Source organism: Pseudoalteromonas thalassia, from assembly GCF_049257215.1.
In the GTDB taxonomy this organism is placed as follows: Bacteria; Pseudomonadota; Gammaproteobacteria; order Enterobacterales; family Alteromonadaceae; genus Pseudoalteromonas; species Pseudoalteromonas lipolytica_C.
Map to the genome: position 1 here is coordinate 1 of NZ_JBMMUE010000002.1, position 57,671 is coordinate 57,671.

The 57,671-nt window shown below is 40.3% G+C and carries 52 protein-coding genes (1 of these 52 running past the window's edge); 26 read left to right on the plus strand and 26 right to left on the minus strand.

Annotated elements, in window-relative coordinates:
* Positions 1 to 180: hypothetical protein (locus tag AAEU31_RS02435; protein WP_421966312.1), on the plus strand; the 180-nt coding region annotated here is incomplete at its 5' end.
* A 14-nt stretch (positions 181 to 194) separates the two neighbouring features.
* On the plus strand, positions 195 to 575 hold the full coding sequence (locus tag AAEU31_RS02440; RefSeq protein ID WP_135926783.1) for a VOC family protein: 381 nt from the start codon (positions 195 to 197) through the stop codon (positions 573 to 575).
* Here AAEU31_RS02440 and AAEU31_RS02445 read toward each other — a convergent pair.
* Complete coding sequence (locus AAEU31_RS02445; protein WP_421966313.1) at positions 572 to 997, minus strand: MarR family winged helix-turn-helix transcriptional regulator; 426 nt, start codon at positions 995 to 997, stop codon at positions 572 to 574. The genes AAEU31_RS02440 and AAEU31_RS02445 overlap by 4 nt on opposite strands.
* Positions 998 to 1,190: 193 nt before the next feature.
* On the opposite strand from AAEU31_RS02445, the gene AAEU31_RS02450 reads away from it, so the two are divergent.
* The gene (locus AAEU31_RS02450; protein ID WP_421966314.1) at positions 1,191 to 2,189 is read left to right on the plus strand and encodes an NADP-dependent oxidoreductase; all 999 of its coding nucleotides are present in this window, start codon (positions 1,191 to 1,193) and stop codon (positions 2,187 to 2,189) included.
* Between the two features lie 47 nt (positions 2,190 to 2,236).
* On the opposite strand, the gene AAEU31_RS02455 is transcribed toward AAEU31_RS02450, so the two are convergent.
* The 5 genes from AAEU31_RS02455 to AAEU31_RS02475 all read right to left on the minus strand — a co-directional run bounded on the left by AAEU31_RS02455 (position 2,237) and on the right by AAEU31_RS02475 (position 4,683).
* Positions 2,237 to 2,500 carry a hypothetical protein gene (locus AAEU31_RS02455; RefSeq protein WP_421966315.1) on the minus strand — a complete coding sequence of 88 codons (264 nt, stop codon included), beginning with the start codon at positions 2,498 to 2,500 and terminating at the stop codon, positions 2,237 to 2,239.
* A 117-nt stretch (positions 2,501 to 2,617) separates the two neighbouring features.
* A complete protein-coding gene (locus AAEU31_RS02460; RefSeq protein ID WP_138558262.1) occupies positions 2,618 to 3,013 on the minus strand; it encodes a DUF805 domain-containing protein in 396 nt (131 codons plus the stop codon).
* Positions 3,006 to 3,521, minus strand: a complete 516-nt coding sequence (locus AAEU31_RS02465; protein ID WP_253039806.1) for a TFIIB-type zinc ribbon-containing protein — start codon at positions 3,519 to 3,521, stop codon at positions 3,006 to 3,008. The genes AAEU31_RS02460 and AAEU31_RS02465 overlap by 8 nt, the downstream gene beginning before the upstream one ends.
* 21 nt (positions 3,522 to 3,542) lie before the next feature.
* Positions 3,543 to 4,130, minus strand: a complete 588-nt coding sequence (locus AAEU31_RS02470; protein ID WP_135926959.1) for a DUF4202 domain-containing protein — start codon at positions 4,128 to 4,130, stop codon at positions 3,543 to 3,545.
* 97 nt (positions 4,131 to 4,227) lie between these two features.
* Positions 4,228 to 4,683, minus strand: coding sequence for a thioredoxin domain-containing protein (locus tag AAEU31_RS02475; protein WP_253039808.1), 456 nt, complete (start codon positions 4,681 to 4,683; stop codon positions 4,228 to 4,230).
* Positions 4,684 to 4,835: 152 nt separating this feature from the next.
* Between AAEU31_RS02475 and AAEU31_RS02480 the strand changes: the two genes are divergently transcribed.
* The gene (locus AAEU31_RS02480) at positions 4,836 to 5,402 is read left to right on the plus strand and encodes a Tll0287-like domain-containing protein (protein ID WP_421966316.1); all 567 of its coding nucleotides are present in this window, start codon (positions 4,836 to 4,838) and stop codon (positions 5,400 to 5,402) included.
* Positions 5,403 to 5,476: 74 nt separating this feature from the next.
* On the plus strand, positions 5,477 to 5,812 hold the full coding sequence (locus AAEU31_RS02485) for a zinc ribbon domain-containing protein YjdM (protein ID WP_421966317.1): 336 nt from the start codon (positions 5,477 to 5,479) through the stop codon (positions 5,810 to 5,812).
* 63 nt (positions 5,813 to 5,875) lie between these two features.
* Here AAEU31_RS02485 and AAEU31_RS02490 read toward each other — a convergent pair whose 3' ends face one another.
* The 8 genes from AAEU31_RS02490 to AAEU31_RS02525 form a co-directional block, all read right to left on the minus strand.
* Complete coding sequence (locus tag AAEU31_RS02490) at positions 5,876 to 6,154, minus strand: hypothetical protein (RefSeq protein WP_421966318.1); 279 nt, start codon at positions 6,152 to 6,154, stop codon at positions 5,876 to 5,878.
* A 126-nt stretch (positions 6,155 to 6,280) separates the two neighbouring features.
* Entirely contained in the window at positions 6,281 to 7,489 is a 1,209-nt protein-coding gene (arsJ, locus tag AAEU31_RS02495; RefSeq protein WP_421966319.1) for an organoarsenical effux MFS transporter ArsJ, read from the minus strand.
* Positions 7,490 to 7,494: 5 nt separating this feature from the next.
* Positions 7,495 to 8,505 carry an ArsJ-associated glyceraldehyde-3-phosphate dehydrogenase gene (locus AAEU31_RS02500; RefSeq protein WP_421966320.1) on the minus strand — a complete coding sequence of 337 codons (1,011 nt, stop codon included), beginning with the start codon at positions 8,503 to 8,505 and terminating at the stop codon, positions 7,495 to 7,497.
* 2 nt (positions 8,506 to 8,507) lie between these two features.
* Positions 8,508 to 9,008, minus strand: a complete 501-nt coding sequence (locus AAEU31_RS02505) for a phosphatase domain-containing putative toxin (protein WP_421966321.1) — start codon at positions 9,006 to 9,008, stop codon at positions 8,508 to 8,510.
* Positions 9,009 to 9,021: 13 nt separating this feature from the next.
* The gene (gene arsB, locus AAEU31_RS02510; protein WP_421966322.1) at positions 9,022 to 10,044 is read right to left on the minus strand and encodes an ACR3 family arsenite efflux transporter; all 1,023 of its coding nucleotides are present in this window, start codon (positions 10,042 to 10,044) and stop codon (positions 9,022 to 9,024) included.
* A 9-nt stretch (positions 10,045 to 10,053) separates the two neighbouring features.
* Positions 10,054 to 10,818 (minus strand): metalloregulator ArsR/SmtB family transcription factor, encoded by a 765-nt coding sequence (locus AAEU31_RS02515; protein WP_421966323.1) that lies wholly within the window; start codon positions 10,816 to 10,818, stop codon positions 10,054 to 10,056.
* A gap of 146 nt (positions 10,819 to 10,964) precedes the next feature.
* Positions 10,965 to 12,101: a serine hydrolase domain-containing protein gene (locus AAEU31_RS02520; protein ID WP_421966324.1), complete on the minus strand. Its 1,137-nt coding sequence runs from the start codon at positions 12,099 to 12,101 to the stop codon at positions 10,965 to 10,967.
* Between the two features lie 128 nt (positions 12,102 to 12,229).
* A complete protein-coding gene (locus tag AAEU31_RS02525) occupies positions 12,230 to 13,039 on the minus strand; it encodes a sulfite exporter TauE/SafE family protein (protein ID WP_421966325.1) in 810 nt (269 codons plus the stop codon).
* Positions 13,040 to 13,414: 375 nt separating this feature from the next.
* Here AAEU31_RS02525 and AAEU31_RS02530 point away from each other — a divergent pair, with 375 nt between their 5' ends.
* The gene (locus tag AAEU31_RS02530; protein ID WP_199527481.1) at positions 13,415 to 14,392 is read left to right on the plus strand and encodes a DUF1852 domain-containing protein; all 978 of its coding nucleotides are present in this window, start codon (positions 13,415 to 13,417) and stop codon (positions 14,390 to 14,392) included.
* Positions 14,393 to 14,403: 11 nt separating this feature from the next.
* Complete coding sequence (locus AAEU31_RS02535; RefSeq protein WP_421966326.1) at positions 14,404 to 15,441, plus strand: methionine synthase; 1,038 nt, start codon at positions 14,404 to 14,406, stop codon at positions 15,439 to 15,441.
* Positions 15,442 to 15,655: 214 nt separating this feature from the next.
* On the opposite strand, the gene AAEU31_RS02540 is transcribed toward AAEU31_RS02535, so the two are convergent.
* The gene (locus AAEU31_RS02540) at positions 15,656 to 16,069 is read right to left on the minus strand and encodes a VOC family protein (RefSeq protein WP_199527479.1); all 414 of its coding nucleotides are present in this window, start codon (positions 16,067 to 16,069) and stop codon (positions 15,656 to 15,658) included.
* A gap of 495 nt (positions 16,070 to 16,564) precedes the next feature.
* Here AAEU31_RS02540 and AAEU31_RS02545 point away from each other — a divergent pair, with 495 nt between their 5' ends.
* Together AAEU31_RS02545 and AAEU31_RS02550 are read left to right on the plus strand one after the other, a co-directional pair.
* Positions 16,565 to 20,323 (plus strand): TonB-dependent receptor, encoded by a 3,759-nt coding sequence (locus tag AAEU31_RS02545; protein ID WP_421966327.1) that lies wholly within the window; start codon positions 16,565 to 16,567, stop codon positions 20,321 to 20,323.
* A gap of 345 nt (positions 20,324 to 20,668) precedes the next feature.
* Complete coding sequence (locus AAEU31_RS02550; RefSeq protein ID WP_138558180.1) at positions 20,669 to 21,004, plus strand: hypothetical protein; 336 nt, start codon at positions 20,669 to 20,671, stop codon at positions 21,002 to 21,004.
* 419 nt (positions 21,005 to 21,423) lie between these two features.
* On the opposite strand, the gene AAEU31_RS02555 is transcribed toward AAEU31_RS02550, so the two are convergent.
* Positions 21,424 to 22,287 (minus strand): hypothetical protein, encoded by an 864-nt coding sequence (locus tag AAEU31_RS02555; protein ID WP_240704566.1) that lies wholly within the window; start codon positions 22,285 to 22,287, stop codon positions 21,424 to 21,426.
* A 224-nt stretch (positions 22,288 to 22,511) separates the two neighbouring features.
* Here AAEU31_RS02555 and AAEU31_RS02560 point away from each other — a divergent pair, with 224 nt between their 5' ends.
* Together AAEU31_RS02560 and AAEU31_RS02565 are read left to right on the plus strand one after the other, a co-directional pair.
* Complete coding sequence (locus tag AAEU31_RS02560; protein WP_421966328.1) at positions 22,512 to 24,323, plus strand: GGDEF domain-containing protein; 1,812 nt, start codon at positions 22,512 to 22,514, stop codon at positions 24,321 to 24,323.
* A gap of 180 nt (positions 24,324 to 24,503) precedes the next feature.
* Complete coding sequence (locus tag AAEU31_RS02565; RefSeq protein ID WP_135926760.1) at positions 24,504 to 24,980, plus strand: hypothetical protein; 477 nt, start codon at positions 24,504 to 24,506, stop codon at positions 24,978 to 24,980.
* A 3-nt stretch (positions 24,981 to 24,983) separates the two neighbouring features.
* On the opposite strand, the gene AAEU31_RS02570 is transcribed toward AAEU31_RS02565, so the two are convergent.
* Positions 24,984 to 26,189 carry an anhydro-N-acetylmuramic acid kinase gene (locus AAEU31_RS02570; RefSeq protein ID WP_421966329.1) on the minus strand — a complete coding sequence of 402 codons (1,206 nt, stop codon included), beginning with the start codon at positions 26,187 to 26,189 and terminating at the stop codon, positions 24,984 to 24,986.
* 258 nt (positions 26,190 to 26,447) lie between these two features.
* On the opposite strand from AAEU31_RS02570, the gene AAEU31_RS02575 reads away from it, so the two are divergent.
* The 3 genes from AAEU31_RS02575 (at position 26,448) to AAEU31_RS02585 (ending at position 30,566) form a co-directional block, all read left to right on the plus strand.
* On the plus strand, positions 26,448 to 29,183 hold the full coding sequence (locus tag AAEU31_RS02575) for a TonB-dependent receptor domain-containing protein (protein ID WP_295508577.1): 2,736 nt from the start codon (positions 26,448 to 26,450) through the stop codon (positions 29,181 to 29,183).
* A 164-nt stretch (positions 29,184 to 29,347) separates the two neighbouring features.
* Positions 29,348 to 30,343 (plus strand): hypothetical protein, encoded by a 996-nt coding sequence (locus AAEU31_RS02580; protein WP_421966330.1) that lies wholly within the window; start codon positions 29,348 to 29,350, stop codon positions 30,341 to 30,343.
* Complete coding sequence (locus AAEU31_RS02585) at positions 30,333 to 30,566, plus strand: helix-hairpin-helix domain-containing protein (RefSeq protein WP_235382952.1); 234 nt, start codon at positions 30,333 to 30,335, stop codon at positions 30,564 to 30,566. The genes AAEU31_RS02580 and AAEU31_RS02585 overlap by 11 nt, the downstream gene beginning before the upstream one ends.
* Here AAEU31_RS02585 and AAEU31_RS02590 read toward each other — a convergent pair.
* A complete protein-coding gene (locus AAEU31_RS02590; protein WP_421966331.1) occupies positions 30,563 to 31,408 on the minus strand; it encodes an SMP-30/gluconolactonase/LRE family protein in 846 nt (281 codons plus the stop codon). The genes AAEU31_RS02585 and AAEU31_RS02590 overlap by 4 nt on opposite strands.
* 10 nt (positions 31,409 to 31,418) lie before the next feature.
* Positions 31,419 to 31,820, minus strand: a complete 402-nt coding sequence (locus AAEU31_RS02595; protein WP_138558187.1) for a hypothetical protein — start codon at positions 31,818 to 31,820, stop codon at positions 31,419 to 31,421.
* 185 nt (positions 31,821 to 32,005) lie between these two features.
* Here AAEU31_RS02595 and curA point away from each other — a divergent pair, with 185 nt between their 5' ends.
* Positions 32,006 to 33,037: an NADPH-dependent curcumin/dihydrocurcumin reductase gene (curA, locus tag AAEU31_RS02600; protein ID WP_135926754.1), complete on the plus strand. Its 1,032-nt coding sequence runs from the start codon at positions 32,006 to 32,008 to the stop codon at positions 33,035 to 33,037.
* 47 nt (positions 33,038 to 33,084) lie between these two features.
* Positions 33,085 to 33,702, plus strand: a complete 618-nt coding sequence (locus AAEU31_RS02605) for a glutathione S-transferase family protein (protein ID WP_421966332.1) — start codon at positions 33,085 to 33,087, stop codon at positions 33,700 to 33,702.
* 74 nt (positions 33,703 to 33,776) lie between these two features.
* Here AAEU31_RS02605 and AAEU31_RS02610 read toward each other — a convergent pair whose 3' ends face one another.
* The 3 genes from AAEU31_RS02610 to AAEU31_RS02620 form a co-directional block, all read right to left on the minus strand.
* Positions 33,777 to 34,685 (minus strand): diguanylate cyclase, encoded by a 909-nt coding sequence (locus AAEU31_RS02610; RefSeq protein WP_421966333.1) that lies wholly within the window; start codon positions 34,683 to 34,685, stop codon positions 33,777 to 33,779.
* A 99-nt stretch (positions 34,686 to 34,784) separates the two neighbouring features.
* The gene (locus AAEU31_RS02615) at positions 34,785 to 35,453 is read right to left on the minus strand and encodes a response regulator (protein ID WP_062564727.1); all 669 of its coding nucleotides are present in this window, start codon (positions 35,451 to 35,453) and stop codon (positions 34,785 to 34,787) included.
* Positions 35,446 to 36,750 carry a DUF4118 domain-containing protein gene (locus tag AAEU31_RS02620; RefSeq protein ID WP_421966334.1) on the minus strand — a complete coding sequence of 435 codons (1,305 nt, stop codon included), beginning with the start codon at positions 36,748 to 36,750 and terminating at the stop codon, positions 35,446 to 35,448. The genes AAEU31_RS02615 and AAEU31_RS02620 overlap by 8 nt, the downstream gene beginning before the upstream one ends.
* 177 nt (positions 36,751 to 36,927) lie before the next feature.
* Between AAEU31_RS02620 and AAEU31_RS02625 the strand changes: the two genes are divergently transcribed.
* The 4 genes from AAEU31_RS02625 (at position 36,928) to AAEU31_RS02640 (ending at position 40,509) form a co-directional block, all read left to right on the plus strand.
* The gene (locus tag AAEU31_RS02625) at positions 36,928 to 37,587 is read left to right on the plus strand and encodes a potassium channel family protein (protein WP_054553462.1); all 660 of its coding nucleotides are present in this window, start codon (positions 36,928 to 36,930) and stop codon (positions 37,585 to 37,587) included.
* Entirely contained in the window at positions 37,584 to 38,951 is a 1,368-nt protein-coding gene (locus tag AAEU31_RS02630; RefSeq protein WP_421966335.1) for a TrkH family potassium uptake protein, read from the plus strand. The genes AAEU31_RS02625 and AAEU31_RS02630 overlap by 4 nt, the downstream gene beginning before the upstream one ends.
* Positions 38,952 to 39,062: 111 nt before the next feature.
* A complete protein-coding gene (gene abiEi / locus AAEU31_RS02635; protein ID WP_332393590.1) occupies positions 39,063 to 39,587 on the plus strand; it encodes a type IV toxin-antitoxin system AbiEi family antitoxin in 525 nt (174 codons plus the stop codon).
* Position 39,588: 1 nt separating this feature from the next.
* A complete protein-coding gene (locus tag AAEU31_RS02640) occupies positions 39,589 to 40,509 on the plus strand; it encodes a nucleotidyl transferase AbiEii/AbiGii toxin family protein (protein WP_421966336.1) in 921 nt (306 codons plus the stop codon).
* A 7-nt stretch (positions 40,510 to 40,516) separates the two neighbouring features.
* Here the strand turns inward: AAEU31_RS02640 and AAEU31_RS02645 are convergent, their stop codons facing one another.
* Positions 40,517 to 42,451: a RecQ family ATP-dependent DNA helicase gene (locus AAEU31_RS02645; protein WP_421966337.1), complete on the minus strand. Its 1,935-nt coding sequence runs from the start codon at positions 42,449 to 42,451 to the stop codon at positions 40,517 to 40,519.
* A gap of 259 nt (positions 42,452 to 42,710) precedes the next feature.
* On the opposite strand from AAEU31_RS02645, the gene AAEU31_RS02650 reads away from it, so the two are divergent.
* The 3 genes from AAEU31_RS02650 (at position 42,711) to AAEU31_RS02660 (ending at position 46,925) form a co-directional block, all read left to right on the plus strand.
* A complete protein-coding gene (locus AAEU31_RS02650) occupies positions 42,711 to 44,015 on the plus strand; it encodes an NAD(P)/FAD-dependent oxidoreductase (protein ID WP_421966338.1) in 1,305 nt (434 codons plus the stop codon).
* Between the two features lie 125 nt (positions 44,016 to 44,140).
* Positions 44,141 to 46,264: a hypothetical protein gene (locus AAEU31_RS02655; protein WP_421966339.1), complete on the plus strand. Its 2,124-nt coding sequence runs from the start codon at positions 44,141 to 44,143 to the stop codon at positions 46,262 to 46,264.
* An 88-nt stretch (positions 46,265 to 46,352) separates the two neighbouring features.
* Positions 46,353 to 46,925: a manganese efflux pump MntP gene (locus AAEU31_RS02660; RefSeq protein WP_421966340.1), complete on the plus strand. Its 573-nt coding sequence runs from the start codon at positions 46,353 to 46,355 to the stop codon at positions 46,923 to 46,925.
* On the opposite strand, the gene AAEU31_RS02665 is transcribed toward AAEU31_RS02660, so the two are convergent.
* Positions 46,922 to 49,393 (minus strand): EAL domain-containing protein, encoded by a 2,472-nt coding sequence (locus AAEU31_RS02665; RefSeq protein WP_421966341.1) that lies wholly within the window; start codon positions 49,391 to 49,393, stop codon positions 46,922 to 46,924. The two genes, AAEU31_RS02660 and AAEU31_RS02665, sit on opposite strands and share 4 nt — an antisense overlap.
* A gap of 118 nt (positions 49,394 to 49,511) precedes the next feature.
* Between AAEU31_RS02665 and AAEU31_RS02670 the strand changes: the two genes are divergently transcribed.
* The 3 genes from AAEU31_RS02670 (at position 49,512) to AAEU31_RS02680 (ending at position 55,656) form a co-directional block, all read left to right on the plus strand.
* Positions 49,512 to 50,459 carry a GGDEF domain-containing response regulator gene (locus tag AAEU31_RS02670; RefSeq protein ID WP_421966342.1) on the plus strand — a complete coding sequence of 316 codons (948 nt, stop codon included), beginning with the start codon at positions 49,512 to 49,514 and terminating at the stop codon, positions 50,457 to 50,459.
* A 47-nt stretch (positions 50,460 to 50,506) separates the two neighbouring features.
* Positions 50,507 to 54,022 (plus strand): ATP-binding protein, encoded by a 3,516-nt coding sequence (locus AAEU31_RS02675; protein ID WP_421966343.1) that lies wholly within the window; start codon positions 50,507 to 50,509, stop codon positions 54,020 to 54,022.
* 128 nt (positions 54,023 to 54,150) lie between these two features.
* Entirely contained in the window at positions 54,151 to 55,656 is a 1,506-nt protein-coding gene (locus AAEU31_RS02680) for a phospholipase effector Tle1 domain-containing protein (RefSeq protein WP_421966344.1), read from the plus strand.
* Here AAEU31_RS02680 and AAEU31_RS02685 read toward each other — a convergent pair.
* Positions 55,653 to 56,405, minus strand: a complete 753-nt coding sequence (locus tag AAEU31_RS02685; protein ID WP_135926743.1) for a substrate-binding periplasmic protein — start codon at positions 56,403 to 56,405, stop codon at positions 55,653 to 55,655. The genes AAEU31_RS02680 and AAEU31_RS02685 overlap by 4 nt on opposite strands.
* A gap of 577 nt (positions 56,406 to 56,982) precedes the next feature.
* Positions 56,983 to 57,671: the 3' portion of a MipA/OmpV family protein gene (locus AAEU31_RS02690; protein WP_421966345.1), read on the minus strand. It continues 139 nt past the right edge of the window; the window shows 689 of its 828 coding nt (coding positions 140–828); the start codon falls outside the window, past its right edge; its stop codon occupies positions 56,983 to 56,985.

Here is a 57,671-nt window from a genome sequence, read left to right on the forward strand (position 1 = left end):
ACTTACCGCCGAAGAGCTTTCAGACAAAGCGAGTTCAGCTATTTTGAGCTTGAATGCTCGGTGATGTTTGGACATAAAAAGACCCCCAGTAATTGGAATGTCCAACTATTGGGGGTCACTTCAGACTTACAAGGTTTTTTTATTACTAAAACTATGCTTTATTTAATAAACGAACAATAAATAGAGCAACATAAATGGACTTTTTAAGTCAGGTTATTTACGTCGACAACGTAGAAGAAGTACTCGACTTTTACTATCAAGCATTTGGTTTTAATACCAATCATATCAGTGATGATGCCGATTACGGTGAACTTGTTACAGGGCCTGTTAAGCTTGCTTTTGCAACCCATCCGCATGCGCAATCGTATTTTAAGCAAGGGTATATTCGTGCCCACCCTAAGCAACCTGCACTTGGTTTTGAGCTAAGGTTCAGCTGCCATAATTTAGTAGAAAGTTACGATAAAGCAGTGCTTGCTGGCGCTGAGCCATTGTGTCCGCCAACTAAAAAAGACGCCCAGCATTATGCGTATGTTCGTGCTATTGAGGGCACCTTGGTGTGTTTAGTAGAAGATTAGCCTTTAGTAAGGTCAGTGTGTAGCTCAAGGGTTAACTCGCGTAATAACTCGATTCGCTCCAAACTCATGTTTGAGCGCGCCATTAACTTAGCCGTTAATGCTTCGGCATCAGTTTTAAGCTGCATGCCCTGCTCTGTTAATGAGATTACTTTTTTGCGCTCATCTTCATTCGATACCTGACGCGTCAATAAACCTTTCGTTTCTAAGCGTTTAACTATCGGTGTTAAGGTGCCTGAGTCTAAGTGCGTATCATGAGAAAGCGCTTTTAAACTCACCTGATTTTTATACCAAAGTGAGTGCATCACAATATATTGCGGATAGGTCAAGTCATAAGCTTCAAGGATTGGTCGAAACGCTCTGATCAACGCATTTGTTGCACTGTATAAAGTGAAACACACATTGTCTGATAAGTTGTTGCTCATGCTATTACCCTAAACTGAAATACAGCCGTATTATTGCCTTAATTTAGTTTGCGCGCAAATTATTTTCTGACGATCTATTGCCTTTTACCGTAAACTTCATTAAATTGGCCACAAATAGTTTGCGCGCAAATAATTAGTGCAAGCTATAATTATTCGCTCACTAGCCTAGCTAGCTCAAGTATTCGAGGTTTATATGGTTACAAGTCAACAAATTCACTTAGTTTCACGCCCAACGGGCATGCCTACACAGGCTAATTTTGCACAGGTAGACGTATCACTTCCAGATTTGAACGACGGCGAAGTGTTAATTAAAAATACTTGGATGTCTGTCGACCCTTACATGCGCCCACGCATGATTGATCGTAAATCATATATTGCGCCATTTAACTTAAACGAAGTGATGGAAGCCGGTGCTATCGGCGAAGTAGTTGAATCACGCAATAACGACTTTCCGGTAGGAAGCAAAGTAAGTCACATTAGTGGCTGGCGTACCATGCACATTAGCGATGGCAGCGATTTAACCCTACTACCTAGTGTACCACTGCCTGACCAACTATTTTTAAGTACTATGGGCATGACAGGGTTAACCGCATGGGCAGGTTTAACAAAGGTAATTAGCCTAAAAGAAACCGACACTGTGTTTGTTTCAGCGGCATCAGGGGCTGTAGGTAGTGTAGTGTTCCAAATTGCCAAGCTAAAAGGCTGTAAGGTAATTGCATCGGTTGGCTCTGACGAAAAAGCGCAGATGGTAAAAGCGTTAGGCGTTGATGAGGTAATTAACTATAAAACGGTAGCAAACCTAACAGAAGCCCTTGAACAAGCGGCACCACAAGGTATTGATGTGTACTTTGAAAACGTAGGTGGCGATCATCTAGAAGCCGCACTTAATGTAATGAACGATTACGGCCGTATTCCTGTTTGTGGCATGATCTCAGGTTACAATAACGACACAGCACAGCCAGGGCCAAGCAACCTGTTTTATATCAACTCGAAAAAGCTCACCATGCAAGGCTTTATCGTGATTGATTATTTTGATCAGTTCCCTGAGTTTATTGAGCAAATGGGTGCGTGGATCAGCGAAGGTAAAATTAAATCTGAAGAAACGGTATACCATGGCATCGAAAATGCCGTTGATGCATTTCTTGGCCTGTTCGAAGGTAAAAATAAAGGAAAAATGCTAGTTAAGCTTTAACACTTAATAGCTAATAAAGCCTGTATCTTAATTGGTACAGGCTCTATTTAGGCAAGTTTAAAAAATACGATTGCCGAAACAAGCACCAACCCCACATAGGAAAGAAACAAAATCCCAGCTTGGCGATGTTTTTTTGCATTCGCTCGCACAGTTTCGTTCTCTGTGGAATTTAAAAGTGTTAAGCTCTTTTTAGACACAAACACCATAGGTACTTTTAAAAATCGCGGTGCACCCAATTGTTGCCACAGTTCCGGCTCTAAAGTTTTAACCGATTGATAGTATTTATATTCAGCGCTCGCAGCATAAAGCATTAACAGCGCCCACACTAAAACCAATATTATTGTTATTAGCATAGATTACCTAATCAATTTAATTAGTTAGGTTTAAAGTGTATGCCATCAAACAAAATGCACAACCCGCCAAATTGCTTACTTTGCCCTGTAAAGCGAACTACCATATTGATTCCTGAGCAAATGTCCTTTGCTTAACCCTGCTTCAAATAATGTCATAATTAAACCAACAAAAGGTACAAACCAAATTAGGCAATTCCAGCCCGACTTTCCAATATCGTGCCAGCGTTTGACTTGAGAAGCCATTAGTGGCCATTGAAATAAAATAAATATGCTAATAAAAAGAAACATATCAACTACAGCAATAGTTTGAATCACAAAATAAAACCCATGCACAAACCAAAACTGTTTTCTATTCAAACGCCCATGAAAAGAAAACAACACATCAAAAAGCTCTAAATCTCGAGGTTTCGAAAGATAGACAGATTCGTGAGTAAGTTCAGCGTCTGGTGTTTTATATAAATTATCAGTCATTCAAAATCGATAAATAGGCAAGTTCTGCTAGTTTTTCTAATGATGACGTTGCTTTAGAATCTGGCTTTTTAGCATGAACAGAGTGACGTCTTTTCGGGATTTTAACTTGAATAAAACCATGATTGTTGGCCATATCAATACGCAGCATTTCACGCTCTTTTGGCGTTAAATGATTTTCATGGATCTTTTCAAGCTCACCATGATCGAGCCAAATAGCTGCACAGTTTGGGCACTCGTCTATTTCAACCACTTTAAGTGGACTAAAAAAACGCCGCATCATCACCACGTCAGGGCACTTCGGGCAATTAATTCGCGTTGCTATATCAACACATTCTGTTGGCAAGGTTTGTAAATGAGCCACCAGCACTTGCGCGGGTTTTAAACTTGGATCGCTAAAGTGAAATATTTGTCGGTTATCAAAAAATACGCCACCAGATTTTGATAAATATACTTTAACATCGCCAATACTCACTGCTTCAAGGGCTGTTTTAGTACGTGGGCAAAACATATTACATCCTTGTTTTTATAATTAATTTAGCGCTTTTGTTATTAACGGCTTAAGTGGCTCAGGTAAGCTGATGTGTCCAGCTAATACAAATTCATGTGCTTCATCTGACATTTTTTGCCATGTTTTACGAATAATACCCAGCCATTTTTGCTCATCGTAATCAGGCTTGCTACTTGCAAAGTCAAGCATGTAATGCTCAATAAACACGAGGCTGGCGATATCTTCAATCAATTGGCTATCTGGGTTTCGCTTTATATTCTTTTTCGCTACCGCTGCGTATACACGCTCACAATCAGCCGTTGAATAACCAGCCGCTTTCATGAGGGCTGTTACACGCTCAGCATGAAAATCATATAAAGCAGTGCGCCATTGATAATAACCTTGCTTACCCATAGGAAAATCACTGCGCGGAGAGCGCCATCGCTCAATATGTTGCCCTCGGGCAGCAATATGCATTAGCTCATCGGCTTGAGGCTTAAAACGATTGAGCATATCGGTCATACGCATGGCATATAAACCTTCTTTTGCAAATTCTTGTTCATCGACTAGAACTCGGTTTGGGTCTACTGCATTGGCTGTATCAATGGCTTTAATAACGGCGGTATACATCATGGGTTCTCATTGTTATTGCTTCAAAGTGATTGTAAATGGCAACAATCACTTTGGCTATATTGCATCAGGCGATCTGGTACTGCTAGCTTGAGATCTAGTTTTGCAAAGTTAAATCAGCAGCAATACTTTGCTTTGGTTTTTCTATCATGCGCGCGAGCTCTTTTTCGCCATCGCTAACGATAATGGTTGGCGTATACAGTAAATCGTGCTGCTTTGCTAAACCGGCAGGATCAAGCTTATCGTAGCCTACAGCCACTAATTTAAGGGATCCTAATTGCACATTCGCTGTATCAATAAGTTTTAAAAACCGAGGGACTTCACGTTTAGAGTCATGGCACCAAGTGCCTAAAAACACTAACACTTGCTTACCTTGCAGTGCTCTTATAGTACTTAGCTCTTCTTCACTGGGTGAGTAATCATTATATTCTTCACTAAAAGCAGGATAGTCTTTAAGTAAGTCGGCAACGCTGATATCTCCACTATAAGGACCTGAGCTTGCAAATGTAAAAGCAGAAAATAACAATAAAGCGATATAAACTAATTTTTTCATATTTTGTTCTCTGAATATTTTTCTCACCATAACCAATTTAACAGCAACACTCCAGCATGCTATTAGCGTGAATCCTGTTTTTTGCAGCTTAGATTGGCATGTAGAGTAAATGCGAACTACTATATTAGATATATCTAATATAAGGCCTTACAATGCACACTTTAAGAACGATAGCGCTTTGCACCCTATTGCTTTCACCTAGCCTTTATGCTGAAACGAATTCTGCTACCCTAGAAACCCAAGCAGCTGAGCGAGCAACTGAATTTGCCACTACGCTCAAATCAGTACTAGGAGCCGCTATAAAACAAGGCGTTTTAGTTGAAGGTATTAACGTGTGCAAAATGCAAGCCCCTGCTATTGCCGAAAGCTTATCAACCGATGGTTGGACTGTGGCACGTAAAAGCACTAAAAACCGAAATCCGAACAATAAACCAGATGACTGGGAAGCTGAGAAAATCGCCCAGCTAGTTGATATGATCAGAAACTCAGAAAGCATTGATAATGTGACTTTCTCGACCAATAAAGATGGCCAATTCCGCTTTGCTAAAGCGATAAAAGTCGCGCCAGTTTGCCTCAATTGTCATGGTCAAACGATTGCTCCAGAAGTAAAGCAAGTGCTTAGTGAGCATTACCCCCATGATTTAGCCACAGGCTATCGGCTTGGTGATTTAAGAGGAATATTCTCTATTACCAAAACACTTGAAACGTCTGAGCCATAAAATATAAGCCTTATGCTCGCTTAGTTTGCTCTTAGCCATTAAAATACGCTTTTAAAATTAACCAAGGTGTTTTTATGTCTTTTCCTCCTTGTCCAAAATGTAATTCTGAATACGTGTATGAAGATCAAAACAACTTAGTATGCCCAGAGTGCGCTCATGAGTGGGATCCTAATGCGGTTGATACCGATGATGTGATCGATGTAAGAGATGCTAACGGCACCTTATTGGTCGATGGCGACAAAGTGACTGTTGCGAAAGATTTAAAAATTAAAGGCAGCTCACAAGTAATTAAAATTGGTACCAAAGCCGTGATCCGCCGCGTGTTAGATAAAAAAGACCACGAACTAGACTGTAAAGTTGATGGCGTCGGTGAAATGATGGTAACTGCTAAGTTTGTTAAAAAAGCCTGATAGCATTATCAAAATTGTTATTGCTGTGAATAATTACACAGCAATTTCAATAAGCTAACTTTTTTAATAGCCAAACTTTTCAACAACAATCCCCGTTACTTCACAATGCTCGCAGCTTAACTGCCAGCCAGCAGCCCATGTGGTTACGCTAAGATTTCCTTTGCAAAGTGGACAAACTTCGCCAGCAAACGTACTGGGGGTAATCTCTTTAGCTTGTTTAGAAATCGGTCTTAAAAACCAAAGAATATTATCGTCGATACTGATAGTTAGATCGTGGTGTAGCGTCTCGCAATAAGCATCAAACACCGCTTTTTTATACTGTTTTACGTCGTTTTTAAACAACCCACAGCCAATGCTCGAAGAGCTTTTCAAGCCTGAAGGTGACTGATTTTGTTATTTCTGATGCTATGCATGAATAAAGGTAAGCAATAAAGCATGCTTACCTTTATAGGGCGTGTTTAGATTTAACTAAATTTGTTTTGGTAATTTAGTCGAAATAACGGCGGTAACAACAATAAATAACAGCGATATAGCCAAACACGCTGCTAAGCCATAAAGCTGAAACACTAAGCCCGACAACACAGTACCAATTAAGCGACCCATGGCATTGGCCATATAGTAAAACCCGACATCGAGTGACACGCCATCGGCATCAGCCATACTAACAATTAAGTAGCTGTGCAAAGATGAGTTAATTGCGAATAGCACACCAAATAACATCAACCCGCCTATCAGCATTGGTTTTACAGCCCAGTCAAAGCCATTAGCAAGGGCAATGACTAAGGTGACTAAAGCAAGCAATGATGCCCACTTAACTGTTTCTGCACTTGGTGATGTTTGCTTATTAAGCTTAATAATTTTAGGTGCAAAAGATTGCACAGCCCCATAGCCAATAACCCAACTCGCTAAGAAGGCACCCACGGTCCAGTGGTCCCAATCAAAGGCTTGTGATAAAAATACCGGTAGTGCAACTACAAACCAAACATCACGCGCACCAAACAAAAACAACCTCGCGGCTGACAAGATATTAATTGAATTACTCTTTGAAAATATCTCGTTAAACTTAGGTTTGTTTTTGGCTTTGCCTAAATCATTTTTAAGTGCAAAAAGACTAAAACACCACACCACCAGCAAAGTGGCAGCCATGGTTAGCATTGCGCCTTTAAACGACATTAATGTGAGAAGTAAGCCACCTAAAAAGAAGCCCACACCTTTTAAGGCGTTTTTAGAGCCTGTTAGTATCGCCACCCATTTAAACAAGGTACCTTCTTGGCCACTGGCAACCAGCATTTTGATTGAGCTTTTAGCGCTCATTTTATTGAGATCTTTGGCAATCCCAGACAGAGCCTGCGCTAACATCACATAGGCAACACTCAGCCATTCAGGAGGGACTGCCAACATGAACAAGGCTACAACCTGTATGGCAAGGCCAATGTTCATGGTTTTATTTAAACCAAGCCTTGCGCCTAAATAGCCGCCCACTAAGTTAGTGACAACACCAAAAATCTCATAAAACAAAAACAGCATGGCAATACTCAAAGGCGAGTAGCCAAGCGCATGAAAGTGCAGTACCACCAACATTCTCAATGCGCCATCTGTAAGCGTAAATGCCCAGTAATTCCCGGTGACAATTAAGTACTGCTTTATATCAGCGGGAAGATTAGCCAAACGCGTCATTGCTTTTAACCTTGAAGTGATCGCGCAACTTTTCGGGCAAGTTCGGCGGTACGGTTTGCATAACCCCATTCGTTATCGTACCAAACATACAGCTTAACTTGTGTCTCGTTGACAACCATGGTTGATAGCGCATCAACAATGCTTGAGCGTGGATCAGTTTTATAATCAATAGAAACAAGTGGCTTTTCTTCATAGCCCAAAATGCCTTTTAGCTCGCCCTCTGCGGCTTCTTGCATCCATTGGTTAATTTGCTCAGCGGTGGTTGGCTTTGTTACTTCAAACACACAGTCAGTGATTGATGCGTTTGCTAAAGGCACACGAACCGCGTGGCCGTTTAATTTGCCTTTAAGTTCAGGGAAAATATGTGTGATCGCCGTTGCAGAGCCGGTTGTAGTTGGAATTAAGCTCATGCCGCATGCGCGAGCACGGCGCAAATCTTTATGCGGCGCATCTAAGATAGTTTGCGTGTTAGTAATATCGTGAATAGTGGTCATTGAACCATGTTTGATACCAATTTTTTCTTGCAATACTTTAACCACAGGCGCTAAACAGTTGGTAGTGCACGATGCTGCTGTAACGATATCATGCTGATTTACATCGTATAAATCATCGTTTACACCCATTACTATATTCAACACACCGTCTTCTTTTACAGGCGCAGTTACAACAACTTTCTTCACACCTTGATCAAGATATGTCTGAAGTAGTGACTTTTCTTTTATCACGCCAGAGGCTTCAATAACGATATCGCAGCCAGACCAATCAGTGTCTGTAATGGCTTTATTTTGCGTGACGTTAATTACGTGACCATCGATGATCACACTGTTGTCGTTACTTTCAACCTCATGAGGCCAAATACCGTGTACCGAATCATACTTAAGTAAGTGAGCTAATGTAGCTGCATCACCCGCAGGGTCATTAATTTGCACAAACTCAACGTCGTCCCATGCAAACGCTGCTCTTAGCGATAAACGCCCCATGCGGCCAAAACCATTAATGCCTACTTTAATTGCCATTGTTAAGCTCCTACTTTTTGAAAATTGTCGAAAAATGAACGTTGTATCGGGTTTTGCAACGACTTAGGGCGAATAGCCTGCACTTGATTAACTATGTCGTTTTTAGCATAGCCAAGCTCATGCATTAATAAACCAATGACTAAGCCTGTGCGGCCTGAACCGCCTTTACAGTGCACAGCCACGCTACCACCATTTTTTATGATGGCAAGAATATCGTTAAGGTGTTTACTGAATGCTTGATTAAACGCTTCGCTTGGCGCGTCATCATCGATAATAGGTAATTGAAACCAGCTGAGATCTGCATGCTCACATTCGATTGCAAGCTGCTGCGCGCCATTTTTAACAAGCTCTTCATCGTACATCAGAGTAATAATTGCTTTTGCACCTGCCGCTTTTAAATCAGCAACAGACTGTGATAAGCCAACGTCTTTTGTGCCAGGGCAAGGGGTAAAAATAAATGCCCCAGTTTCTAGCTGTAAAATATCAAATGGATGTGATTGCATTATGATTCCCCAATTATTCTTTAAACCAATGTGTTGTTTTATTGACGATTGCAACCAACGACAGCATCACAGGTACTTCGACCAACACCCCAACAACGGTTGCTAATGCTGCACCCGAGTGCAAACCAAATAATGAAATAGCCACTGCGACCGCTAACTCAAAAAAGTTAGAGGTACCAATTAAACATGCTGGTCCGGCAATGTTGTGCTTAAGCCTAAGCTTTAACGCAATGAAATAGGTGATTGCAAAAATACCGTAGGTTTGCAAAACGAGCGGAATAGCAATCAGTACAATGTTTAGCGGTTGAGCTAAAATCGTGTTCGCCTGAAACCCAAATAGCAAGACCACTGTGGCCAATAAGCCAACAACTGAATACGGTTTAATTTTCTCTAAAAATGACTGCACTGCAGCTTCATTTTGTGCTGAATTATTAAGCGCTTTTCGTGTTAATACACCAGCAATAAGTGGCAGCAATACATACAACACAACCGAAATCATCAATGTAAGCCAAGGCACATGAATATCAGATACACCCAGCAACAACCCCGCAATAGGTGCAAAGGCAAAAATCATAATAATGTCGTTCACAGACACTTGCACTAAGGTGTAATTTGCATCGCCTTTGGTCAGTTGTGACCACACAAACACCATTGCCGTACAAGGTGCAACACCAAGCAAAATCATCCCTGCAATATATTCTTGCGCCGTTTCAGGGCTAACCAAATCAGCAAATAACCCTTCAAAAAATAACCAACCTAATGCGGCCATTGAAAATGGTTTGATTAGCCAGTTAATGATTAAAGTGAGCATCAGCCCTTTAGGGTTCTTACCGACTTCTTTAATCGTTGAAAAATCAACTTGCACCATCATTGGGTAGATCATCACCCAAATAAACAGTGCAACAACAATGTTTACATGCGCCACTTCGGCTTTCGCTATTAGCTCGAATAAAGGCGGAAACATCACCCCAAGCCCCACACCAATGGCGATAGCAGCAGCAACCCATACAGATAAATATCGTTCAAAAACACCCATTTTCAGTCCTTAATTGCAGCAACGAGCAACACGGGTTGGGCGATCATCCCCCATCGCATTTAGCCTTGCTAACTCGTTTTCTATGAAATTTGGTTCGTTTACCACGGTCGAGGTAATTGTTTGTTTCATCCACATAGGTAGAGTCGGGTTTAAAGAGTAAAACACCCACTGCTGGTGTTTTCTATCCGACAAAATGCCCTGTTTTTTAAGTTGCGCTAAATGCCTTGAAACCTTTGGCTGGCTCTGCTCATTAAGTGCCGTCATTAGTTCGCATACGCAAACCTCTTGCTCAACGGCGATGAGCAATAAGCTTTTTAAACGAATATCATCTGCAAGGGCTTTATAAAATGTAGTTGGTGAAATCGATGCTGGTTTTTCTTTGTTATGGGATTGCACAAACTGTTTAATTCGCTCATTGAGCTCTTGCAAGGTTTTTTCAAAGGCGTGAGGTTCAGGACGCGTTTTAGGATCGATAAAATCCCATGCAAGGCAATGGCTGCCATCGACGCGATTAGCACATTCTTTTACAGCGTCATCACATAGGGTAATGACGTAATCAAAATGCAGATTAGTGACATCGTTTAAGTGTTTTGAGTGTAAGTCATCGGTTTTTAAGCCAAAATGATCAATCGCCGCAAGCGTACGAGGGTCTACCGCATAAGGTTCGGTACCCGCACTAAACACCTCAAACTCACCTTTACCATGATGTTTAAGCAACGCTTCAGCCATAATTGATCGGGCTGAATTTTCTGTACATAAAAAGAGAACTTTCACGACTCACTCCATAACAATTTGGTTATATAATATTTTTGTTATATAAAGTGCGCAAGTTATTTTTCTTGATGACTTAGCTTAAATTGAACTAAAGAAAGAATCTGGCGCATCTGTGCGCCAGCTTAGATTTTGCCGTGTTTAGAGGGTTATTTTGCTTGTAAGGTTAAATAGTCACTCATGACTTTTTCAAGCTGATCGTAATCTTTTTGCTGAGTAACAGCCCCTGCGACCACCACCTGCGTTGTTGGCTCATACATCACCAAAGTGCCCCAAAAGCCACCATGTTGATAAACTAACGTGCCGTTATATTCTTTTGCGAATACACCCAAACGATAAGGACTATCTGCAGGTAAGCCTTTATCAGATAGCATGAGTTTGAGCGTTTCTGAGTGTTTGAAGACCTTACCTAAAAATAAAGCCTGATAAAATTTAGCCATACCGATTGGGCTGGCAACAAGCCCACCGCCACCATATAAATCGACTGTTGGGCTCCAATTGAAAGTATCGGTGCCATGCAAATATTGATGTACGCGTCGCGACTCATCCACAGCAACTGTATCACCACGTTCCCAGACCACATTTTCGATATGATTTTTATCGAAACTTAAGTATTGGCGAACCGCTTCAGGCAAAGGTAAACCTGTAACTCTTTCAATAATATGGCCGAGTAACACATAACCGGTATCTGAATATGAGAAACGCTCACCAGGTTTACCAACTGGATCGCCCCACTCTACACACCCTTTAATTTGCTCGCGCATCGTAATATCTCGCTGCGGATTTGCCATTATGCCAGCTAAATACTGATCGCTTTGGGCGTGATCGTATAACCCTGCCGTATGACTCAGCACTTGCTTTAGCGTCATTTTATCTAGGGCATAGCCATCGCTTTCAAGAAGCGCAAAAAAGTCGTCAGAAATTAACTTATCAAGCGTTGTATCAAGGTTTAATTTACCTTCTTCATGCAAACGTAGCACCGTTGCTGCAGTGAAGGTTTTAGTGACACTGGCAATTCTAAATAAACTATTTGGGTTAATAACTTGCGGCGCATTTTCTTTACTTTGCTTTGCCGTTGAAAAAGCATGTCCATCATCAACAATCACATGAAGTGCAAAACCTGTAAGGGGAGCTTGTTGATTTGCATTGAGAATTTGCCCCATTAAAGCATGGTGAGTTTCGAGAGGCTTTGTAGGCTCTGCAGTCACAGGTAAAGCCATTAGTGATAAAGCAACGAATAAAGAGCTTAGCGTTTTTTTACTCGCTTGAGAGCACCGACGATCCATAACATTTTCCTTAAATATAGTCCTTAAATAGCGCCTACAGCTTTCGAAAAAAGGCAATTAAGCAGCCTAAAAACTGCTTAACTGAAATTAACAAACGACTTTCGTCTTGTCGAATTAATACGTTAACACTATTTAGAAAGCATATTCACAGCCATAATTACCAATAGCCCTGCAAAGATTTTTTTGATGGTAGAGACAGGCAAATGATGCGTTGCTTTTGCACCTAATGGCGCGGTAAACCATGAAGTACACACAATGCCAAACAAGGCAGGCAAATAAACAAAACCAGCAAAGCCTTCTTTTAATGTAAAGTACTGACTGCCAGAACTGATGTAACCCACTGAGCCAAATAGCGCAATGACAATACCGCACGCCGAAGCACAGCCAATAGCTTTTTTCATATCGACCGAGAAAAACGTCAGTAACGGTACAAGTACCGCACCACCGCCAATGCCTATCATGGCAGAGAGACCCCCCGTGATGCTTGTATAAAATGTTAAAAGGCCTTTATTAGGTAGCGAGCGTGTTGTTTGGCTATCATTTTTACTGCCTAAAATCATTTTTAGTGCAATAAGCAATACACTCACAGCAAATACAATTCGCACTACATGTTCTGGTAATAGTGAAGCCAAAAAGCCACTGATAAGTGCGCCTAATGCAACCCCTGTCATCACCCACGGAGCCAATTGCCAAGGCACATTGCCATTTTTGTGGTGGGCAATAGCAGATGAGGTTGAAGTAAACAGAATTGAGGCAAGCGATGTAGCAATCGCCACCAGCACAACTTGCTCAGCAGGTAACACCTGAAAGTGCAGCAAGATCATGCTTAATATGGGCACAATCACCAAACCGCCACCAATTCCTAATAGCCCCGCTAAAAAGCCAACCCCGCTGCCAAGTACGGCGCAAGCAATAATAAGCACGATTAATTCATTCATTGTATTTGTCTGTGTTGTTGGTTTAGGGAACCGAGTATAACAACAATAAAGTACGGGGTTGCTCTCAAAAGTCCTGTTAAGTAGTGAATATTACTCACGTTTTATATGAAATTACTGCAACTCTAATAAATTAATCTAGAAATCTAGACGTCCAAAATGACTTAAAAGCATTTTTTCACTATCCGTTCCTAAATGTTTTACTAAAACAGTAAATATTTATGAATCTGCCTCATGTTTTACCTGAAATAAAAACGTTTTTCTTCATGATACTGAGCACGTATAAATTGATACCCAAGCCACCTCAAAGTTAATGACCTAGCGATTTAAGGAAGGTGAGCAGCAATCATTTATCTCAGGAAATATGGACACATTGCTATGAACAACGATTTTAAATATACAGTTAAAAGTTTAAAGCTAGACGAAAACTATCACCCATCTAACAGCACGCGTATTACAACTAACTTTGCTAACTTGGCACGAGGCGCAAGCCGTCAACAAAATTTGCGTAATGCATTAAAAATGATTGATAGCCGCTTTAATGCACTAGCAAATTGGGATAACCCGCAAGGCAACCGCTATTCAGTAGAACTTGAAATCATTTCGGTTGATTTAGAAATTGCGGGGAGCGCTGAAGCTTTCCCATCTATTGAGGTATTAAAAACCAATATCATTGATCACCAAACTAATGAACGTATCGAAGGAATTGTTGGTAATAACTTTTCATCGTATGTACGTGATTACGACTTTAGCGTGCTATTGCTTGACCATAATAAAAACAAAACAGAGTTTACTATTCCAGATAACTTTGGTGATCTTCATGGCAAACTTTTTAAAAGCTTTATAAATTCAGAAACCTATAAACAACACTTTAAAAAACCTCCTGTTATTTGTTTAAGCGTTTCTGATAATAAAACCTATCATCGCACTGAAAACCAACACCCGATTTTAGGTGTTGAGTATCAACCGAATGAGTCCTCATTGACCGAGCAATACTTTAAAAAAATGGGCTTACAGGTGCGCTATTTTATGCCACCAAACACAGTTGCTCCGCTGGCGTTTTATTTCTTTGGTGACCTGCTGAATGATTACACCAACCTAGAATTGATCAGCACCATCAGCACCATGGAAACATTTCAGAAAATCTACCGTCCAGAAATTTATAACGCCAATGCCGTGGCGGGTAGTTGCTATCAACCAAATTTAAGAAACAACGATCACTCTATCACGCAAATCGTTTACGACCGTGAAGAGCGCAGCCAACTGGCTGTTGCACAAGGTAAATTTACTGAACAACACTTTATTAAGCCTTATCAATCAGTACTTGAGAAGTGGTCTGCTAACTGCACAATTTAATGAGAGTAAAAATGAAAAAGTTATTACCGACATCTACAGCAGGCAGTTTACCAAAACCTGCTTGGCTTGCTGAGCCTGAAACCTTATGGTCACCTTGGAAATTACAAGGTGCAGAACTTACCGACGGCAAACAAGACGCACTACGCGTTGCCTTACAAGAGCAACAACAAGCTGGCGTTGATATCGTGAGCGATGGCGAGCAGACCCGCCAACACTTTGTAACGACCTTTATCGAACACTTAAATGGCGTTGATTTTGAGAACCGTAAAACCGTAACCATTCGTAATCGCTACGAAGCAAGTGTTCCGAGTGTGATTGGCCCGGTATCACGCAGCAAACCAGTGTTTGTTGAAGACGCCAAGTTTTTACGTTCGCAGACCAAGCAACCTATAAAATGGGCGCTGCCAGGGCCTATGACCATGATCGACACCTTGTACGACGCGCACTATCAAAGCCGTGAACAACTGGCGTGGGAATTTGCCAAAATCCTCAATCAAGAGGCAAAAGAGCTCGAAGCCGCGGGTGTTGATATTATTCAATTTGATGAGCCTGCGTTTAATGTGTTCTTCGATGATGTGAATGACTGGGGCATTAAGTGCCTAGAAAGAGCAATCGAAGGCTTAAAGTGCGAAACCGCCGTACACATTTGCTACGGCTATGGGATCAAAGCCAACACTGACTGGAAACAAACACTGGGCAATGAATGGCGCCAATACGAAGAAGTATTCCCAAAACTTCAAAAGTCGAATATCGATATTATTTCGCTGGAGTGCCACAACTCTCGCGTACCCATTGAGCTATTAGCACTGATACGCGGCAAAAAAGTGATGGTTGGCGCCATTGATGTAGCAAGCAATGAAGTTGAAACCCCTGACGAGGTAGCACACACATTACGTGAAGCGCTTAAATATGTTGATGCCGACAAGCTTTACCCATGCACAAACTGCGGTATGGCTCCCCTCCCTCGTAACATAGCAAGCGCCAAGCTCAGTGCGCTAAGTAAAGGCGCAGAGATTGTGAGGGGGGAGATTCTAGCGGCTAGGCTCTAAGAGTAGTTGCGAGTTACTAGGGGAAAGGGGGGAAGTTGCGAGGATCGAGATGCGAGGTACGAGGTGCGCAACTACCTCATCCCTTGTCGCCATAAATGACGACCTTGTAGGTCGGGCTTTAGCCCGTCAAATTTTAAATTTGAAATAGAGCCGGATTATACGTAAGCGTGAAACGTATTTCGCGCGCCCGAGAACTTAATCACTAGCGCCACTGTTAACCTTTAGGGTGTTTAAGCTCAAGCAAGTCCCATTTGTTGCCATATAAATCCTGAAACACCACCACAGTGCCGTAAGGCTCTTCTCTTGGTGATTCATTAAATACAACACCTTTACTTTTCATGCTGTTGTAATCACGCCAAAAGTCATTGCTGTGTAAAAACAAAAATACTCGACCACCGGTTTGATTACCAACAGCGTGCATTTGCTGTTGATTACTGGCTTTTGCAAGTAGCAGGTGTGTACCATTAGAACCCGGTGGCGAGACTAAAACCCACCGTTTTCCCTCGCCTAAATCGGTATCTTCAATCAATGTAAATTGTAATTTTTCGGTGTAGAAGGCTATGGCTTCATCGTAATCATTTACCACCAGTGCAACACTGCCGATGTGTTGCTTTATCTCATTTTTCATTACAAAACCTTACTGCATAAAACCCATTTGGATTATCAGTGTGCCTATTAACAAAAAACAAAACAACTGATTAAGTGAATGACAGTTTAAAGCCGCAGCACAGCAATATCAGCGGATAAAAAAACAAGAAAATAAAGAATAAAATATTCAAAGAAAAGACACCCAAAAAGCTCAACCAATTGTTTTAATTGATCATGTATATATAAACACCAGAAAAAACACCTCGTCCCCAAAATGAAAAAACTCAATTAAATACAAAAAGTTAAAAGTTTTTAGGTACAAAACAAAAGAAAATCCAAAAACACCAAATAAATAATAAAATATTCTTGATCTGTTCTATATTTGTACTATTTTAATTTAAGCAGCGACTGTATAGGTGTTGTATTTCGGTCACTGGTAATTAAAAAGTAAGATCCTTTAAGGGTCTTAGTTTCGCTATTAATGCTCAGTAACAACGAGTCAGATTAAAATAATAACAAATTTGAAAGGTGCAAAATGAAAGCTCTTCGCTTATCTAAAATGACCATTGCGGTTCAGTCAGCAATGCTATTGACTGCAAGTATGTCAATGCCAACCTTTTCACAAGAGGTGAAAAAGGACTTACCCACAAATAAAAATTCAGAAAAAAATCTCAAAGATGAAGAAATCGAAGTTATTCAAGTAACAGGTATTCGCTCATCTTTGCGTGAGAACTTGAATAATAAACGATATTCAGATGTTATTGTTGATTCTATTAATACAGAAGATATTGCCAAAAACCCTGATAAAAATATGGCTGAAGCGTTGCAACGTGTGGCTGGGGTACAAATTGAGCGACAATTTGGTGAAGGCTCGAAAGTGTCTATTCGCGGCACGTCACCCGAACTAACCAATACCCTAGTTAATGGTCAATCAGCCAAATCAGCATCCTATTTACCAGGCCAATCAGAAAGTAATGCCTTTGATTTTTCAAATATTCCAGCAGAGCGTGTTTCTAAAATTGAAGTCCATAAATCAGCCCGTGCCGACCTTGATGCCGGTGGTATTGGCGGCACCGTCATACTACATACTAAAAAACCTTTGGAACAAGAAGATGGCTATGGGTATTTTAATGTTGAATCAGAGTATAACGACTCTTCAAAGAAGTATTCACCACAAGTATCAACAGCCTATAACTTTGTCTCTGAAAATAAAAAGTTTGGCGCTTCAATTAGCGTAAGTCATCAACAACGCAAGGCATTTCGTACCGGTTTTGAATCAGATGGTATTGCTGGTAATGAAGGCGCGATCAGCACAGGCTTTGCACAAACAGATGCAATAGAGTGTCCAACAGAAGCATGTGCCAGCAGCGATATCAATCTGCGCCATATGAACAATCATGCCCTAATCATTACACGTCACATGGCATTAAATGGTTATACCTACGGTGACTTAGAAGCAGTCGCAAATAATGGTGCTTATTGGCCAACAGAAGATCCCAGTAACTCTGGTGTATGGAACAACTATACACAAAATTGGGGGCAACTAGATGAAGTGATAGACCCAACTTATATTGACCCAGTATGGGGGCTTTTTTGGGGTAGCAGAAGAGAAGCAGGGTTAGGTCAAACTCCTGCTAGAACATTAGGTAACATGGTCTACGCGCCAGCTTTCTCAACCGATGAAAGCCGCCTAGATACAACTTTAAACTTTCAGTGGGCACCTATTGATAACTTAAGTTTAAACCTAGAGATAAATCAGAATAAATCTGATCGAGATAATAAAAATGACAATTTATATGCTCAACCACACCGTATTGTGCAACTGCTGTATAGCAACGAAGTGCCTGGCATCGATCCTCGACTCGTGATGGATCCTGAACACGATATTGTTTTATCAGCAACCTACCCTATTGATGGCACAAATTTAGTTCGCGGTGCAGGCATGGTCTGGGATGGTAACAACTATTACGATGGCGATATCCGATGGGGTGAAATGATCCGTCGTGACTCAAACGATAGAAGTGGCACCGAAACTGAACAAAATCGCTACCATCTTACTGTTGATTTTGAACACGATGACTTTGTAATGAAGTTTCAAGCTGGTCACACAGAAGCAGAGAGTACCGTACTCGATCGTGGAACCACACTTGCCAGTCGTTATGGGGATTACGAAACGCTTTACTCAGGTGACGATGCATCTTTAAAAATCCCAACTTATGAAGGGGTCAATTTAGGGTATGGATATAACCCCGATACCGGCAAAGTATATTGGGGGCTTGAGGCTGACCCATCACTAACAGGGCAAGCGCTTATCGATGCACAACAGCGCGCTAAAAACTTCTTGCTTGCGCCTACTAACGAGTTTTATTTACTAACGGGTGGCTTAAATAACTCTGCTCGCTACCGTGAAAACACCGAAGATTTTCTGCAAGGAGATATTACGTGGTCTTTCGAGAATGACTTTTATATTGATAGCATCAAATTTGGCGCTAAGTATCGCGATATAGAACGTACACAGCGCTACTATACAGAAGGAGCGCGTTTTCATGGCTATGCAAATGAATCAAGTGATTTCCCTCTCATTCTAGCAGAGCAAATTGTAGGTGGTACGGTATCTGGCTTAGACTCTGCGGGTCATGATATACCTAATGAATATTTTGATATCGACCAAGCAAAACGTGACTCATTGCTCAATGATCACTTTTTATTACTCAATTCAGAAGGCACACCGAATGAAGGTGCTTGTGTAGATGCAATCGCAAACTCAGCAAACCCTGAAAACTATTATGGCTGTCGTTCTGGTTTAACTGAATCGGCAGGATCAGCCTATAAAGTAACTGAAGAATTACTAGCCTATTATGCAATGGCAAACTTCAGTGGTGAAAAATTCAGAGGTAATGTAGGTATTCGCGTAGTCGACACACAACGAGAATCTGTCGGTAATGAAGTGGCAAAAGATGAAAATGGTCAGCTTCTTTCATACCCTATTGATGAAACCGATCCAAATTATGTCGCGGGTCTTGCTGGTTTTAATCAGTATTCGCCGCTTGTGCAAAAAAGTAGTACTAAAGACTATTTACCAAGTTTTAATATTGCTTATGACCTTGCTGACGATCTTGTTCTAAGAGCCGCCGCGTCAAAGAATATTTCTCATCCGAGCCTTACTCAGCTCAGAAGTAACTTTAGCTTAGTAACCGAACGCTACCGATTCTACACTGACGGTAGACAGCAAGATTTAACCCCAAATGGAGATGCTGAGCGCCTACCAATGGATTCGCAGCGCCGAGGATCGGTTGGTAATCCAAACTTAGGTTCATATTCATCAGTCAACTCTGAAGTAGGCGTAGAATGGTACTTTGCTGAGTCATCTATTTTTGCCATTACAGCCTTTCAAAAAGATATTAAAGATATGGTGCGATCATCATCTCAAGTTCAAGACTTAAGTTACCTAGGGGATGAAGGGAAAACAGATGATAACGGTTACTCAATATACGGAGACTACGTTGTTAGTTCTTACTTCAATACAGGTGAGCAAAAAGTAAAAGGGCTTGAATTTCAGTTACAACATGATTTCGGTAATGGTTTTGGTGGCTTAATTAATTACACTTATACAGATGTGCCGGATCAAAAGTTCAACACCTCAACCTTTTCATATGAAATAGCTGATATGACTGATACAGAAACTCATTTGAGTGATCCGTCTCAACGTGAGTACTTTGAAGTTACTGGGTTTAATACTCAAACAGTTAGTCAAACAGAACCTATGTTTGGACAGTCACAAGACACCCTCAATGCATCTATTTATTTTGAAAATGACACTTTTTCGGCACGGTTGTCATATAACTATCGAAGTGAATTCGCCAATGCCAGCTTTACAGATGGTATTCGTTACACTGATGCGCGCCAACAACTCGACTTCAAAGCGACCTATCAAATCCTAGACAATTTAGTAGCAAGCTTTGCAGTAACAAACTTAACCAATGAAAATGTTGTGCAATACATAAAAACATCACAAATTGTTAATGACCCAGTTATTAATAAAATGAAATGGATCGACGAAATTGGCGAAGATGGTGTCGCAACAGGCAATCGCGTTGTCGCTAAAGATGAAAATGGCAACAATATTGTTGAGTCTTCTGTCTCAGGAGAAGAGGCCTTTGCCATTTTATCGCAAGCAAGTGGTATTCCTGTTGAAGAGTTAAAACCTTATTACCAAAATCATTTAGATAAGATATTTGTTAATGAGTGGACTAATGGCCGTCGCTACTACTTAGGCATAAACTGGACCTTTTAGCGATTATTTTTCTATTAAGTGGTTATTAAAATAGCCACTTAATAGTTTACATCTAGCCTTCGCACCTCATTTACAGCAACTCGATTAAAGTAACTACTCAATACTTGTTAATCATCTGCAAAATAAACAAACCTGTTCTAACGCCCAACCACCAATCTAACTTTTAAAAAAGAAATTCTTTAAGCAAATAACCCACTACTAAAAACTTAAGCCATTATTTAGCAATACTTATTTTCTAAACCCTCAATAAAACAATAATAAAGAAGTAAGTCTAACTGGATAACCTAGCATCTTTTTGCTAAATTTATTTGGACCATGGAGTGGGATTTAGTTAAAGGAACAACAATGAACGAATTTGATATTTTCATTAAAAATATTGTTTTAAATTGCATACGTGAGCAAGGTAGCTGCAGTGATCTTCATGAAGAAGATGAACAACTAACTTTCTATGTGAACATAAACAGCAGCGATAAGTTATGCTCTCAGAAACAGTTTAAAATAACTTACCCAATTAGTTACTCAATTGAGTCTGCACTTAGATACGAAATCGATTTACTCAGATACCTAGATTCAGGTGAAATAAGAACCCCTTTTACATCAGATATTATTGAAGTACTAAAATCAGAACTTGAGTATTTTGTATCAAGCAGCAAACCGCAGGGTGAGTACCATATTTGTTGATACCTGAGTGATAGCCTGATAAAAAAAGTTTTATCAGGCTGTTACTAATCAAGTTACTGCCATTTCTTGCTGTAGCAGTGACGTGGATCATTTTATTGTATACACGCAATTAAATGGCAAGCTCTTCATTAATCTAGCCAAACATTGCCGGTTTGATGTGTCCAAAATATAGATGCTTTGCCATCACTACGCTGATAAAAATGCTTTACCTTTATCAGATGACTAACTTTTGAAATGACCTTTATATTGCCTTGAACAAACGCAATTACTCGTTGCTGTATTTTAAGTTTGCTGGTTCTTCCTGCTAAAGACTGCTAAGTGAAACTTTTAAACACAAAATGAGAATGCTTTAATTGGCTATTTTCAAACATCCTCATTGTGTATTCCAATTAATTCATCAGCTTATTGGTAAAGTAATTTTAATTTGTTTGGTAATAAAAGCTTGTTTTAGAGAGTGGTTTTATTATGTCGTACTCTAGGCCAAAAGCATTTCTATCACCGCTTTTAGGTATAGTGTATTTATCTAAAAGGACTACTCCCCAATGATTATCGCTAAGGCCACCAAAGATCACATTGACGCTGTCATACTCATCTTTTGTAATAGCTGCAACCTTATACTCAACCATTAAATCTCTGAGTTCTTGTGTATCAGCTGATAGCTCCATCAAGTTTGGCTCTGCATCAGGGCTTAGAATTTTATAATCGGCAGAGGGTACAAACCCAGCATATTTTGATGGTGTATAACTTATTAATTGGGTGGGAGAATAAAAAGTATTGTTAACACGGTACACGTGCGGCGCAGATTGCTGGACAAGTTTTAAAGTTTGGCTATTTTTAAATGCCAAAATTTCTGCCTCCGATACATCTAAAAATGACCGAATTAACTTAAGTCTTTGTTCAGTACACTTTTCTTTTTTACAAATAACTAAATTTGGAAGTTTTGTTCCAACTTGCTCTTTAACATTTAAAAACTGGCTACCAAGCACTCCTAAGTTAAAGTTAGTGAACGCTTGCTTATCTTTGTCATTTTTAAATTTAGTGGCATGAATATCAAAGATGCTAAACGGATAAAAAGAGGGTAAGTAGGCAAGCTCTAAATCGGTTTGCGGCATCATTTCATCCATGTGCTTTAATACCGCGCGATACTCTTTATCTATTTCATCATTAAAATAGTCTGGTCTTTCAGCCAGTGCTGTAACAGAAAATAAAAAAGCACTACAAAGTAATATTTTGTTTAACATGAAAAAATAAATCCTTTTGATTAAAACTATTTTGAAAACCATACCATTTGGGTAAAAAATTACATAATTTGCAGTTGAGCCACTTTCAAGCTTGAAAGAAAATCAAAACAGATTAAAGCATTAAATTATTTATATTTTTTCAACATAAAATCTTATAAGCAACAATTTCATTATGCTAAGCTAGCTGCAATTATAAAAAAATATCATTGATTGGTATCAGAGTAGCTGTATGGAGTAATGATCAGATGATAAGGATATTGTGCATATTGCTATTTGCAACCAATGTGGCTGCAAATGATGTTCAGAGTGAAATCAACCGTGTTCTTCACGGTTATACAACATATTCTGAATCTGTCGAAATTTTAGCTAGATTAGAGCAGCAAATGCCTTATGCAGATGTGCAAGATAATGCGCATGTAATGGCATTTAAATGTTGGTTTTCTAATACATCTACTCCTAGCGGGCTTAGTGAATATAAACATTTTCTAGAAACAGCCAAGCCAATCATCCAAAAAGCAAATAATATTACCTTAAAACATGAGCTTGCTGTCTGTGAAGCAAACCAAGAGTATACACAAGGTGATTATCAAACAGCTCTTGAGCACTTAAAGCCTATAATCAACACTACATCAGTAGAAAAAACAACCTCCCCTAAGCAATTATCAACCATCGCTACTGCTCACATTGTACTTAACCGAATTCAGTTAGCTAAAGGCAACTATCAAGAGGCATTCGACTCTGCAAAAACAGCTTATCAGTTATTTGAAAAAGCAGGTAACGACTACGAAAAAGCACTCGCATTAAAAGAAATCGCCGATATTCACATAGCGTTGTACAACTATGAACTTGCAATTGAACAATTGCAGCGTGCTAAGTTAGCGCTATCGAAATTTAATGAGCAAGAGCAATACAAGGTACTCGATTTACTCGCGTATGCTTATGAAGAAAAAGGCGACTTAATAAAGGCGGTTGAATTATACGAGTCGATTAAAAAAGATGTTCGTCGTTTCGAAAGTGATAATGGCTATGCTTACATATTAATAAAGCTGACAGAACTCAATATAAATTTAAATAGGTTATCTCAGGCAGAGCCATATCTAATTGAGCTAAAAACACTTTCTGTTGATGACAGTTGGATTTTGACTCTTTACAACTTCACTAAATCAGAATGGTACTTGGCTACAGCTCAGTTGCAAGTAGCCGTTACATCTCATGAGAAGATAGCCGGGCAACAACAATCTTGGCCCGAGAGCTTACAGGAGCGCTATTTAAATTTAACCTCACAGCTTGCCGCTGCAACAGGAGATACTTTCTTACAAATAACATCTCAGCGGCAATTAATCGATTTAATAAATAAAAAACAGCAGGCTTTAGCAAATAACATGCTTATTTCTGCCAGATTAAACTTTAACTATGAGCAACAAAACCGCGAAATTACTCGTTTAGAACATGAGTCAAAGCTACAACAAAAGCTTTTAGCAGTAGCCGAAGATAAGTCATTTTGGCAAGGCTTAACGGTGATGATAACTTGCTTATGTTTACTGATATTCGCTATTTATACCTTCAAACAAGTTCGCCAGAAAAAGTATTTTGAAATACTCGCTTTAAAAGATGAGCTTACCGGCATACCGAATCGAAGAGCTATTCTAAATTTAAAACGAAGTGTCATGCAGCAAAACAAACTCAATAAACAAGTCAGCTCTTTGATTTCTATCGATATTGATTATTTCAAAGCGGTCAATGATCAATACGGTCACGATATAGGTGATGAATTAATCATATCCATAGTCAATACGATTGTGCACACAGTCCGTTGCTCTGACCGGGTAGGTCGTGTTGGTGGCGAAGAGTTTTTAATTGTGCTTGAGAATCAATCTTTAGAAAATGCACAGGAGATTGCTGAGCGTATTAGGCTTTCTGTTGCCGAAAAGGAGCATACCTCATTATCAATAAGCGCTACTGTTAGTCTGGGTGTCATTGAAATTGCACCTAACGAAACAACGGAGCAGGCCGCCAAAAGGGTCGATTTACACCTTTATAAGGCAAAAGAAGGGGGGCGAAATACTGTTTTCTCTTAACTTTTTTAGGAGTTCAACAACAATCAAATAAATAGACTTAGGTTTTAACAAACAAATTAAACATTCAACTTTGTTCTGATTTTACGATAAATAATACGTAATATGACAATAGTCATAAATCTGTAATTTAATTAATTCATAATTGGCGCTAATTTAATCACCTAATGTAATGAACAAGTAATGGACAGTGCCTTGGTGCAACTTTCGTTTGCACTCCCCTCTAATGAAGACCCTTTATGTGCAGCGCTTGCGCACACTATGGAATATGAACAATTGCATTTTGCTGCCAATGAGCAAAAGCGTGTTGTATTTTGTTGTGTGCTACCTGACGATGCTCACGAAGGTGATGTGATCTCTATTAGTGCAACACGCCCTGATGCCCGCGAGTCTGCCTATTTTACTGCGTACACGTTAACACAACACGATTTAGAACAGCACGTGATCAGCCTTACTTTAGAAAATGTCACGCACAGTGGCGAATTTGTGCTGCAATTAATGCTGCATGGCATGCATGCAACACTTAAAGACAGCGCCCAATTCGATGTTAGCATTGCTGCAAGCACATCAGCAGAGCTTTTAACTAGCGAGCAAGCTAAAAACCAAGGTCTACGCCGTTACATCAGCAATATTGGCGCAACCTTTTTAGCTTTTTTTTAGGGCCTAGTCAGCAAAGCTAATTTTACCCATGGTAATATCGGGGATCCCTTGCTCGGTATTACCAAAGCGTTGTTGCCCACCCGACAAACATTCGTTCGCTAAAATAGCAAATAACACAGCCTCTTTTGCATCTGGATTTATACCTAACGAATCAGTGTTATTTATTACAGTAAGCTCTGGGCAATGAGCCAAAATAATCTTCATTAATAATGGATTATGAACCCCACCACCACTGGCGTATACAGCCACATCAGTTAAGCCTTCACTGCATTGGTTAATTGCCTTGGCAATCATGACTCCTGAAAACTGCACTAAAGTTGCCATAACATCAAAGTGCGATAACGCTTGCGTATTTGAACGTGCTTGTGCCGCTGCTAAATAGTCTAGATTGAACACTTCTGGCCCGGTGGTTTTTGGAAACCCTAAACCAAAAAATGCATCATCACACAGCGCAGTGAGTAAAGCTTCATTTACCGCGCCTTTTGTTGCAATAGCGGCATCTTTATCATAATGAAGGGGTGCAAAGTAACGCTGTACATAGGCATCCATAATGGTATTGCCTGGGCCAATATCAGAGCTAAAAACCGCTCGTGGATCAGCCGATTTTGGTAAGTAGGTTAAGTTTGCAATGCCGCCCATGTTTAACAATATGCGGTTTTCACTGGTACTTGTGAAGTATAAATAATCACCATATACAGCAAGCGGTGCACCTTCACCACCCGCTGCTATGTGTTTTTGTCTAAAATCACCTATGGTGGTAATGCCAGCAGTCACTGCAAGGTGATCGCTATCGCCAATTTGTAGCGTTGCATTGCCATATTCTGGGCGCTTATGTTGGTTTTTAGGGCAGTGATAAATTGTTTGACCATGACTGGCAATCACATCTATCTGCTCATTTTCGACCCCCCAAGAGGCTAACGTTTTTGCGACCATTTCACCATGTAACTGGCCAATCCATGGATTGAGTAAAGTGACTTCTTCAAGGTCGCACTCGCGTTTGGCAAATACTCGTTTTACACGCGTTTTATAATCATCGTCATAATCGACGGTGGTAAACTTTAATACTTCTACATGGGTGTTCATACCCTGCCCTGATACTTCACACAGTGCGATATCAAGACCATCTAACGAGGTACCACTCATCAGACCAATAATTAATTTTTTTTCTTTTTTTGCGCTTAAATACAGTTTCTCAATATGTTGATGCATAAATAAATCACTTAAAATCAGCTTATTAGATGTAAATAAGCGGGTTGACGACTTGGAATAGTTTATATTTTAAAATAATAGATTTAAAGAATAATTATTGCAAAGATTTTTAAATTGCTTTAAAACTGTACCAGTGTTCTCCCCAAAAGGAGAACACGACGTATCATAACAAAAAGTATGACTCTTTAAATTAACTAAATGGTCTAGGTAGTAAACCAACCTGCGTTGATTTAAATGATAAAACGCAAGGGAATCATCATGAAAGCAAAGACAACAACCGGACATCGCTCACTATTGCTGCTCTCGCCTTTAGCTCTAGCTGTAAGTTCAGTAATAAGTTATGCCCACGCAGAAGACGCCGAACAAGTTAAAAAGCCCGAGGTGATCACTGTTACAGGTTCACGCATCCAACGAACTGAGCTGGTTTCAAGCAGCCCTGTCGTAAGTGTTGATGAAGCACAAATTCACTTAGATCGCGCAGTGAACGTTGAAGATATTACCGCAAAACTACCACAGGCTGCAGCAGGTGCTAACAGCACAGGTGCAACAGTGGGTGACTCTTTCGGCTCATCAACCATTGATTTACGTGGCCTTGGCCAAAACCGCACATTGGTGCTGATTGACGGTACTCGCGCCGTACCATTTAGTTTTCGTAACTCGGTTGACGTAAATACCATTCCTGCCGGATTAATTAAACGCGTTGATGTATTAACTGGTGGTGCAGCAGCGGTTTACGGTGCCGATGCCGTAGCTGGTGTTGTTAACTTTGTTTTAGACGATGATTTTACTGGCGCTGAATTCTCAACCAGTTACGAAAGTGCCGACGGCGGTAACGAAAAGCTTAACTTTGAAGCTATTTTTGGTGGCGATATCGCCGATGGCAGCGGCCATGTAACAGGCTATATTGGTTATACTGAGCGTAAAGAGCTATTAGCCGGCGAGCGTGACTACGCGCTTGAAAACTCAACAAGCATGATCAACAGCGGTGGTTATTATACTGACGTTGCATCTGGCAATAGTATCGGTATTGCTGATTCTGGTGCTGTAACAAGTGAGCGTCAAACAGCTGATTTCACTCCTGATCGTTATTTAACTCAACCAATGGACCGTTTTTCTGCGGGCTTATTATTCGACGTTGATGTCAGCGACAGTGCCATTGCTTATGGCCGCGCAATGTATTCTAAAGTGACCGTAAATGGTGCGGGTGCCAGTGGTCAAACCCCGATTTTTGTTAACGAGCAAGTAACCCTAACGCAAGACAATGCATATATTCCTGATGAACTACGCAACCAACTGACGTTTGATAGTGAAGGCAATGCCCTTGTTAATGTTGAACGTAACCTAGGTTTAGGTGTGCAACACACCGAAGCGGTACGTGATTCAATGCAATTTCAACTAGGTTTAAAAGGTGATATAACAGACTATCTATACTATGACGTATACGGTCAGTACGGTAAAACCGACGAAGTAGCCACCATTTATAATAATGCGTATCGCAATGATAACAGTGGTAATAGTCGCTTTGCTGCCCTTGCAAACTCGGTAGATATTTTTGATCCAAACCATGATTTCAGTGACTTTAGTGACCCACTGCTATATACCACTCGCGACCGTACACAAAGCGTAATCTCAGCAACGTTATCGGGTGATTCTGGGTTCTTATTTGAGTTACCAGCCGGTGCTATTGATTTTGCAATCGGTTATGAATACCGTAAAGAAACCGGTAAACAAACACCGGGCGATGCATTTAGAAACGGTACCAGCTTCGCATCTATTAGCGCATTTGATATGGATGCAAGCTTTAGCTCAGAAGAATTCTATGCTGAAATTTTAGTGCCTATCTTGGTTGATAAACCATTTGCTGAAGAGCTTAGCTTTGAAGGTGCCTACCGTATTTCTGATTACTCAAATACCGAAGCAGAAGACACCTACAAACTAGGTATCAACTGGGCAATTAACAGCGATATTCGTATTCGTGCAAACCGCTTAACCGCGTTTAGAGCACCTAACTTAGGTGAGTTTGCCAGCCCAATCACAGCGCTATCGTTATCATTATTTGACCAAAACAGCGATCAATTTGTACCACGACTAGCAGGGCGTTATAACGGCGATCCATGTTTACTTGGTACCGGTGATGCGACCCAATGTGCTGCGTTTGGTGCGCCGCCAGTTGGCACTGAGTTCGACTCAAGTACAGCAAAATATACCTATGGTGGTAACCCAAATATTAAGCCTGAGCAAGCCGAGTCAGATACATTAGGCATTGTTTACACACCTAGCTATTTAGAAGGCTTTGACTTATCACTCGATTACTACAGTATTCGCGTAACAGATGCGGTAAGCCAAATTCAGCCAGGTGCTGCGCTACAAAGCTGTTATGTTGACGACCCGAACCCGAACAACCCATTGTGTGGAGCGGTACTTCGTGATCCAAACACCGGTTTCATTAGCACAGCTATCGTTAATGACTTTAACTTAGCTGCAATTGAGCAAGAAGGTATCGACGTTGCAGCAAATTATGTCATTGATGCACCAGAGCAAATGGGTGGTCGTTTTAGATTCTCGTACCAAGGTAATTTTGTTACTAAACAAACGCGCCAAAACAACAGCACAGTGCCTGAAGTTGACTGTAAAGGAACTTACGGCAGCGCCTGTTCTGGTGACTTTGCCAGTGTTTTACAAGCTGACTACAAACACCGAGCAAGCATTGATTGGCAGTTAGATAACATGAACTTCCAACTTGGCTGGCGCAGAATTGGTGAAGTAGAGTATGCTGTTGACCGTTCAGAAACAATTTCAGCACAAAATTACTTAGACTTTGCCGCTGCATGGCAAGTTAATGAGGAACTTGCTGTTAACTTTGGTGTCGATAACTTATTAGACCGTGAACCACCAACACCTGAAATAGGCGCAAACCACTTTAACACTGTGAGTGATTATAGTGTGATTGGCCGCTCAGTCGGTGTTTCACTAAGATATGCTCCAAGCTTCTAATTAATCCTACTGTTTTAGCTACACAGGATTGATCCCCTCAAGCGCACCCTGCCCGGTGCGCTTTTTTATTTTAAACAGGCAGTCATTATATCAACAATAAAAAAGGGACAGCGTTTAGATTGTTGGTTATGATATGAGCAACAAAAAGCAGCAAGGAAGATGTAATGCTCAAATCAATAAAGTCAAAAATCCCATTTATTTTCCTGATTAGTATTAGTCTTTTTTGGGGTATGTATTACCAAGGTAGCCACCCATTAAATGACTTTGGTAAAGCAAACTTTGAATGGTTATACCTACTTGATGCACTGATAGTATTACCTGTACTTTGCTTAATATTAATTAAAAATAAGAAAGAAGCGGCTTTTAAAGCATTGATGCTGTGCTCACTCGCGATTTTAGTGGGGAGTTACATTATTCCCGAACAAAACAAATTTTTAATGAATTACTTAGAGCAAGGTCGTTACGGGCTTTTAGCTTTGATTGTAATTTTAGAGCTAAGTGCTCTCATTACTGTGTACCTGGCAATAAAATCCGCTTTAAGCCAGCAGATAGATCCTGATATAGCTATAGAAAGGCCAATTAACAAGCGTTTCAAACAAAGCGTAATTGCAAACTTTTTATGTTTCGAAACACGGATGTGGGCTTTCTTATTTTACGCTAAACACATTAAACCAAGCTATTTCACTGGTGAACAACATTTTAGTTACCATAAAAAAGATGGATCACAAGCTAACTTACTTGGCTTTATTTTTATTATCTTGTTAGAACTGCCACTGATGCATTTATTTTTACACTTTGTATGGTCATCATCAGCAGCAAACATTATCACTGGTTTAACTATTTTTAGCCTTTTATTCTTTACTGCAGAGTATCGAGCGGTTGCAAAGCGTCCTGTTTCTATCAGTAAGTCGCAACTCGTTATTCGCTATGGGCTATATCCTGCTTACAATATTGCTTTAGAAAATATCAAAACCATTGATTTAAATGCCGATTTCATTTCACGCGCTCGAACAATCAAGCGCTATAATTATTCAGGTTGCCCAAATATTAAAATCACGCTCATTGAGCCTATTGGTGATATCAACATTGTTTTTCTAGGACTAGATAACCCTCATCATTTTATAGACTCAATCAACAAGGAGCGAAAAAATGCCATTTAACCAGCAAGAACGCAGCGCGCTTTTAGCGCTCAAAGGTGTGGGGCCTACGGTGATAAAACGGTTTGAAGAAATCGGTATTGAATCGTTTGAGGAGTTAGCCGGGTTTGATGCCAACACAATTGCTGAACGTGTAGCGTCAATGCTGCATTCAAGTTGTTGGCAAAATAGCCCGCAAGCGAAAGCGGCAATCAACGCCGCTATAACGCGAGCAAAGCAAGGCTAAAGTTCAATCACTTCTATTGCACCGCGCTTTTGCATGGTGACATACACTTTGCTTTGCGTATCGTTAAAGGCCAAATTAGTTGGATGCTGGCCTTTTAATTGGTAGCTATTTAATAGCTTGCCGGTAGGCGATACTTCAAGCACCTTTCCTGCACCGTAACGAGTGATAAACACATGTCCTTGATTATTAACGCGCATGCCGTCTAAGCCATGCTCAGCAAACTTAATCAAAACTTTTTTATTGCTAATGTTTAAGTTCTCATCTAGATCATATTGCCAAACTACTCGCTGCACACTCTCGTTCACATAGAGCTTAGTGTTGTCGTTATTAACGGCAATACCATTGGTGGTGCCCATGTTTTTTTCGAGTAAATGCGTGCTGCCATCTGCATTAATACGCCAAAGTTGGCCCGTTTCGTTCGTCCAATTAGGGTCACTTGCAAACAACGCACCGCTTTGGGTGATAGCAATGTCATTGGGTTGATTCATGTTGCTATTATGGGCGAACACTTCTGCTTTATTGCTGCCAGCAGGTACTTTTAAAATATTGTGATTCACGTAATCGGCAATAAATAAATTACCTTGCGAGTCGAACTGTAGGCCATTACCAACGCTGTCATTTGGTAGCCGTACAAATAACGATGTTTTGCCCATGTTATCAACGCGGCCAATGGTTCCTTGCTGGGCATAGTTCACCGCGTACAAGGCACCGTTATACATGGTTGGCCCTTCAACGCCTTGAGTAAAAACGTTATCTTTAACAAAGTCTTGGCTATCTATCGCTAGCGCAGCAGGCGAGCAAATAAGTGCGCTCAAAACGAAAAAATGACGCGTTGATTTCATGGTAATCCTTTTAATTATCTAAGCTGGTATACACTGCTAATATGGGATATTCGTTTTCACCAAAAGACAAAGTCAATGAGCGCCTTTCACCATCATCTAACTTAATGCCTTCGTCAAAGCTTTGCGGATGTACACGACGCCCATCAGCAAACAGCGCCATAATGTGGTCAGCCTGTAAAATACGCGAGCCTGATGCTTTGTTTTCAATCGTCACAACAGCTAAACGACGACCACTTTCACTGCTCATTAATACACTATGGACAATGCTAAATTGACTTTGCTTAGGGTAATGTTTGTCATCATTTTCAAATGCAAAATTACCGCTTTGCAGCATCACTGGATCAACCGATAACACGTCGTTATTTGCATAAGCATTAACAGTCACCAAGCCCACTAACAAAATACGCTTCATTACTATCCTTTTAAGTTAGCTTAATTTTAAAACAGCATACACCGTTCCCATATTTAGCGCAAAAACTCATCCTAAAAAAGGTGGTGCGTTATCAAGTAATTACAATTTTAGTGTTGATTTTTAATGTTATGCCCGCAAAACGTTAAAGGCGTATCTTAATTTACTGCTGGCAAAAGGAGCCTAGTATGTCTGATATTCAAAATCGTCAATATATTCTTGAATCTCGCCCAAGTGGCGTAGCGAATGAAAACAATGTTGTTTTAAAAACTAACTCAGTATCAGCGCCAAAAGATGGCGAGGTATTACTCAGAACCATTTATCTATCACTTGACCCCTATATGCGAGGACGAATGAGCGATGCTGAATCATACGCTGATCCTGTAAAGATTGGTGATGTAATGGTAGGCGCAACCGTATGCCAAGTTGAGCAATCAAACCACCCTGACTACCAAGAAGGTGAATGGGTGTTGGCCTATACGGGCTGGCAAGAATACGCAATAAGCGACACTGAAGGCTTAATGAAACTGGGGAAAAACCCTGAAAATCCTTCGTATGCACTTGGTATTATGGGTATGCCTGGTTTTACCGCCTACATGGGGCTTTTAGATATTGGTGAGCCAAAGCAGGGCGAAACAGTCGTGGTTGCTGCAGCTACAGGGCCTGTTGGTGCAACTGTAGGGCAAATAGCTAAATTAAAAGGCTGTAAGGTCGTTGGCGTAGCTGGCGGTAAAGAAAAATGCCAACATGCCGTTGAAAACCTAGGCTTTGATGCCTGTATTGATCACAAAGCAAATGATTTTGCAGAGCAGTTAAGCGCAGCGTGTAATAATGGTATTGATGTTTATTACGAAAATGTCGGTGGCCATGTATTTGATGCCGTGTTACCCCTGCTGAATACAAAAGCACGTATTCCGTTATGTGGTTTAGTATCACAGTACAACGCTACCGAGCTGCCGCCAGGTCCAGATCGCTTATCTATGCTTATGGGTCACATTTTAAAGAAACGCATTAAAGTGCAAGGGTTTATTATTTTTGATGACTACGCCCATCGTTATGAGGAATTCGCAAAAGACATGCAAACATGGTTAAGCGAAGGAAAAATCAAATATAAAGAGCATCTTGAAGCTAATTTCGAAAATACGCTGAACGCCTTTAATGCGATGTTAAATGGTGAGAACTTCGGTAAAACTGTCGTGCAAGTTCAGCAGCCAATTTAAATTTCAAGGCGTAGTCAGCTTGGCTACGCCATTTTTAAGGATAACGAATGATTAAATTACACCATTTAAATAAATCACGCTCTAAACGTATTATTTGGTTACTGGAAGAGCTTGGTGTCGATTACGACATTGTTGCTTATCAACGCAATAAAGAAACCTTCTTAGCACCTGATGAACTAAAACAAATTCATCCGCTGGGTAAATCGCCCGTTATTGAAGATAACGGTAAAGTAATTACAGAATCTGGCGCAATTACTGACTACTTAATTAGTAAGTACGGTGAAGGCAAGTTTATGCCAAGCCAGCAAAGCGACAGCTATGTTGACTATCAGCAATGGCTGCATTTTGCTGAAAGTTCTGCCATGGTGCCCCTTTTACTAAAACTCTTTATTACTAAAGACGGCTGTCAAACTAACTTTATTGCCGACTACGCCGATAATGAAATTGCAAAAATACTGAGCTATGTTAATCAGCAATTACAAGGTAAGCAGTACTTAGTCGATGACACATTGACCGGTGCTGATTTCATGATGTCTTTTGTTGTAGAGCAAGTTGCTCAGGCGGGTAAGCTGTCGTACTTCCCTGAAATCGAACGCTACTTTGAGCAGCTAAAAACTCACGAAAGCTATCACACAGCCAATGAGTTAGAAGCAAAATACGACTGATCTAATATGCAGTGACAATTTATAAACTGTCACTGTTTTCCTTCTTCAATAAAATAAAGCTGCAAAGCTACCAATCAGGTTACACACACTTGGTTGCGTCCCGACTCTTTTGCCTGATACATAGCTTTATCCGCGGTCTCTATTGCTGTTTCAATATCATCGTCAGCGCGAATAGAAGAGACCCCAAAAGAGCCGGTAATTTTTATCGGTTTATCTTTACCTATATCTATTTCAAGTTCTTCAACACCGACTCTCAAGCGCTCAGCAAATGATTGAGCACCTTTTAGGTCTGTTTGTGGCAAGCATACTAAAAACTCTTCGCCGCCATAGCGATACAGATGATCATATTTTCTTAGGTGAGAGTTAATACACTTAACAAGAGCAACCAATACTTTATCTCCTGCGGAATGACCATATTGATCATTAACACGTTTAAAATGATCGAGATCGATCATAATCAACGCACAGCTAAGTGACTTTCTTTTCGCAAGCTCATGCTCCTCTCGCAGATTGCTAAGTAAATGAGTGCGGTTGTTTGCACCTGTTAGGGGATCACGATTATGCAAAAGTTTAGAGAAGTCTTCATTCACTGCCTCAAATAAATAGCGGACTCTATCTAAATCTTCATGAAATTGATCCAAAAGATTGACCGGGATTTTTGAATTAGCTTCATTCAAAGATAAAAGTACTTTAGCCCCGTGATGCATTTTTTGATGCGCTATTTCAATTTCAGCAAAATACGGGTGTAAATTTTTAGAACTAGAGGGGAGTTTATTAAACCAAAGACCAAATTCGCATAATGCATGAGCATTATCGTCAAGATCTTCTTCACATGCTGGTACATTGGCAATAAGGCTACGCAGTAAGCGTTTGTACCAACATTGATGCCATTCAATTGCTTGCTCAATTGCAGCAATGAGTTCTTCAAGTTGTTTATTTGAAAGTGAAAATATCCGTTTGCCACCTTGATCAGCAGTAGCCAATTATCAAGCACCTTTTCATTATTTTCGTAAACTAAAACAATAGTTTAAAAAGCCTATAAGCTCAACAGCAAATTAAAAAAGTCGTGACTATTATTAAACTCAATCAACTAATCGATAACCCACAGCGGGCTCAGTTAAGATATGTTTAGGGCTTGCCGCATTTTGCTCAAGCTTTTGTCTTAACTGACCAATATGTACACGCACGTATTCAGGGCGATTAATATACTGCTCTCCCCACACCTCAGATAAAATAGCGTTATGCGTTAACACCTTGTCTTTTTGCTGAAATAACAACAGCAAAATAGCGTACTCTTTTTTAGTTAGTTTGACTTCTTCAGCACCTTTACGCACCACATGTTTATGTGGGTCGATGTGAATATCGCCACATTGCAGGGTCAGGCTTGGTGTTGTTTGCATACGCAGTAGCACCCGAATACGTGCTAGTAATTCGTTTGCGCTGAATGGTTTGGTCAGATAATCGTTAGCGCCGTTATCAAGGGCGGTGACTTTTTCTGTTTCGCCGTCGCGTGCAGAAAGTACCAAAACAGGGAGCAGGCTCCACTGCCTAAACTCCACCAGCCAATCTTGCCCATCCATATCGAGCAAACCTAAATCAAGCAGCACTAAATCAAACTGCTGCTGGCTTAAAAGTGCAAACGCATCAAGCCCTTTCGCGCACACACTGACTTCATGGTTACTTGCTTTGAGCAGTGTTTTTAAAAAACTTTGCAGAGGCGGTGAGTCCTCTAAAACCAAAATATTAGCCACGGCTGTTACTCCAAATTAATATAGCTGTTGCCTGCTTTGTCTGCTCATTGAGGGTTAATTCAAAGCGCCCCTGATGACATTTAGCAACCACATCGCAAATAACACTCCCTAGGCCAACGCCTTCATCTTGACTCGTCTCGTGCTTATTAGCAAAAGGGTTAGTTAACACAATTTGGTATTCGTCTTGTGTTTCAATAAATTGCATGTTCGCCGAACCATCTCCGTAACGAGCTGCGTTTTCGAGCATATTGGCAAAGGCAATTTCAAGTAAGGTTTCATCGCCAAAACAGATGCTTTGTTGCTGAGCTTCGATGTGCAGTTTAAAGTTATGTAGTTGTTGCTGGCGGCGTGATTTAGCTTCGCTAATTAAGGTCAAAATGGGTAGTTTTTGCCATTTAATATTCTCAGCTAACTTATTCACTTTACTGAGCTCCATGACTTTATCAAAGTGCTGATTAAGAATTTTACTTTGCTCATAAATATTAGCAGCTTGCTCTTTGATAACCTCAGAGCTTAGTTGAATATCATCATCAGCCAACATGCTTGATGCGCCCATAATGGTCGCTAATGGTGTTCGTAAGTCATGGGATAAACTGCGCAACAAGGTGTTTTTTGACCTTTCTAACTCCGCCTGTACTTTAATCGCCGCTGATTGCTCGCGTAGTAAGGTTTTTTCTTGAACCTGATACAGTAAAGAGCACGCTGTATTAGCCAAAGCAAGTTGCTCGGCATTAAGTGCTTTAGCAAACGCGATGCCGCCAAATTCCGCTTGTTGCTCATTTAAATAAATAAACTGCTTAGACGCTGTTAACTGCCAATCACATGCAACCTTTAAATGCGCGGCCATGGTTGTTAAAAACAGCTGCTTTTGCTCCTCAAGGCTATCGAGATCATTAAGCTTTTTTGCTAATTCATACAATAAGCGACTATTACTTGCATGGGCTTGCACATCGCGAACCTTGGTATTGAGCTCGCCGGCTAGGTGGCTTATGACTAAACCCACAATCAACATCACCAAAAAAGTGACCACATATTCAATATTTTCAATATGAAAAGTGAAATACGGCACCACATAAAACCAGTCCGTGCAGGCAACACTCACCAAGGTAGTAAGCGCAGCAACACGACGATTACTGCGCACCGCAACCCAGGTCACCCACAGCAGCTGTAACATAACAATATCGGTGGTTGTAAACAGTTCTCGAAACGGGAATATCGCGAGCACCACCACAAGTGGCATCAACACACTTAAAAATGCGGCTTTTAAATACTGTATTTTGAATACTGACTGCATCATCTTTTCACTTATTTTTTGTCCCTATTAGATTAAAGGGTTTTCAGTTTTGTCACTATAAAGTTTTTATAAAGTTTTTTTATCTCAGCATAAAATCTTTATAAAGCTTTCAACTTCTCTAAAGACTTCTGTTTTTTTGCTATTAGCATTTAGCGCGTACCCACAATAGCGAGAAAGACAATGGCTCAGTTTGCAGTAATCGGATTAGGACGTTTTGGCGTAACCGCCTGTTTAGAACTTTCAAAACAAGGTCATACAGTGTGTGCTGCCGATATTAGCGAAAGCACCGTTAATCACTATGCCGACCAACTCAGTTTTACTGTGGTGGTTGATGCCAGTGATGAAACACAATTAGCACGGCTCGATTTACCCAGTTGCCAAGCCGTATTGGTGGCCATTGGCGAGAATATTGAAGCCAGTATTTTATGTGTATTGCATTTAAAAAACTTAGGCGTAAAGCAAATTTGGGTAAAGGCCTGTACCAAAAGCCATCATCAGATACTAAGTAAACTCGGCGTTGATCGCATTATTCACCCTGAAGAAGAAATGGGCGTGAGGGTTGCACAAGCGCTTAACTACCCAATGGTTAATCAATATTTCCCGCTTAACCAATCCACGTTTATTGTTGAACTAGGCATTGATCTGCAACTTTCAGGTCGCAAAATTGGCTGGCTACTCAAAGAGCGTAATAGCGATATTAAACCGCTCACACTACGACGTGATGATTATTTCAATACAGAGCTGACTAACGACACCGAACTGCGCCACGGCGATAGTTTGGTGTTACTGGGCTCTAAAACCTACTTAACTAAATTAGCAAAACGGTTTCGTGCATTATGATTAACTGGCAAGCCAATGTTTACCCTAAACAATTTAGCGGTGTAAAGTGTCGTAAGCGGCAAAAAATAAACCCACCTTTAGTGCTCACTATCGGCTTTATTGTGTTAATTATGCTCGGCACGGGCTTACTCATGTTGCCAATGGCAAGCACCCAACCGATCAGCTGGCTCGATGCATTATTTACGGCAACCTCTGCGGTTACAGTAACAGGGCTGGTGGTCATCGACACTGGTACTGATCTGACTGTATTTGGTCAAAGCGTAGTAATGCTGCTGATTCAAATAGGTGGTATTGGCTTTATGACCGTGGCGGTGATTTCAATATTAAGTTTAGGAAAAACTCTAGGCTTACAGCAACGCTTACTAGCCAGTCGCGCTTTCGACACTAACGATTTAACCTCGGTGATCAAGGTTGCTAAGTATGTTTTAGTGTATTCATTAGTGATTGAGTCGGTGGCATTTTGCTTACTCTTTATCAGTTGGTTCGATGACTACGGCGCACTAAAAAGCGCCTATCACAGTCTGTTCTATACGATTTCGGCGTTCAATAATGCGGGTTTTGCGTTAAGTGGCGATAGCTTATCGGCATTCAAAGACGATATAACCGTAAACCTGGTGATCACCACTTTGTTTATCATCGGTGGCTTAGGGTTTACGGTGCTGATTGATATCTACAAACAAAAGCGCTGGTCATTATTGTCAACCAATACCCGTCTGGTGTTAATTGCCACTTTAGTGCTCAACTGCATCGCATTTATATTGATTTTTTTCTTTGAACACGCCAATCCCGCAACATTAGCGCCGCTATCAACGTCCGAGCAGATATTAACGGCTTGGTTTCAAGCGGTGACACCTCGTACCGCAGGGTTTAATACCCTACCGATTGATGGTTTGAGTCAAGATTCAACGCTTTTGACTATGCTGCTGATGGTAATTGGCGGTGGTTCAGTCAGTACGGCGAGCGGCATAAAACTAGGCACCTTTGTGATCCTAATTTTAGCCATGCGCAGCTATTTAAAACAGCAAACCACGGTCACCGTGTTTAACCGTCAGCTGAGCGACAAGTTGGTGATCAAGGCATTAAGCGTCATGATACTGTACTTATTTATCGCTTTTACCAGCATTATGATCATCACCAAGCTTGAACAAGGGTCGTTACTTGATATTACCTTTGAGGCAATTTCGGCACTCAGTACCGTAGGTCTTTCGCGAGGTATTACTGGGGATTTAAGTGCGCCTAGTCAGCTCATCATCATATTGCTGATGTTGATAGGTCGAGTTGGGCCACTAACATTTGCTTATTGTTTTGCTCGCCAGCACAGCCAACCTTTGACCTACCCTACTACCAGTATTCAAATTGGCTAAGTGCACATCTTTGACACTTTTTAGTATTAAAATTGTGAACTTGAAAAGCAGTAAAATAAGTCTACAATAATGACATATAAATATGCCATTAATCATTACTTGAGAGATAAATTGAAAAAGTCAGATGCAATCAAAAAGCTATCAGAATTTGATAAACAAGGACGTTATATTTTTACAATGTCTGATTTTGCAAAGATTTTTTTTGATGATACTAATAGGAGCTTGAGAGCGGGGATCTCGCGACTCATCGATGATGGCTTTTTAATTAGAGTTGCAAATGGCATTTTTATTTACGCTCTTGCTCAGTCAAAAGGAAGTGATACGCTGGAGCTAATTGCAAAGACAATCCGCCGCGGTGAGTACAATTACGTTAGTTTAGAGTCTGCACTTTCAGAGTATGGAATTATTTCACAAATCCCCGTTGGCAGATTGACCATTATGACAACAGGACGCTCGGGTGAATATAAAACGCCTTTTGGTACAATTGAATTTACTCACACTAAGCGAGACCGTTTAGACATTCTAAAAAACACGATTAAAACGGATCGCTCTTTGAGATTTGCAACGAAAAATACAGCTCTAAGGGATTTAAAAAGAGTTGGCCGGAATACTCATTTAATTGCAGAGGAAGCATAAGATGAAAACTGAACAAGAGAACTTTGCGCAACTGGTAAATCTCGCTATGCAAACCACAAATGTTTCTCATATGCGGGCTGTTATAGAAAAAGAGTTATTGCATTACGACATCCTATTCGCTCTCGAAAGAGGTGGATTCCTTGATAAGCTGGTATTTCAAGGAGGTACTTCTTTAAGATTATGTTACGGCGGAAATCGCTTTAGTGAAGATTTAGATTTTGCTGGTGGTAAAGAATTCAATTCACTCATGTTAAAAGATATCAAAGCATGTATTGAAAAGTATATTGGCGAAAGATATGGCCTTGAGGTGACAGTTAAAGAACCGAAAGAGTTAAAAAAAGACCCTAAATACTCAGAATTAAAAATTGATAAGTGGCAAGTTGCAGTAGTAACTGCACCACAAAGAAAGGATTTACCCAAACAAAAAATTAAGTTAGAAGTTGCCAATATTCCGGCCTACACAAAGCAGCCTTTACCACTGAATTTGAACTATGATTTTCTGCCTGATGGATACAGCGATACACTGATCTTAGCTGAAACACTCGATGAGGTAATGGCTGATAAAATAATTTCATTACCAGCAACAACAAAGTATGTGCGACATCGAGACATTTGGGATCTTGCTTGGTTGCAACAGCAAGGGGCTCAATTAGATATTGAACTAGTTAAAAATAAAGTTGCTGACTATCAACTTGAGCAATATCAGTCCATGCTCACTCATTTAATTGATAGGTTACCCGAACTTACCACGAGCCCTGAGTTTATCGGTGAAATGAAACGCTTTTTAGATACCGAAGTATTCGATAGAACTCTCGGTAAAGAAAAGTTTCAGTTGTACTTACAAAATACCCTGACAGAGTTATTCAAGACAGTTCAGTCAAAAATGTTTACCGAAGCTACAGAGCCTGATTTTAAAATGTAAGACCCTGCTACAACTGCTGTAGCAAGGTTTTAATGTCACTGTATCGTTGCTGTTCGCAAAGGCCAAAACCTGATAGTTGCCTGACTTTATTACGAGTAAATAAAGGCACGCTCATGCCCGCTAAAAAGCGGCACTGTGTATCGATACTAACATCACTCACCCCTTTAGCGGCTAAGTGCTGTTTAAGCTCAGCAACTTTACTGGCAATCACATTTTGCTCAGGCATTTGATGCACTAATGAATAACTAAGTTTTACCTGCTGGCCTCTACATACTGAACAATGGCCACATTGCTGGGGTGCATTTTGGTCATCAAAATAGCGGGCTAAGTTATAACTTAAGCAGCTATCTAGCTCAAAAAAGCGTACTAAAGTGGCAATACGTTTAATTTCGGCCTGCTCTTTTTCGATAAAGTATTGGTGAAGTTGCTGTGCTAAATCAGCGTGGTTTATTACCGAGTTATTCACCTCATACACTTGCGTAATACGTTTAGTTTCAAGGGCAATATGACCTTTTTCAGCTAAATAATCGAGCGCTGCAACCACGCGCTTTCTATCAACTTGAGTGGCACGGGTTAACGCATCAAAATTAAGTGTGCCCCAAATTTTCTTAAACTCAGTATGTTTGAATACCTGCTGTAAAAACGCTTGTCGGTCAGCATCAAACTGGCCAAGCAGCTCATTTTGATCCGTTAAAAACTTATATTTAAAATCGGCGTAATAGGCATATAACGGTGTAATAGCCCCTTGCATCTCTAGCTGCACCAGTAAGGTTTTTAACGCTAAAGCACGAATATTACTTTCGCTCGATAAGCTGTACTCTTGCATTTCCCACTGGTTATTAGTTTGCTCATTACGAATGTTATTGATGACATAGTCAATCCCACTTTGCTCGGGAGTGTCGGCATAAACGAAGTTTTCAACGGTATTTAAGCTATCTAAGTTTGCCAGAGTAAAACAGTTTGATGGCGCACCATCTCGGCCTGCGCGGCCTATCTCTTGGCTATAGTTTTCAATCGATTTTGGCAAATCATAGTGGATCACAAAACGAATATCAGATTTATCAACGCCCATACCAAAAGCAATGGTTGCCACGACAATATTGATTTTACCCGCCATAAAATCATCTTGAATTTGCCAGCGTTTATCATCCTCAAGGCCTGCATGATAAGCCACCGCATTAAAGCCCGCTCTTGCCAAGCCTTCTGCTACTTGCTCGGCGGTATGTTGTAAGGTGACATAAACAATCCCAGCCCCTTGTTGGCTGGCTATAATACTTGCTAATTGCTGAGGCTTTTCTTGGCTTGCAACACTGAGCACTGACAAATCGAGATTGCTTCGGTAAAAGCCAGTTTGCACTACACACTCAGGGGCAATAGCAAAACGCTCGCACATATCACGCTTTACCTTTTTAGTGGCAGTGGCGGTAAGTAGCAATACCAAGGGAATATTAAGCTCATCACGATAGCGCGGTAGCTTTAAGTAGTCAGGCCTAAAGTTGTGACCCCATTCAGATATACAGTGCGCTTCATCGACCACCAGCATTGAAATAGGCACTTGTTTAATAAATTCACGAAAGCGCTCATTCTTAAAGCGCTCAACTGAGACCATTAAAATTTTCACCTTCCCTGTTCGCACATCACTCATTACCGTATGGCTTTGCTCACTGGTTTGGCTTGAATCAAGGCTTGCCGCGTAAATACCTTTGCTATTTAAAAAGCTGATTTGATCTTTCATCAGTGCCAATAATGGCGATACCACTAAGGTCAAGTTAGGTAAGTGCAATGCACTTAATTGATAGCACAAAGATTTACCCGAGCCAGTTGGAAAAATTGCCAACGACGATTGCTGATTTAATAACTGCTCAATGGTTTGTTGCTGACCTTGGCGAAATTCATTAAAGCCAAAGTATTGATTCAACGAAGTGTGTAGTGGTGTAGTCATCCTGATCCCTCACTGTCATTCCCTTTTTCAGGTAATGATAGGTCTCTTACTGCGAATTAGCCATACTAACGTGTTTGGCTCAATCTCCCAAGGTCATTCATATAACTAAGTTAACTACATTGTTCTTAATGGGTACTGACAAAATCATCAAAAAGGCGCACAATGGGTGGGTTGCCATGGGGTATTGATGGATGGATTTGCAATACCTAAGCGCTTTTTCGCAAGAGTGTTTAGGTATTATACTTTTGAGGGCAACGTAATGATTAACCAACCTCCTAAAATCGTGATAGTCGGTGGTGGCGCTGGTGGCTTAGAACTGGCAACACAATTAGGACACAAACTCGGGAAAAAACGCCAAGCAGAGATACTTTTAATCGATAAAAACCGCAGCCATATTTGGAAGCCGTTACTTCATGAAGTAGCGACGGGGTCGATTGATGCCGATTTAGACGGCGTTGTATACTCAGCTCATGCAGCAAAACATCATTATAATTTTCAACTCGGCAGCTTTTGCCACTTAGATCAAACCAACAAAACCATTACTTTAAGCGAGTTAAAAGACGAGCTCGGCCACCGCATTTTACCTGAGCGCCAAGTGAGTTATGACTACCTAGTACTTGCTATAGGCAGTGTCAGTAACGACTTTAATACCCCAGGCGTTAACAAGCATTGTTTCTACCTTGATTCAAACCAACAAGCTGAACGCTTTCAGCATGCCCTACTCGATAACTTCACCCGTTTACATCAAGATGATGATCCACAGCATTCTTTAACCATTGCTATAGTCGGCGGTGGTGCAACCGGGGTTGAGCTGTCGGCAGAGCTTTATCATGTGTCAGACATGCTAAAAATGTATGGCCTTAATAAAATGACTGCTAAACGCTTACACATTGATTTAATTGAAGCGGGGCCGCGAATTTTACCCGCTTTACCCGAGCGCATTGCAAATTCGGCTAAACGAGAGCTGGTTAAGTTAGGAGTAACAGTACGCGAAGGCACGCAAGTAAAAGAGGCCACAGAAAACAGCTTTATCACCAAAAACGATGAACATATTAAAGCCGATATTATGGTTTGGGCTGCAGGCGTAAAAGCCCCTGATTTCATTAAAGACATTGGTATTTTTGAACTCACCCGCAATAATCAAATTAAGGTGAATCAATACCTGCAAAGTAGTATCAACGACGACATTTTTGTAATTGGTGATTGCTGCGCATTTACCCAAGAAGATGGCACACAAGTGCCCCCAAGAGCGCAATCGGCCCATCAAATGGCACAATGTGTTGAAAAAAACCTAATAGCCACACTCAAAAATCAGCCACTCAGTGCCTTTACTTACAGTGATCATGGCTCTTTAGTTAATTTGTCACGCTACAGCACGGTAGGTAGTTTAATGGGTAACTTAACCAGTAATAGCTTTTTTATTGAAGGGAAAATAGCGCGATTTATGTATATTTCGCTCTATCGTATGCATCAACGAGCCATTCATGGCAGCGCAAAAACCTTTGCATTGTGGATCAGCGAAAAAGTACTGCGCGTTGTTAGGCCAAAAATGAAACTGCATTAGGCTACAGTGCAAAACATAGCCGACAAATCAGTTGTTTGTCGGCTATATATGCTCTTCGTCCCTAAGTCATTGACAGCAAAATATAAAGCCATACAATTTCTGCAAGTTAAGTCCATGGATTGAATATGAAAAAAGGTATTTCACTCACAGTATTTATAGGCCTTTGTGCAGTAGGAACCTACCTGTACTTTGATAAACAGACCCAAAGCGAGACAGTTACTGCTGAATTGCCCATACACACTAATAATGTTGCTAGCCTGAGCTCTGTAACTGAAGATGTAAATAAACAAAACACCAGCAAAGCATCAGCTCTAAAAAAGTTACGACTTGCAAAGCTTGAGTGTGAGCAACAAAGTATAAAAGCCACACAAGCGGCCACTGATCATAGCCAAATTGATGCTGCTCTTAAGCAAGCACTCAAAGACGGTTTACCCCTCTCAGAAATTTTAAGTTATTCAGAACTAACCAAAATATCTTATCGCTCATTTGAGTCCTTACTGATAAACGCAATTAAAAGTAATGCCGAAGAGCAGTTTCAGTATGCAGACTCAATAAGTATATTAAAAAACTGGCAAGGACTTGAGGTTGTTGATTATTTTGATGCCGACACTGTTAAAAAATTAACATCTAATGCTGAGTCTCTGAACATTAATACCCGTTCAATCATGTTCGACGCACCACTCCCAGAGCAAGTAAATAAAACAGCGCTATACAAATTATTAGATAACACTGATAACTTTAATACGTATTTAAAATCACCGTTTCAGCTAGGTCCATCGGCACTTATTTCGCCGTCAATCTTATTTATTCTAAACGCGCATAGTTTAACTGAGACAGAATTTGAAAATGCCATATCGACAAAAGACTTTACGATAAATGACATAGCCATTGCCATAAAAAGCAACTTACCCAATACGTATATAGCAGCATTAATAGCGCAAACGGCACAGTTAAGCGGTGTACCAACAGCCATGAGTGATAATTTTATTCATGAGCAGCTCTATTTAAATCTGGCTGATGTTGCAGTCAGTGAGTTCAATGTGCCGATATTAGAGCTTTTGAATGAGCGCGGTATTGAGCCAACCAATCTGCCCGATGTATTCACGGCGATGGATATCGCTCTTGTTAACTTAAAAGGCAGCTCAAACAGTCAAGTGCAACCTATTGAAAACAAACACCGAGATACATTAAAGTACCTTAAGGATAAAGGCTACAAAGCCCATGGCGAGCATGTGAGAGACACATCAGAAGATCGCTTGTTGATGTTTAAGTCATCACTTTTACCAAACAGCTTATTGTTCGTAGGTGAGCAATTTGCCGCAAAAGCATTTGATGAATTAAACGATATTCCCCTGATTGCAAACAAAGCTGCCTTCAAGCATCAAAGCAAAGATGATTCAGCTATTTCAGACGCGCTGCGTGCCTACGAAAAGCAAAAGCAACAATTTAAACCCGCTGATGAAACGTGCCAACAGGTAGAACAAGATTTAAGTATTTTAGAAGCGATTAAAACCCGCTCACAAGCAATGGATGAAATAAAACAACTCGAAGCGCGCCAAGGCCCATTGACCGCTGACATGTTGCAAGAGATTGACCCCATGCTTGTTCATTACTGGCATCTCATGCATTTTCGAGATTTAAGGCAACAAACCCCTTATCAACCAGATGCCTTTAAAGAAGCAATTAACAATAACGACTTTAATGCCCTCGCAACTATTACGCAGGGTGCCAAACTCAGCACGCACCAAACGAATTTACTGCTTGCAAAAACCTTAGAAAATATCGAACAAATGAACGCTATTTGGCAAAGCAGAGCTAATCCAACTCCACCAAGCGCCCTTTACTTACTGAAGAATCTTCCACTATCAGATTGGCAATCATTAGCCGAAAATGGTTTTGATTTTTCGTTAACAGATACATTTGACATGGATATGTATTTTTATGCGACTGATCACTCAAATAAAGCAATTGAGTTTTTAATCAAATTGGGAGTACCCCACGACTTTTCAAAACCAGGACTAGATATTCTCGATCAAGCACTTGAGCAAAGTTATAACACGCAAACTCTTGTTGACTATATGCCAAATGCACTCAAGCTCGTTAACCATTTCGAGCAAAATCATTTTAGCCGGGCACAACGACTCAAAGAGCTCGCTCCAAGCGTCTATGAAGCGCTTATTCAACTTGAGCCAAAACTCACACCTTCTGAAGATACACTCATGAATAACTATCAATATAGCGCTTTATAAGTTCAATACAGAGCCCTAAAAACAAAAATTAACCTATCTGTTTAAAGTTCTAGTGCGTATAATACGCACTTTTTGTGGGGCGCAAAAATTGAACATTGTTACTCTGAGTGTATTATCTCTTGCTATGTCTACCGATGCATTTGCCGCATCAATCACTAAAGGCAGTACACTAAAAAGCCCGCGCGTTTTAAGTGCGATTAAATTGGGTCTGATCTTCGGCTGTATTGAGGCTATTGCCCCTGTTATCGGCTGGCTAATTGGCAGTGCAGGTGCTGAATATGTTGAAGCCTATGATCACTGGATTGCTTTTGTGCTATTGGTAGGCCTAGGTGTTCATATGTTGCTTGAAAGCCGTAAAGAAGGTGACGATGAAGACGATACATTAACAGCAACAAATAAACGCTCGTTAATGGCCACCTTACTCACGGCTGTTGGTACTAGTATTGATGCTATGACGGTGGGTATCAGCCTCGCATTCATGAAAGTAAACATTTACTTAGCAGCCGCCATGATTGGCCTTGCAACTACGATAATGGTCACTATTGGTTCATTACTTGGCAATGTTATCAGTGGCTGGGTTGGTAAAAAAGCTGAAGCAATTGGTGGTATAGCTCTAGTGTTAATTGGCTGCGGTATTTTGTACAGTCATACTATGGCTTAATCTAACAACGCATCAAACGCTTCTTTGGGCATTGGTTTATAAAAATAATACCCTTGCCCAAGCTCGCAACCTAATTCAATTAAACTCTCTAAATGTGCTTTTTCTTCGATTCCTTCCGCTACAATCTGTAAATTTAGAGTATGCGCTAAGCTTGTAATGGTTCTAACAATATCCATACTTTGCGTATCAGTGAGCATATCGCGAATAAATGACTGATCAATTTTTAACACATCCACCGGAAACAGTTTTAAATATGACAAACTTGAATAACCTGTACCAAAGTCATCAATAGCAATCGCTAACCCCAATGAAGCTAGGTTATTCAACATACTTTTGATTTCTTCGAAATCATGCATCAGTGCGCTTTCTGTTACCTCTAACTCTAGCAACTCACTTGGAAGCCCTGTCTCTTGGAGTGTTTGAGCAACAGTATTGCAAAAGTTTTTGTCAGTAAATTGTTTCGCGGCAATATTTACCGCTACTTTTATTTTATAGCCTTTATCAGCCCAATCTTTGGCTGCAGCACAACTTTGTTTTAAAACCGATAACCCTAATGCATGAATTAAGCCCGTTTCTTCGGCAAGCGGAATAAAATCCAGAGGCGAGACAAGGTTATTATTCTCATCCCGTAAACGAACTAAAGCCTCTACGCCTACAATTTCCTCACTAGCGAGAGCCAGCTTGGGTTGGTAATAAACGTCTATCTCTTCGTGTTCAATTGCATTTCTTAATAGCTTTTCAATGCTTTGACGCTGCTTAAATTGATGTTCTAAGTCGTCAGAGTAATAACAAAACCGGTTTCGCCCTTGTTCTTTTGCTCTATACATAGCAGCGTCTGCATGAGTCATAAGCTCTTCTGCAGTAGATGAGTCGTTTGGGTTCATACTCACACCAACACTCACAGACAAGTTATAATTTTGGCCATCAATGCGAAAAGGCATTGCCATCGTATTTATAATTTCTAGAGCAATACTATCTACGTTACTTGTTGATTTTACATCGGGGATCAGCACCACAAATTCATCGCCACCAATACGTGCGAGTGTAGTATTTAAATCAAGTAATGACTCTAGCCGATTGGCAACATGCTTTATAATCAAATCGCCTTTATGATGCCCTAATGTGTCATTTAAATATTTAAAGTGGTCGATATCTATCAACATCAAAGCCACACTTTTTTTCATGCTTAAAGCAACTTTACACGCATGAACCACCCTATCATGTAGCAAAACTCGGTTTGGCAAATCTGTCAATAAATCATGATTTGCCAAGTGGGTCATTTTTACTGCCATTGCTACCGACTCACTGACATCATGAAAAACGATGATGCCACCAATAATGTTGTTTTCAATATCACGAATAGGAGCTGCAGAATCTTCAACACGATGAACACGGCCATCAAAACCCACCAATTGGCTATTAAGGGCCATTGCAACAATACGGTGCTCTTTTAAAGCAACTAAAATAGGATTCACTAAGCGTGTATTTGATGATGCATCAACCAGGTTCATAACTTCTTCAATATGCCTGCCTTTTGCGTCATCGGCATGCCATCCCGTCAAACGCTCTGCAATGGGGTTCATAAAATTAATTATTGCGTTGTTGTCCGTAGCAATCACAGCATCACCAATCGAATTGAGCATAACTCGTAGACGTTCTGATTCATTCGATAGCTGTTTTTTTGTATTGGTAATAGAGGTGATGTCCGAAAGAGTAAGAATGACACCAGTAACCTCTTGCTCTATTACTCTTAAATTTATTTGCGCTCTAACATATTCAATCCTATTACGAGGGCTGGGCAACTGTATATTTAAAACTTCTTGCTCTATGCCTTCAGTTATACAACGATGAAAAGCCGCATACAGCTTTTCAGGTAATACATCTTTAGCGAAACAACCAAGCATTTGCTCACTGCTTTTTGCAAACCAATGGGCGGTTTCATCATTACTAAATAAATTTTCCTCTGTTTTTGACCAGTAAGATATATACACAGGAACTTGCTCAACTAACGTTGAAATATCATTTTTTGCTGCAAGAATTTGTCTTTCTTGATGTTTGATTTTTAATTGATTTTGTACTCTCAAACGACAAATAGTTAAATCGACAGGTTTAATGATTAAATCAATACCACCGCTTGCAAAACTCTGGTATTCAAATTTTTGTCCATTGTGCGAAGTTACAAATATGACACTAATTGATTGGGTGATAGGGTTGTTTTTAAGCTGTCTACAAACCTCAAAACCATCCATATCTGGCATTTCAATATCAAGTAAAATAACATCTGGTTGAAATAAAACCGCTTTTTTAAGGGCCTCAGCGCCATTATCGACACATTCAATCTCACCAAGGTCGTTTAAAGCCTCTAACATAATCATTAAGCTTGTTGGCTCGTCATCAACAACCATAATTTTACTGGGTTTGTTCTCTTGATGAGTAAAAAGCACTTCCGTCGCCTCTTTTAAAATCATTAAGAAAACTCTAGTCCTTTATTATTGCCATCGCCAATTAAAATTATTTTTTAACACCTTTTACTGTAGGAATTTAAAAAATGCGGCTACGCTATATACAACAACTAGAGGAAACATTTTGCAACCTTTGGCAGCCAACGATTTAAAACTTGATGAGTCTGTTATTTTAATAGTTGATGACGAACCAATTAATACAACAGTGATTGAAAGTTTACTTGCTCCGCATTTTAAAACTTTCACCGCCAATTGCGGTGAGAGTGTTTTGCCCATGTGCGAGTCTCACTCTCCTGATTTAATCCTCCTAGATGTTAACCTAGGCAACACAAATGGTTTAGATGTATGTAAGCAGCTAAAAGCACACTCTCAGTACTGTCATATCCCGGTTATTTTTATTACCTCAATCATGGATCTTGAAGCTCAGGATAAATGCTGGCAAGTAGGCGGTGTTGATTTTGTCTCTAAGCCCGTATACGGCAATATCTTATTGAATAAAGTTAATGTGCACTTAACCATCAAAAAGCAAGCTGACCTACTAAAAACATTGTGCGAACAAGACAGCCTCACAGGGTTAAATAACCGACGCTACTTACAAAATACACTTGAGCAAAATATTCGTTTAGCAAAACGTCATGATAATGCTCTTTCGGTGTTAATGATTGATATCGATTGGTTTAAAGAATACAACGATACTTTCGGCCACCAACAAGGTGATGAGTGCTTAAAGTTAGTCGCTCAAGAGATTAAAAGAAGTGTTAACCGCTCAACAGACACCACAGTGCGTTTTGGTGGTGAAGAGTTCTTATGCGTATTACCAGATACTGATATCCAAGGGGCTCAGTATATAGCTCATAAACTATTAGCTAATATCAAAGCGTTAAATATCACCCACCCAAAGCCAGAAGCGTCAACGGTGTCTATCAGTATTGGTAGCGCAACCTTACAGGGGCAAGAAAACTTAGATTCTGAACAATTGATAAGATGTGCTGACAAAGCACTGTATCAAGCCAAACATCGAGGCAGAAACTGCAGTGTTTGCCTACTTGCTGAAATATCAATCAGTGCCTAATCTCAATGTAATCGCAAAAACAACACCTTCAACCTGAGACCAAGACAATGTCATATACCTTTATACGTAAAAGCTCTCATCAGTACTCAGAAAGTCATCATCTATTTTATTGGGCTTTTTTATTTATTATGACGGTGTTGTGTTTAGCTATTTTTGTATTTGAACAACAATTAGAAAAAGAGCTGACTACTTCGATTAAATCACGCCTTGAGGATTCAAGTAGTACGGTGACCCTTCAAGTCCAAGAAAATATCAGTAAATACAAAAATGACCTACATTTTTTATACTCCACACCGCCTATTGCAGGACTTGCACGCGCAGCGGCAAATAATGGCAATGATCCCCTCGACAACACGACAACTGCACAATGGAGAAAACGACTTGAAACAATCTTTGTTGCTTTCATACAGGCAAACTCTGAGTTTGAGCAATTACGGGTTATCAGTACTCAAGATGCCGGCCAAGAATTGATTCGTGTTGATAGAGCAGCCGGTGGCATCGTCGTAAAAGCGATCAACCAACTACAGAATAAAAGTAGTCGTGAATACTATCAGCAAAGTGCGCAACTTCCTTTGGGTGATATGTACCTATCTGCCATTACCTTAAACCGCGAATACGGTAAGCTTGAGTTTCCATATAAACCAATGTTGCGACTTGCTTTACCTATTTTTGATGAAAACATGCAACGTTTTGGTTTTATTATAGCCAATGTAAATACCCAAATTATGTTTAACTCTCTATCTGAGCTTGTTCAAACTCCCCACAGCTTAATTCTCACAGATAATGAGGGATACTTTCTTATACATCCAGATCAACGTTTTAACTTTAGCCGAGATCTTGCACCTTCGAATCGCTGGGATACCATTTATAAGGCTAATACTGAAAACCTCGATGGCTTAGTGAGTATCAACGCTACTTATGATAATAATAAAAAGAGTGAAGTGTTCAGTCGCAGAATTCCACTTTCAGGTGATACTGAATCAGGCTTTATCACATCACATATTTTACTCTCCCATGACGACATTGCAAAAATCCGCCTCGAGCGACAGATTAGTTCGTATGTTTTCTTTCTTGGTATTTCACTATTTTTGCTTTTTATGCTGGTGTTTTTTTATCGAAACCTCAAGCGCAATCAAGAGCTTGCTCAGGCAAGAGCCGTATCATCCGCTATAATTAGTGGCTCTAAAGATGCAATCATTAGCATAAACAACAAAGGGGTTGTTACCAGCTGGAATAAAGCAGCAACAAATTTATTTAGCTTTCAACGAGAGCAAGTACTCGGCACTGACATTAATACACTTAAACTTTTGCCAAATATCGATATACAAAAGGTATGTACCGAGTTAAGAGATAGTCGCAAGCGATATGAAATTGACATTGATTTTACACCTCAGTCACAGACTACCTGTCACTTAACAGTCGCATTTTCTGCCATTATTAACGAGCATCAGCAGCAATGCGGCACAGCAATTATTATTCGAGATAACACTCTCGAAAAAGAAGCTAGTAACAAAATAAAGCAAGCTAACAATGAGCTCGAAGCTAAAGTTGCAAAAAGAACCGCACAACTTGAAAAAGCCAGCCAAGTTAAAAGCGCCTTTATCTCTAATATCAGCCATGAAATGCGTACACCATTAAATGGTATTATTGGCACTCTGAATTTAATTAAACACGAATCACTTAGTAATCAACAAAGGCATTACTTAGCAATGACTGAGGTAAGTGTAAATAACCTCAACGTGTTAATAAACGATATTCTTGATCTATCTAAAATTGAAGCAGGCAAGTTAGACCTTGATAAAAAAGCGTTTAATCCTATTAAGTTTTTTGAAAGCTTAGCTGGCAGCATGGCCGTTAAAGCGCAAGAGAAAAACTTAGAATTTATATTAGACATCGCCGATGTAGAATTTAATTCTATCGTCACTGACCCTCATCGCCATTCACAAGTACTAACTAACCTTATTAATAACGCAATTAAGTTTACCAAAACTGGGTATGTTAAGTTTTCAGCATACACCCGTACCATTGATACAAACACCGCCGTATTAACATGTATTATCAAAGACTCAGGCTCAGGTATTCCTGACGAACATCAAAGCAAGTTATTTAATGCATTTACCCAAGCAGATAGCACCATTGCATCACAATATGGCGGTACAGGGCTTGGGCTGTCAATCTGTAAGCAACTTGCAAATTTACTCGATGGAGAAATAAGTTTTGAGTCAACCGAAGGTCTAGGTAGTACATTTGAGTTTTCGATTCGCTTAAAAATTAATGACGCTCAAAAATCCCCTAGCAATCAGCGTTTGAGTGGCAAAACATTTGCACTTTTTGTTAAGCACCCAGAGCTCGAAAGTAGCATGGCCAAACTCATTAAAGTGTATGGCGGAGAACTATCCAATATTGACATTGAAGACTTTGAACTCAGTAAGAGTATGCCTTTCGAAACCCTTATTTTAGAACCCGGAAACCCACTATTAACTAAGTTAGATAGTTATTGTGAAAATGAATGCACAAGCTCATTACCATTTAAATTAGTTGTGCTAATAAACCCTACAGAACCACCACCTCAGGCAAGATTTTGCTCTTTCACACGACTATCTAAACCAGTGCTTATTTCTGATTTTTTACTAAAACTAGCCGATGAACGAGTTGCACAAGATCTGAGTGTGCAAAACCAAAAACGTCGAGATAGCGATGCGCAAACACACATTGACGCCAGCGTCGAAGGTGCAAAGGTACTTATAGTCGATGATAACGAGATAAACGCAGCAGTTGCTAAAGGTACTTTGACAAGTCTTTCACTTCGCTTTGAAGTGGCTTCAAACGGTAGACAAGCTGTAGATATTTTGGCAAATACAGATGCAAATGATCCTTTTCGCTGTGTGTTGATGGACTGCCAAATGCCTGTATTAAATGGCTATGATGCCGCCACAGAAATTAGGAATGGAGCTGCAGGAGAGCATCATATTGATATACCTATTATTGCTATGACGGCAAATGCAATGTTGGGTGAACGTAGTAAATGTCTAAATGCAGGAATGAACGACTACATAACTAAACCCATCAATGCTGATAAATTAATCATGACAACAGCAAAATGGATATCATCAGTGTTTCCTAAACAGCCAAACTCGAAGAACAAAGCACCCGAAAATCAGGCGCAAGTTACCTCAGCACCAGAACATAGCGAGCTAATTACCGACGAAAAAATTCATTGGAACAAAGAAGCTGCCCTTGCCCGGTTGATGAATAACGAAGTGCTTCTTAATAAAGTGTGTAAGATGTTTTTAGACAGCTCTAATGAAAAAATAACGCAGCTAATCACAGTAATTAAAGAGCAAGATTATCACGGTATTGCCACAATAAGCCATGCCCTAAAAGGCACCTGTGGTGACGTTGGCGCCACTAAATTACATCAGCATTTTACAGAGTTAGAAGTACTCGCTGCTAGCAAAGGAAATACCCTTAAAGATATCCAACATAAGCTAATCGATATCGAAAAAGATTACGAGGTATTACTCAGCATATTACAAAGGCACACCATAGCGAGAGTAAGTTAATAAATAACGATAAAAAAATACGGGCTTTGTCAGAACAAAGCCCGTATTTTTTTATCGCGCTATGAATTTGTCTTCTAATTTTAATAAATGCTCTGTATGTTATGACAAACCACTAAAGGAATGACGCTATGAACGCTAAAACGCTGATTTTCAACTTTGATGGCACGGGCAGTGAGCCTCGTGATGCAGAACAATTTAGTGCCGCACACTTCAAAGAAGACGCCAGTATCTCAAATATTCTCAAACTTCATTTACTGTTTGGCGGTGCACTAAATAGTGAACCTGAGACCCCCTTCCCGAGCCAGCTTAGTTTTTATTACCAAGGTATAGGTACTCAAGGTAGTCGCTTTAAGCGTTTATTTAACCAGGCCTTAGCTCCTAGAGGTGATGACGTTGCCAGCATTTTAAACCGTGCAATAAATGACTTTAAAAGCTACTACGCTGTGGGTGATAAAGTTTTATTAACCGGTTTTAGCCGCGGTGCGGCTCTTGCGCGGCGCTTTGCAAAATGCCTTGAACCACTGATCAGTGATGACGTATACCTTTGTGTATTTGACACTGTGGCATCAATTGGTTTTTCAAAAGTAACTAAAGCAACCCGCGGTGCAGAGCATGTTATTTTTGAAAACTACACGCTAGCAAGCAATATAAAAGCAGCCCTTCATTGCGTGGCTCTTGATGAAAAGCGCCGTGCTTTTGAGCCAACATTAATTAACAAAGCCCCCCATGTTGAAGAAATATGGTTTGCGGGAGCTCATTCAGACGTAGGTGGCGGTTATTATCGTGATGGATTAGCAGATATTTGCTTACGTTATGCCATTGAGTGGTTAATTGAACAAAGTGTCTCACTTAATCTACTGACAAGCGCAGAAATAAACTACAACAGTTTGCTCCCTGCTGAGCATCGCAATTTGATAGCGCAAGATGATGTGACAGTAACCCCAGATCCGCTTGCTCTGAGCCATCAGCAAAATTATTTTTGGTTCAATCCGTTATTCAAGCTTGTAGATCGCGAGTGTTGCGTGTTGGTTGATAACGAACAAAGCGAACACCCACCTACTATTCATTACACGGTTGCAGAACGTATCAATCGCTTAACAAGTTACCGTCCTGAATCATTAAAGAGCCTTAATTATGATGTACTTTACAGTGATGAAACTCGTTTAAGTTTTACAGGATTAAGCCCACATATTGCGCTTGATAAACAAAATATGACGGTACTTAGCATAGATGAAAGTAAAGATGTATTTGTGTATGGCGCCGAAAAGTACAATCATACAGGCTTAATGTTAGAGCAAGGTGGTACCTATCGATTCACTCCCTACCCAGAACAAATTTGGTATGACGATGGTATCAGCTGTGGGCCCGGCGGTTGGCATCGCGACAATATTCAACTTGGAGTGAAAGAAATTCCAATGGCAGTGCTTGAACCATTTAGACGTTTGCCACACGCACAATGGTTTGCGCTGATTGGCGCAATAGACAACAACGACGAAAACTTGTTTGAGATTGCCGAAGGTGCCGATATTCGGATTGCAAAATCAGGCGAGTTTTGCCCTTTTGCCAACGACCTAAACCGCTTTTATGGTGCAAACGCGGGCCGCATAAAACTTCGTGTTACGCGTTTAGGTTAATTTGTAACATAGCGAGCGATAATTTCTTTTATCGCTTGCTTATTCGACACAATTGCTTGGCTAATCGCAGCCCTTTCATTAGCATCCAAAGTTACTTTACTCAGCATCAAATACACATCGTTATTGTGTATTATATAGGGGTGAAGGGCGATACCACTGTGTTGATTATTTTGAATTAAATAAAGCCCTGCTAATTCGTCATCAATAAAAAAATCAACCCGCTTAGCGCTAAGCATAGCAACGCGCTGACGTAACGAAGGAACAGTGATCAGCTGCGATTTATATTTTTCCACAGTACTAAAGTGTGAAAATTCGGGGCCATAATAACTACCGCTGTTTGATAAGATAATTTGTTGTTGTTCAAGCAAGCCTTGCAGATCAAGCTTTTCTAAAAATGGTTTCGGATACCAAAATAACCGCATGACTTCTAGACGATAAGGCTCTGAAAAATAACTAAATGCATCTCGTTCTTTGCTATAACTCGCCGCAGGCAACAGATCAACATTGCCATGCTTTAGTTCAGCAAAGCCCCGTTTTGACGAAGGCATAATGACGTATTTAGCGCAAAACCCAGCTTCTTTAAGTACTAAGTTAACCACATCTATATCAATACCTGTGAGCTTTCCATTTTGCGTAAAAGTATACGGCGCCCACTGCTGACTAATTCCCACTTTTAAGGTTTTATCGCAGCTAAAAGCCGAGTTGCTTACTACAGCAACAACAAGTAAAAACAGCGCTTTTAACCCCATCAACCCACCTTAGCTTAACTACCTACAGACCGCTTTATTCAAGTATGGTTGATAATACATGAAAGACCAGTGTATAAAATAATAAAGGGAAAGTTACTAGTTTCAAGATTAGAGCATGTAGTAGCGATTTTATATCGCGTTTTATGTTGTTTTTCTTGTCTCGCAAATCGCGTTAATCTTCGCGGCATAAAGCCTCTGCTACGTGGGTGTAGTGCAGAAGCTCTCTTGCTGTGTCTATGAATAGGAAGGGCTTCATCCGACAGGCTGCGATGAGCACGAAGCAGACATAAAACCACTTCTAGTAAATTGTTAGCTGTGTTTATCAAAGCCGAACCAAGGTTTCTATTTCTGGGGTTTCTATTTCTGGGGTTTATTTTGCTAATAATTAGGTGTTGTTTTTAATCGAAACAGTTGGCTACATTTTTTACGATTTTAAGTTAGCCTTAGGTAGTATAAAAAGATTATGTGAACGCAATGAATGGTCATTTCATTGCGCTCAGAGGGTGGCAATATGGCTTAGCATTTACCAAGGTAAGCTGTTGGCTTACCTAGTTCAGTTAATAAATATGTGGTTAAACTAAAACTTATAAATAACCCCAACGCCCACTTCAGCTTCGTAATCACTGCGTGCTATAGGGCTATCTCTGACTTCACTACTAAAATACTCGAATAACGCTTCACCATAGATTTGCCAATCACTGTTGAGATTTTGTCGATAATTATAATCAATACCAAACGAGCGCAATCCACCACTTAAATTTGTTTCTTCTAGGCCTGATGACGCTGATTGCATAGCATCAACACCAAAACCATTATTGGCGTATTCGCTGTCGTGTACTACAAACACAAGATTGATTTCAGAGCCTGTGCCATCCGTTTGCTCACCGAATCGACGTCCAACACCAAATAAGGCTAAATTGCCGTTTTCACTGGCAACGAAACGACTAACTAACCAATAACGCCAATCTTGGGTAAATGAGCGGCGAGCTTGTAAAACTAGTTCATACCCTTCTTCTTGATTACCAAGGCCATCTAATCTGCCATCGTCAGAATCACTTTCTTCTCGACCTTCTTCAAATCCAATCAAAGCATCTAGCAGCCATTGATCATTAAGTAATCCTCGCCAGCCAAATGCTTCTCCTGCAAAGTAATAAATATTATCACCACTGCGCCATTGCACGGCACCGGCTGGCTGTGCTTCCAGTCCAAATTCATCAGATCCTTCGTAAGCAGATTCATATTCTAACCCCACACCTAAGCCAAATG

Excerpts from the sequence above, each read along its gene's own strand:
- AAEU31_RS02565 (WP_135926760.1), top strand. The coding sequence starts at position 24,504 with ATGGACAGTGCCTTGGTGCAACTTTCGTTTGCACTCCCCTCTAATGAA.
- AAEU31_RS02645 (WP_421966337.1), bottom strand. The coding sequence starts at position 42,451 with ATGACTACACCACTACACACTTCGTTGAATCAATACTTTGGCTTTAAT.
- AAEU31_RS02530 (WP_199527481.1), top strand. The coding sequence starts at position 13,415 with ATGAACAACGATTTTAAATATACAGTTAAAAGTTTAAAGCTAGACGAA.
- AAEU31_RS02620 (WP_421966334.1), bottom strand. The coding sequence starts at position 36,750 with ATGATGCAGTCAGTATTCAAAATACAGTATTTAAAAGCCGCATTTTTA.
- AAEU31_RS02655 (WP_421966339.1), top strand. The coding sequence starts at position 44,141 with ATGAAAAAAGGTATTTCACTCACAGTATTTATAGGCCTTTGTGCAGTA.
- AAEU31_RS02545 (WP_421966327.1), top strand. The coding sequence starts at position 16,565 with ATGAAAGCTCTTCGCTTATCTAAAATGACCATTGCGGTTCAGTCAGCA.
- AAEU31_RS02445 (WP_421966313.1), bottom strand. The coding sequence starts at position 997 with ATGAGCAACAACTTATCAGACAATGTGTGTTTCACTTTATACAGTGCA.
- AAEU31_RS02590 (WP_421966331.1), bottom strand. The coding sequence starts at position 31,408 with ATGAAATCAACGCGTCATTTTTTCGTTTTGAGCGCACTTATTTGCTCG.
- AAEU31_RS02595 (WP_138558187.1), bottom strand. The coding sequence starts at position 31,820 with ATGAAGCGTATTTTGTTAGTGGGCTTGGTGACTGTTAATGCTTATGCA.
- AAEU31_RS02460 (WP_138558262.1), bottom strand. The coding sequence starts at position 3,013 with ATGACTGATAATTTATATAAAACACCAGACGCTGAACTTACTCACGAA.
- AAEU31_RS02570 (WP_421966329.1), bottom strand. The coding sequence starts at position 26,189 with ATGCATCAACATATTGAGAAACTGTATTTAAGCGCAAAAAAAGAAAAA.
- AAEU31_RS02540 (WP_199527479.1), bottom strand. The coding sequence starts at position 16,069 with ATGAAAAATGAGATAAAGCAACACATCGGCAGTGTTGCACTGGTGGTA.
- AAEU31_RS02505 (WP_421966321.1), bottom strand. The coding sequence starts at position 9,008 with ATGCAATCACATCCATTTGATATTTTACAGCTAGAAACTGGGGCATTT.
- AAEU31_RS02555 (WP_240704566.1), bottom strand. The coding sequence starts at position 22,287 with ATGGTTTTCAAAATAGTTTTAATCAAAAGGATTTATTTTTTCATGTTA.
- AAEU31_RS02585 (WP_235382952.1), top strand. The coding sequence starts at position 30,333 with ATGCCATTTAACCAGCAAGAACGCAGCGCGCTTTTAGCGCTCAAAGGT.
- curA (WP_135926754.1), top strand. The coding sequence starts at position 32,006 with ATGTCTGATATTCAAAATCGTCAATATATTCTTGAATCTCGCCCAAGT.
- AAEU31_RS02550 (WP_138558180.1), top strand. The coding sequence starts at position 20,669 with ATGAACGAATTTGATATTTTCATTAAAAATATTGTTTTAAATTGCATA.
- AAEU31_RS02475 (WP_253039808.1), bottom strand. The coding sequence starts at position 4,683 with ATGAAAAAATTAGTTTATATCGCTTTATTGTTATTTTCTGCTTTTACA.
- AAEU31_RS02440 (WP_135926783.1), top strand. The coding sequence starts at position 195 with ATGGACTTTTTAAGTCAGGTTATTTACGTCGACAACGTAGAAGAAGTA.
- arsJ (WP_421966319.1), bottom strand. The coding sequence starts at position 7,489 with ATGACGCGTTTGGCTAATCTTCCCGCTGATATAAAGCAGTACTTAATT.
- AAEU31_RS02455 (WP_421966315.1), bottom strand. The coding sequence starts at position 2,500 with ATGCTTTATGCTGCGAGCGCTGAATATAAATACTATCAATCGGTTAAA.
- AAEU31_RS02625 (WP_054553462.1), top strand. The coding sequence starts at position 36,928 with ATGGCTCAGTTTGCAGTAATCGGATTAGGACGTTTTGGCGTAACCGCC.
- AAEU31_RS02665 (WP_421966341.1), bottom strand. The coding sequence starts at position 49,393 with ATGATTTTAAAAGAGGCGACGGAAGTGCTTTTTACTCATCAAGAGAAC.
- AAEU31_RS02675 (WP_421966343.1), top strand. The coding sequence starts at position 50,507 with ATGTCATATACCTTTATACGTAAAAGCTCTCATCAGTACTCAGAAAGT.
- AAEU31_RS02685 (WP_135926743.1), bottom strand. The coding sequence starts at position 56,405 with ATGGGGTTAAAAGCGCTGTTTTTACTTGTTGTTGCTGTAGTAAGCAAC.
- AAEU31_RS02450 (WP_421966314.1), top strand. The coding sequence starts at position 1,191 with ATGGTTACAAGTCAACAAATTCACTTAGTTTCACGCCCAACGGGCATG.
- AAEU31_RS02525 (WP_421966325.1), bottom strand. The coding sequence starts at position 13,039 with ATGAATGAATTAATCGTGCTTATTATTGCTTGCGCCGTACTTGGCAGC.
- AAEU31_RS02605 (WP_421966332.1), top strand. The coding sequence starts at position 33,085 with ATGATTAAATTACACCATTTAAATAAATCACGCTCTAAACGTATTATT.
- AAEU31_RS02480 (WP_421966316.1), top strand. The coding sequence starts at position 4,836 with ATGCACACTTTAAGAACGATAGCGCTTTGCACCCTATTGCTTTCACCT.
- AAEU31_RS02470 (WP_135926959.1), bottom strand. The coding sequence starts at position 4,130 with ATGTATACCGCCGTTATTAAAGCCATTGATACAGCCAATGCAGTAGAC.
- AAEU31_RS02485 (WP_421966317.1), top strand. The coding sequence starts at position 5,477 with ATGTCTTTTCCTCCTTGTCCAAAATGTAATTCTGAATACGTGTATGAA.
- AAEU31_RS02535 (WP_421966326.1), top strand. The coding sequence starts at position 14,404 with ATGAAAAAGTTATTACCGACATCTACAGCAGGCAGTTTACCAAAACCT.
- AAEU31_RS02465 (WP_253039806.1), bottom strand. The coding sequence starts at position 3,521 with ATGTTTTGCCCACGTACTAAAACAGCCCTTGAAGCAGTGAGTATTGGC.
- AAEU31_RS02630 (WP_421966335.1), top strand. The coding sequence starts at position 37,584 with ATGATTAACTGGCAAGCCAATGTTTACCCTAAACAATTTAGCGGTGTA.
- AAEU31_RS02580 (WP_421966330.1), top strand. The coding sequence starts at position 29,348 with ATGCTCAAATCAATAAAGTCAAAAATCCCATTTATTTTCCTGATTAGT.
- arsB (WP_421966322.1), bottom strand. The coding sequence starts at position 10,044 with ATGGGTGTTTTTGAACGATATTTATCTGTATGGGTTGCTGCTGCTATC.
- AAEU31_RS02640 (WP_421966336.1), top strand. The coding sequence starts at position 39,589 with ATGAAAACTGAACAAGAGAACTTTGCGCAACTGGTAAATCTCGCTATG.
- AAEU31_RS02650 (WP_421966338.1), top strand. The coding sequence starts at position 42,711 with ATGATTAACCAACCTCCTAAAATCGTGATAGTCGGTGGTGGCGCTGGT.
- AAEU31_RS02520 (WP_421966324.1), bottom strand. The coding sequence starts at position 12,101 with ATGGATCGTCGGTGCTCTCAAGCGAGTAAAAAAACGCTAAGCTCTTTA.
- AAEU31_RS02680 (WP_421966344.1), top strand. The coding sequence starts at position 54,151 with ATGAACGCTAAAACGCTGATTTTCAACTTTGATGGCACGGGCAGTGAG.
- AAEU31_RS02575 (WP_295508577.1), top strand. The coding sequence starts at position 26,448 with ATGAAAGCAAAGACAACAACCGGACATCGCTCACTATTGCTGCTCTCG.
- AAEU31_RS02500 (WP_421966320.1), bottom strand. The coding sequence starts at position 8,505 with ATGGCAATTAAAGTAGGCATTAATGGTTTTGGCCGCATGGGGCGTTTA.